Below are 57,400 nucleotides of genomic sequence, written 5' to 3' on the forward strand. Positions count from 1 at the left end.
GCACAGCACCAGCGACTGCGTGACAAACTGGCTGACATCAATGCGATGCAGCACGCCAAGACCGAATGCAGCGGTTTTGCCGCTGCCGGTTTTCGCCTGCGCGCGGACGTCTTTCCCTTCCAGTATGGCGGGCAGAGAAGCGGCCTGGATTGGGGTCATGGTGTGGTAGCCGAGCTCGTTCAGATTGTCGATCTGGCTGGCTGGCAGGGATGTCAGGGTTGAAAAAGCAGTCACAAATTACTCTCTGATAAAACCGGCGGGCGGAATGGCGCTGAGTGTAGCAGAAACCACGGTTTCCCGTTACTGCCGGGCAATTAACGGGAACACCGGCCTGGCCCAATGCCAGCCGGTGAGAAAGGGTTAAAGATTGGTTACGTCGATAAACAGGGATTTATCGATATTGGTGGAAGAGACGGTGGCTTCCGTAAAGGCGTACTCTTCCCGCTCACCTTCTCTTTCCAGCGGCAGGTTAACGAAATCGAACAGGTTGCGGTCCGCAAGCTGGCTGGGGCTGACGTTCTGAATCGATTTAAATACGCTCTCCACGCGGCCCGGCTCTTTTTTATCCCATTCGCTCAGCATCGCTTTGATCGCCTGGCGCTGCAGGTTCTCCTGGGAACCGCAAAGATTGCAGGGAATAATAGGGAACGCTTTATGTTCCGCATAGGCGATCAGGTCTTTTTCGCGACAGTAGGCCAGCGGGCGTATCACCACATTGCGGCCATCATCAGAGCGCAGTTTCGGCGGCATCGCTTTCATGCGCGCACCGTGGAAAATGTTCAGAAACAGCGTTTCCACGATATCGTCAAGATGATGGCCCAGCGCAATTTTGGTGGCGCCAATACGTTCAGCAAAGGAGTAGAGCGTACCACGGCGCAGCCTTGAACAGAGGCCGCAGGTGGTTTTCCCCTCAGGGATCTTCTCTTTCACCACTGAATAGGTGTCTTTATCCACGATGTAGTAAGGAATATTCAGACTTTCAAAATAGTCAGGAAGAATGTGCTCAGGGAAGCCCGGCTGCTTCTGATCCAGGTTTACGGCCACCACGTCGAAATGGATCGGCGCAACCTTCTTGAGATTCAGCAGAATATCGAGCATGGCGAAGGAGTCTTTGCCGCCGCTCATGCAGGCCATCACCACATCATTCTCTTCGATCATGTTGTAGTCGATGATGGCGTTGCCTACATTTCTCCGCAGACGTTTCTGCAGTTTATTGTATTCAAGGGATTCTTTTCTTGTATCTGTCTGATTCATAGCTACTTCTCGTGCCGCCAGGGGATGTGGATAGCGGGTGAAATCCTGTAATGCCGGGGAGTATACGGGTTTTTACGGCAGGTTGAAATATTCGGCGCTGGCGGGCAGCCTGTCGGAAGTAAGGTAATGCTGACGGTGTTGCGATATGAAAAGGGGACAATTCCCCTTTTCTGCCGGTTATGGCATTTACAGCACGATGAAATAACGACTACATATGAGGCGGCGGGTCGAGAATCGGATCCGGATCGCCGGGCGGCGGATCGGGCATCGGCTGCGGCGTCGGCATCGGGTCTGGAATGGGAAGCGGATCGGTGGGGATTGGGTCAGAGGCCCGCGTGATATCCATGATATTGGCAGTTAACATCTTTTCCTCCTCAGATAAAGCATGAACTTAAAGCATAGGCACCCGATCCATTGATGGCAAATGGGCAAAAAAAAGCCGGGAAAACCCGGCTGTTACGAATCAAATGTGCTATGCAGTAATTCAAAAAAAGGAAGTAAGACAATGTGGAGCGCAACGCCCATCGCTTGACGTTGCATTCACCTGCGGGAAAGAGTTTCCCGCATTATGGTGCTGAAAATATTGATTTTGGTCAGTTTCTGGAAGGGTTTTTCAATATTTCTTGCTTTGTTCACAACCATTTACGTCGTCTTAACCACCATGCAACACCCAGCACCAGTGCCACCAGCAGGAAGCAGAAAGTGCCAAAGCCATAGTGCCAGTTTCCGCCGGGGATGCCGCCCAGGTTCACGCCGAACAACCCGGTTAAAAATGTGGTGGGCAGAAAAACCATCGCCAGAAGCGACATGGTGTAAGTCCGGCGGTTCATCGCCTCGGCCATTACCGTGCTGATTTCATCAGCCAGCACTGCGGTTCTCGCCACGCTGGAATCCAGATCATCAAGCCCCCTGCCCAACCGGTCTGCCACCTCCTGCATGCGGCGACGATCGTCATCGCTCATCCATGGCAGCCGTTCGCTGGCTATCCTTGAAAACACATCTCGCTGAGGCGCCATGTAACGACGCATGATAATGAGCTGTTTACGGATCAGCGCGAGTTCGCCGCGAGGCGGCACCTGCTGATCCACTACGGCGTCTTCCAGATCGATAATTTTGTCGTGCAGCTCTTCAATAAATTCACTGGTATGGTCGTTGAGAGCGTCACAGACCTCTACCAGCCAGCTGCCGCCGTTAACTGGCCCGTTACCGTTTTGCAGGTCCGTCAGCACTTCATCAATTGCGAACACTTTACGCTGGCGCGTCGAGACAATCAGTTTGTCGTTAATGAATACCCGGATCACCACCAGCTGATCGGGGCGCGACTCGCTGTTGAGATTCACGCTACGCAGCGTAATCATGGTGCCATCGCCCAGGCGGCTGACGCGGGGACGCATGCTGTCGCCGCCCAGCGCATCGCGCACTGAATCGGGTATCAGCGGCGTGCTGGTGAGCCAGTCTGCACTTTCACGATGGGTGTAGTTAAGATGCAGCCAGCAGGGCCGATCGCAATTAATGACATCTTTGTCATCAATAGGGATTAAGCCACCCTTTCCATCCAGCTGGCAGGAGATAATGGCGTCTGAAATGTGTAAAGCTTTACCTGCAATAACGTCCACACCTGCTCCGCAATTAGCATAATCAATGTGATACAGTCTAGCCTGCTGCGGGTCTGATGCAAAATCAGGATGTTGAGGGTTCGGGATTAAATGCTCTCAATGTGTAACCGAACAGCGTTATACCCGGCGGCCGAAACTTCTTTTCTCGCCTCCGGAGTGAATGTCGGGCGATCGTAATCGTGGCCGCCCCGCTCTACGTCCTTTACCTGCGGCACCTGTTGCTGCTCTGCATAAGTCGGGTACATTTGCTCTGCTTCAAAGTCTTGAGCTGCTCTGCACAAGCCCGGTACATTTGCTCTGCTTCAAAGTCTTGAGCTGCTCTGCACAAGCCCGGTACATTTGCTCTGCTTCAAAGCCTTTAGCTGCTCTGCACAAGCCCGGTACATTTGCTCTGCTTAAGCGCTTTTAGCTGGCTCATCCGCTTATCCGCATGCTTCTGCGCAAGTCCCTTCGCCACACCGTTACCAATGCCAAAATCACCGATAACGCCTAAAACGGTCAGGCCATCAAACTCGCCGGTTTTATCAATTTGCGCCTGCACCCGATTCTGATCGGCGATTTCCGTTTCCACGGCGGAACAGTCCAGCGTGGAAGCCTGGACCTGACTGACGGCAGGAGAAGCAGGATACTGTTTTAACGCGCAGCCGGAGAGCAGCAGCGTAGTGGCAATCAGGCAAACGAGCTTCAGCATAGGGCACCTGTTCTGAAATAAGGACTATTAACAAAACCATTATCGGCGAAAAATAACGAATCGATGCGGCAAGCACTCAGGCACTTTGCTGGCTTATTGTTCAATTACCCGCCGGTAGAAGTGACCGGCAGCGTGATATCGCACTCAGGATTGGATCATGAAGTGATCGGCTACGTAATGCCGCACTCAGGATCGGATGATGAAAAGACCGGCCAGGTGATGCCGCAATCAGGATCGCATGATGAAGCGGCTGGCAGCGAGATGCAGTACTCAGGATCACAGGATGAAACCTGCCGGTTGATCCCCGGCAGGTCTGGTGAGGAGCAGGTTTAAGCATGGCTCTTACACTGTTGCTGAAAGCAGTAGAACCTTAGTGCTTGAGGATATAAAGCGTGCGGCTGTAGGCCACATCTTCAGCATTGGTTATCGGATAACCTTTTACCCACGGCTTGATCAGACGGCCATTGGTGTACTGATAGATCGGCGCAATCGGTACCTTTGCCGCAATGATCTGCTCAGCACGGTTGTAATCTTCATTACGCGCTTCAGCATTCGTTTCCCGGCTCGCTTTCTCCAAAATCGCATCATATTCCGCGCTTTTGAATCTGGCGATGTTACCGCTGTGGGTGGAGGTAAGCAGGCTCAGGAAGGTTGAAGGCTCGTTATAGTCCCCTACCCAGGAAGCGCGGATCACGTCGAAATTGCCGCTGTTGCGGCTGTCGATATAGGTTTTCCACTCCTGATTTTGCAGCTTAACGGTCACGCCCAGGTTCTTTTTCCACATCGAGGCGACTGCGATGGCAATCTTCTGGTTATTCTCAGAGCTGTTATAGAGCAGCGTTAAATTGAGCGGATGCGTCGGGCCGTAACCTGCCGCAGCCAGCAATCCTTTGGCCTGGAGATCAAGTTCCTCCTGTGAGTGCTGCTGCAGGAAGCCAGGCTTAGGCGTAAAGCCTGCGGTCACGTCTGCCGTGAAGTGCCAGGCGGGCTTTTCGCCGGTGCCCAGAACTTTCTCAGCGATAATTTTGCGGTCAATGCTCCAGGAGAGCGCCTGACGAACCCGCACGTCAGCCGTGGGGCCTTTGGTGGTGTTGAAAGCGTAATAATAGGTGCCCAGCTGATCGGGTGTGTAGACCTGACCGGGCAGATCTTTTTTCAGCATGCTGTACATGTTTTTCGGGAAGGATTCAGTGATATCGATATCATTGGCGCGATAGCGTTTAGTGGCGCTCGACTCTTCGTTGATCGGCATAAAGGTCACTTTAGTCAGCACGCTGTGGGCATTATCCCAGTAGTTTTCGTTGCGCACTAACACCAGTTTCTCATTCACCACACGCTCCTGAAGCTTGTAGGCGCCGTTGCCGACCAGGTTGCCCGGCTGCGTCCACTCCTTACCTGACGCCTCAAGCACTTTTTCCGGCACCGGATAAAGGCTGAAATTGGCGGTAAGGCTGACAAACCAGGGAACCGGCTTATCCAGCGTCACCTTCAGCCGGTGGTCATCCAGCGCCGTCACGCCAAGCCGATCGGGCTTCATCTCCCCTTTGGTAATCGCGCCTGCGTTCTGAATTCCCGCCAGCTCGGCGAACCAGGCAAAAGTCGACCCCACGGCTGGGTCTGTTAACCGGCGCCAGCTGTAAACGAAATCGTTCGCCGTAACGGGCTGACCATTCGACCACTTCGCCTCTTTGCGCAGCGTGAATATCCAGGTTTTATTGTCGGTAGTCTGCCACTGCGTGGCCACGCCGGGAATAATATTGCCTTTGGCATCCTGACTGGTCAGCCCTTCGAACAGATCGCGGATCACCTGTATTTCAGGCAATCCCACCGCTTTGGCGGGATCAAGCGAGGCTGGCTCATCCTTTATATGACGGACAATTTCCTGTTTTTCCGCCAGCTCCGTTCCGGGAGGAACCACCGCAGCAGAGAGAGAAGCGGTGACGGCCAGCGCCAGTAAACCCAGCGTAAAACGGTATTTGTTCATCAGGAGACCTCAGCAGCGTGACGAAAAACGGAGCAATATTCGGCACTTTAACGCAAAGAGTTGATAAATAAATAGCATTTTTCGCCCAGCCTGCCATAACGTGACGCAGGCACAGCTTTTGTTCATGCCGCTTTTACGCTAGCTTTAGGAAAACCCTTCAGGAGTGAACGAGCATGTCACCAATCCATCCGCGCCCCCTACGCGGCAAACTTGATGCAGTAAGCAAAGTCTACGGCACCTCGGTGTTGGGCGCACCGCTGTTATGGTTTCCCGCTCCTGCTGCGGATGAGGAGAGTGGCTTGATCCTGGCGGGTACACACGGTGACGAGACGGCGGCGGTGGTCACCCTTTCCTGCGCCATGCGCACGCTGCTGGAATCGCATCGTCGTCGTCATGTGGTGCTGGCTGTGAACCCGGACGGTTGCCAGCTGGGTCTGCGGGCTAATGCCCGTGGCGTGGATTTGAACCGCAACTTTCCTTCGGCTAACTGGCAGCCCGGTGAAACGGTCTACCGCTGGAACAGCGTGGCAGAGGAGCGGGATGTCCGCCTTTCCACCGGCGAAAAGTCCTGTTCAGAGCCGGAAACTCAGGCGCTCTGTTCGCTGATCCACACGCTGAAGCCTGGCTGGATTGTGACCTTCCACGAGCCGCTGGCTTGTATTGAAGATCCGCAAACCACGCCGCTGGGGCACTGGCTGGCGAAGAAAATGGATCTGCCGCTGGTGACCTCTGTGGGTTATGCCACCCCCGGCTCGTTTGGCAGCTGGTGTGCAGACCTGGCTGTTCCGGTGATCACCGCAGAGCTGCCGCCCATCTCCGCTGACGAGGCAACGGAGAAGTACCTCGGCGCGATGGTGGATCTACTGAACTGGCAGCCCTGAAAAGGTTATTTTCCCACAGCTGAACGGCAGCGCCGGGTCCGCATCCACCGCCAGCCAGGTTGGCCCGTCGAGATCGATAAAGCGGGCTGAATGCACTAACGGTAGCGCGGCCGCTATCGCTCTTGAGGTACAGAGCATGCAGCCGAGCATGACCTCAAATCCCGCTGCCCGGGCGGCCTGCGCCAGCGCCAGCGCTTCGGTCAGCCCGCCGGTTTTATCCAGCTTAATATTCACCATCTCATAGCGGCCTTTCAGCGCTGGCAGGCTCTCGCGCGTGTGGCAACTTTCATCTGCACAGATAGGCAGAGGATGAATGAAATTCGCCAGCATCGCGTCATCGCCTGCGGGCAGAGGCTGCTCCAGCATCGCCACTCCGAGGTCAGCCAGCAGCTGGCAGCGCGCAGCCAGCCCTTCGCCATGCCAGGACTCGTTGGCATCTACGATAAGCGTCGCGTCCGGTACCGCCGTTCTCACTGCCACCAGCCTTTCGGTGATCAGGGTGTTATCGAGTTTGATCTTGAGTAACCTGGCGCCATTTTCCCACAGCGCCAGCGCTGAGCTGGCCATCATTTCCGGCGTATCAATACTCACCGTCTGCGCCATCTCAATAGCTGCGGGTTGGCTGGTGGTGGTCAGATGCCACAGATCCGTTGCCTGCTTTCTGCTCTGCAGATCCCAGAGAGCGGAATCGATGGCATTTCGGGCCGCGCCGGCCGGAAGCGCCTGTTGCAGCTGCTCACGGGTCATCCCCTCTTCAAGCGGAGTAAACAGCGTGGCGATTTGTGCCAGCACCGAAGCTTCCGTTTCACCATAACGTGGATAGGGCGTACATTCCCCCACGCCACGAATGCCCTCCTCTTCCAGCTCAACCACGACCACACCTGCCTCCTTTCTTATGCCGCGGGCAATAGCAAAAGGGGTGTGCAGCGGCCAGGCTTCGGGATAAACCTTTACAGCTCTCATCAACAAATCCTTAGTAGCGAAAAGAAAGAAAAGCACACCCACAACATAGACTTGAGAAGCGGGTTTTGGCAATGCGCAGCGCTTTATGGAGGTTTTACTGTCTGTGTCTGCCAGCATGACATACACTCAATGCAGTGTTTACTGCGCTTATAAGGAAAACCTATGTCTCAGACAGTGAATTTTCAGGGCAACCCCGTTGCCGTTGCCGGTCAGCTTCCTGCACCAGGCGAGGCCGCTAAGCCTTTTACACTGGTCGCCAAAGATCTTTCAGAGGTGTCGCTTACTAACTATGCCGGTAAGCGTAAAGTGTTGAACATTTTTCCCAGCATTGACACCGGCGTTTGCGCCGCTTCCGTGCGCAAATTCAACCAGCTCGCCGGCGAAATGAACAATGCCGTGGTGCTCTGCATCTCCTCAGATTTGCCTTTTGCCCAGTCCCGCTTTTGTGGTTCAGACGGACTGAGCAACGTGGTCACGCTCTCCACGCTGCGCGGTAGCGATTTCAAGCAGGATTACGGCGTGGCGATTGCGGATGGCCCGTTAAAAGGGCTGGCAGCACGCGCGGTTGTGGTGCTGGATGAGAAAGATAACGTTCTTTACAGCCAGCTTGTGCCGGAGATCACCACCGAGCCTGATTATGAGGCGGCGCTGGCTGCCTTAAAATAGCCGCGTAAAGGGCGCTTTCGCCCTGAATAACTCTTTAGCAAGGGCGGAACCGGGTTCCGCCCTTTTCTATTTTGCTTCGTCGTCCGCTCTCTTCTGGCTCAGACCATATTCACGCAGCTTATTGGCGATGGCAGTGTGGGAGACGCCAAGACGTTTCGCCAGTTTGCGCGTGCTGGGATAGGAGAGATAAAGGCGGCTGAGAATCGATCGTTCAAACCGGCTGGTGATCTCATCCAGCGAACCTTCCATCACCTCCTCGCCCAGCGGTATATCCAGCGCAAACTCCGGCAGCGTAATGTCCTGAGGGCGCAGCTCATTCCCCTCCAGCTGCGTCAGCGCCCGGTAGAGCGTATTTTTCAGCTGACGGACATTGCCCGGCCAGGTATAGCGGCTCAGGAAGGCATTCAGCTGCGGAGAGAGCTTCGGCCGCACCAGCCCCTGCTCATCGGCAAAGCGCGCCACAAACATGTCGGTCAGCGGTAAAATATCCTGTGGCCGATCGCGAAGCGGCGGCAGATTCAGCGTCAGTACGTTCAGACGGTAAAACAGATCTTCACGGAACTCCCCCCGCTGAACCATTTCGGTAAGGTTTTTCTGCGTGGCGCAGATCACCCGTACATCCACATGCACCTCATGCTCCTCCCCAACCCGGCGGAAGGTGCCGTCGTTCAGGAAGCGCAGCAGCTTGGTTTGCATCCGTGGCGTCATCTCACCAATCTCATCCAGCAGCACGGATCCGCCGCTGGCCTGCTCGAAGAACCCTTTTTTGCCTTCCAGCGCGTTCGGATAGGCGCCCGCCGCATGACCAAACAGCTCGCTCTCCGCCACATCATCAGGCAGCGAGGCGCAGTTAAGGGCCAGGAACGGCTTTTTACCGCGCGCGCTGCGGAGATGGCAGGCCCGGGCCAGCATATCTTTGCCCGTGCCGGTATCGCCGACTATCAGCAGCGGCGCATCAAGCATCGCCAGCTTACGCGCCTGCTCCACTACCTGACGCATCTTCGGGTTCACCGCCACAATGTGCTGGAAATCGCTGTCATCGTTAACGGCCAGGTTTTGCAGCTGTTGCCCCATTCTGGCGGTAGATTTCAGCATCACCACTGCGCCAACGGGATTTTGCGCCTGCTCCTGCTCACCTGCCGCATAGATCGGGGTAATTTCCATTAAGAAGTCACGCCCCTGGATCACCACATGGTGAGCCTGAGCTTCAATACGCTCGCTCTCCAGCCAGCGCTGGAAATTAAAACCGCTGATTAATGTCCCCGCGCCGAAGCTGCGCATCTTCTCTTCATTCAGCGAGAAGAGAAGCTGAGCCGCGGGATTCGCCAGCTCCACTTTGCCTTTCATATCAATTGAGAAAACGGGTTCCGGTAACGCTACCAGCAAGGCGCTCAGCGCGCGGTGCTCGCGTTCCGAAGGAAGAAAGGCCACGGTTCTGACATCCGTTACGCTGGGAATACGGCGGATTTCCGCCATCAGCTGGCTGAACTGGTCAAATTCGACCGGGCTGAAGTTCAGGTAGATGCGCCCGATAGGGGCGATTTCAATTCCGCGCAGATCGATGCTGCGTTCAACCAGTAAATCGAGCAGTTCGCGGGTAAGACCAAGTCGGTCCTGGCAAAAAACTTCCAGACGCATAGCGGGGCAACCTTCCTTCATTTCGGGCGTGAAGTGATAATACGCTATCGCCGTGAGCGCCAGAAGTGCTCTGGAAGGAAAAGTTGACAGGAAGCGTGCTGATTGCGCACCAACCCGGCAATCCCGCAGGTCGGCGCGTAAATTTCCAGCTATTTATCCGCAGGCACCGCGCCTTTCTGCAGCGTTTCTTTAAGCTTCAAGATCAAATCGCGGCGGAAATCGCCCAGCCGCGGCTTGTCCCCTTCAATCCACGGCAAGGGACGACACAATTCCATGGTCTTGATCCCCAGACGAGCGGTGAGCAGTCCTGCTCCAATACCCTGTGCGGCACGGGCAGAGAAGCGCGCGGCGAGATCCTGGGACATCCAGTCCATGCCCACTTCCCGCACCAGCTCACTGGCCCCGGCGAAAGCGATGTTTAACATCACCAGCCGGAAAAGACGAATACGGCTGAAGTAACCTAACTCAATGCCGTAGATCGCCGCTATACGATTTATCAGCCGCAGGTTGCGCCAGGCTATAAAAGCCATATCCACCAGCGCCAGCGGGCTTACCGCAACCATCAGGGTCGATTCTGCCGCGCTGCGACCAATCTCACGCCGAGCCTGACGGTCCAGCACGGGTTGCACCAGCTGAGCATAAAGTCCGACAATTTCACGGTCATTATGGGTTTCATGCAGCGAAGCCTGCCAGCGTTGCAGCGCCGGATGACCCGGCTCAAGCCCCGCCTGCTTCGCCAGTTTTTCGCAGAACTCGCGTCCTCTGCCCATCCCGTGACTCTGCAGCAGCTCGCGTGCGACGTCCCGCTCTTCAGCACGCTCACGCAGCCGGTAGAGCCTGCGCCATTCGGCAATCAGCGAGCCCGCCCCGGCGACGACGATCAGGCCACCAGCCACGCAGCCGCCCATCGCTATCCAGTCCTGCTGGATCCAGGCGGTATGCGCCCACTGGACGCCCTGCGCCACCACGCTGATGCCCATCACGGCGAGGCCCAGCTTAACCATTTTGCGCCAGAGGCTGCGTTTCGGCCTTAGCGCTGCCTCAACGACGCGCTCACCCTCGCCCTCCTCCTCCGGTTGCAGCTCCGGCGCCTCTGGCACAAAAACGGCGCTCTGCTGTTCAAAAGCCTGCGCGGCTTTCAGAACCGGAATGTTTTCCGCCTCCAGCGGTCTGGCGAAGTCGATTCTTGGTTTGATGGGGGTAGTCATCGCAGTTTATCTCCCAGTAAAAACTCCAGCGCCGCGTCAAGGCGAATATGCGGCAGCGGACGGTCAACATCCAGATCCTGCGGCCGGAACTGCTCAAAGTGGAACCCCTGCTGCTGCCAGAATGCGCTGCCGGGCAGACGAGGCGGCACTTCGCCAGGATAGACGGTGAGCGGCTGATTATCCGCAAGGCGATGGCCCCGCAGAGCCGGGATCTTCTCTCCCTGATGATCCACCAGCCCGCTTTGCGTCGCCTGCACCGAGGCCAGCCCCAGGCAATCCATGGTAATGCCTTCAAAGGCTGCATTTTGCCACGCATCCTGCACCAGCTGCTGCAACAGCGAAACCAGATTGGCGTGCTGATCCGCTGTAACGTGGTCCGACTTGGTGGCGGCAAACAGCAGCTTATCGATCACGGGCGAAAACAGTCGGCGGAACAGCGTGCGCTGCCCGTAGGAGAAACTCTGCATCAGCTGCGTCAGCGCCAGGCGCATATCGTTGAAGGCCTGTGGGCCACTGTTCAGCGGCTGCAGGCAGTCCACCAGCACAATCTGGCGGTCAAAACGCAGGAAATAATTTTTGTAGAACCCCTTCACCACGTGCTGACAGTAGTAGTTGAACCTTGCCCGCAGCATGCCGATATTGCTGTTGGCATCCGCCTGGGCCAGGCGGCTTTCACTGCCTTCCGCAATCTGTGGCCAGGGGAAAAACTGCAGCGCCGGGGCGCCTGCCATATCGCCAGGCAGTACAAACCGCCCCGGCTGAATAAAGTGCAGGCCTTCCTGCTTACATTTTTGCAGATAGTCGGTCCAGGCGGCGGCGATCTCGCCCAGGCGATTTTCATCTGCCGGGGCCAGCGGATCGAGCCCTTCGCAGAGCTTTCGCCAGCGTTCAGACCAGGTCGCGCGGTCGCCCTGCAGCAGGCCCGTCATCTGTCGCGACCAGCCCAGATAGTCCTGAGCCAGCATGGGTAAATCGAGCAGCCATTCGCCAGGATAGTCGACGATCTCCAGATAGAGCGTGGAGGTCTCTTTAAAATGGCGGAGCAGCGATTCGCGGGGGCGGTAGCGCAGCGCCAGACGCATCTCGCTGACGCCGCGGGTTGGCGTCGGCCAGTCGGGCGGCGAGCCATAGAGCTGAGAGAGCCCTTCATCATAGGTGAAGCGCTGAATGCCCATATCCCGCTGCGGCACGCGCTTGACGCCCAGCAGGCGTTCTTCGCGAACCGCAGAGAACATCGGCAGCCGGGCACCGGAATTGACGTGAAGGAGTTGATTCACCAGGGAGGTAATAAAAGCGGTTTTTCCGCTGCGGCTGAGGCCAGTGACAGCAAGGCGAAGATGGCGGTCCGCGCCCCGATTCACCAGCGACAGCAATTCATTATGAAGTCGTTTCATGGGGTGTCGGCACCTTTTATTATTCTGTTTACTGCAGTTAACAAGAGGGCAAGTGTAGCAAATTAGAGCAAAAATAAGTTGTTAAGGTTTATTCCAACGCGCGGTCATACCGCGAAGCGCACGGCGTAAGAGCGGCTCCAGCGCCCAGGCAAGAAACAGTTTCAGTGGACGATGCGCAACCGATTTAACCGCCCAGCCCGCCACGCCGCCGGGGCCATAGGTCATGGCACCGATCAGGACAAATTTTCCCGCCTTCTTCAGCGTCGGCACGGCGTTACGTTTTATTGCACTCTGCCAGTGAGGCATAAGGGTGACTCCTGAAGTCGATGAGCGGCCCGCCTGCGAGCCTGCTCAGAGAAATTACAGCTGACGGAAACGGCTGCGAACGCTGAACGTTTCCGAGGTAACGTACCGCTCCATGTTGCGCAGGCTGGTTTCGCCACCGTTCAACTCACGGCTTAGCTTATCCAGCAGTTCATGGGCCGTTGGCGGCCTTTCACCGTTGTTCTGCAAATTATCGGGCATTTCATCCAGCACGAAGGCCAGCCCGAAATAGGCAATCAGCGTGAACATAAACAGACCAAAGAACATCGACAACACCACGATGACCCTGACCAGGCGTACCGGTATATCGAGATAATCCGCGATACCGGCACAAACGCCCTTCACTTTTCCACGCGCCGGGATGCGGTAAAGTTTTTTGCCTTTAATGGTCACTCCGCTCATGGCTGCCTCCAGTTCGGGTGCTCAGCATCCAGGATCTCTTCCAGAGCCTGAATGCGTTCACGCATCCGCCTGGCGTCCTGGGTCAGCTGCTGCAGGCGTTGCAGTTCACTTTGCGACAGTTCAGCGCCGCCGTTCTGACGGTTACTGTAATGAAGCCATAACCAGATCGGCGCCACAAACAGCACGAAGATGGTCAGGGGTATGGCCAGAAATAACGCGCTCATTCATTCTCCTTGAAATAGCTGGCTGGGTGGTTGAACAGGCATCCCGCAGGATGCCGGACGCAGGCATTACTCGCTGCGGTTCATTTTGGCTTTTAACGCTGCCAGCTGCTCACCGATTTCATCATCAGCCTGCAGGTCAGCAAATTCCTGATCCAGCGTTTTCTTTTTACCAAAGCTCTGGCTCTCAGCTTCCGCTTCCATATGGTCGATACGGCGTTCAAACGACTCGAAACGAGCCATCGCTTCATCAATTTTGCCGCTGTCGAGCTGGCGACGGACATCGCGTGAAGAAGAGGCAGCCTGATGACGTAAGGTCAGCGCCTGCTGGCGGGCACGGGTTTCGCTGAGTTTTTTCTCTAACTCACCAATTTCGCCCTTCATCCGCGTCAGCGTCTCTTCAACCTGCTCCACTTCCCTTTTCAGTGAAGCGATCAAATCGGTCAGTTTCTGTTTTTCAATCAGCGCAGCACGCGCCAGATCGTCTTTCTCTTTGCGCAGCGCCAGTTCCGCTTTTTCCTGCCACTCTGCCTGTTGAATTTCAGCCTGGTCGATACGGCGCACCAGCTGTTTCTTTTCAGCCAGCGCGCGGGCGGAGGTAGAGCGAACTTCCACCAGCGTGTCTTCCATCTCCTGGATCATCAGACGCACCAGCTTCTGTGGATCTTCTGCTTTCTCCAGCAGCGAATTGATGTTGGCGTTTACGATGTCGGCAAAGCGAGAAAAGATACCCATAATCAATGTCCTCTGACGTTATTAAAATGCGCGCAACAGTTGCGGCTACGGTAAAGACTGTTCAAAACGCGTGCCAACTTTTATCTTGCTGATTTTACTGAATTCCTTTTATTTACAGCAACAGGATAATTGGCTAAGGTGGCGTAATTAACTAACATCTGGTGAATTTCATGAGTGAAAATAACGATACGCTGCTCGGTGAGTCGAATAATTTTCTGGAAGTTCTGGAACAGGTCTCCCGGCTGGCGTCGCTGAACAAGCCGGTGTTGGTCACTGGCGAACGCGGCACAGGTAAAGAGCTGATCGCCAGCCGCCTGCACTATCTTTCCGATCGCTGGCAGGGTCCGTTTATTTCGCTGAACTGCGCGGCGCTGAATGAAAATCTGCTCGATTCAGAGCTGTTTGGCCATGAGGCGGGCGCTTTTACCGGCGCGCAGAAGCGCCATCTGGGCAGGTTTGAACGGGCAGATGGCGGCACGCTATTCCTTGATGAACTGGCCACCGCCCCGATGCTGGTGCAGGAAAAGCTCCTGCGGGTTATTGAGTATGGCCACCTGGAGCGCGTGGGCGGCAGCCAGCCGCTTCAGGTCAGCGTGCGGCTGGTTTGCGCCACTAATGACGATTTGCCTCTGCTGGCGCAGCAGGGGAAATTCCGCGCCGATCTGCTAGACCGCCTGGCTTTTGACGTTGTTCAGCTGCCGCCTCTGCGCGAACGCCGGAGCGATATCCTGGTGATGGCAGAGCATTTCGCTATCCAGATGTGCCGCGAGCTGGGACTGCAACTCTTCGCTGGTTTTTCAGCACAGGCAAAGCAGGTGCTGCTTGACTACCACTGGCCTGGCAACGTCCGTGAACTCAAAAACGTGGTGGAACGCTCCGTTTATCGTCACACCGAAAGCGAGCAGGAGCTGGACAGCATTATCATCAACCCTTTCCAGCGCCAGCAGCCTGTTGCTGAGAGTGACAGCCTGCAGAGATCTTCCCTGCCCACGCTGCCGCTGGATCTACGCCGCTGGCAGAATGAACAGGAAAAAGCACTGCTGGAGAAAAGTCTCGCCCAGGCGAGGTTTAATCAACGCCGTGCCGCAGAATTACTGGGAGTCACTTACCACCAGCTGCGTGCGATGCTGAAAAAGCATGGTGTGGCCGGCGATAGTTAAAACAGGCAAAAAAAAGCCCGCTCGAGGCGGGCTAAAAAAATACTGGAAGCAATGTGAGCAATGTCGTGCTCTTCTCCGGTAGAGCCACCGTTGAAGCGCAGGGGAATAATAATCATTCTCAGCGGCAGCTGTAAAGTGGTTTGTTGAGAATTTTTCTCATTACCATAACAACGCTGGGCCTATTCGGCGCAGCTCTGCGGTGACTTAAGGATCGGCGGTGCCGCTTTTCGCATGAAAAAAGCGCACTTAACCCGGCAAATTTTGGGCCGGACTCCAGAGTGCGGTACACTCTCACTATTGCCTGATATTCAGATGACTTATGCGCACACTATTCTCCTCGCTTTTACTGGGCGTCAGCCTGTTCAGCGCCTCAGCCTGGTCCGCCACGCCCGGCGATATTCGCCAGAGCGGCTTCGTCTATTGCGTTAACGGCGCGATTGCCACCTTTAATCCGCAGATGGCGAGCGGTGGGCTGGTGGTCGATACCCTGGCGGCCCAGCTATACGACCGCCTGCTGGATGTGGATCCCTATACCTACCGGCTGATCCCTGAGCTGGCTGAAAGCTGGGAAGTGCTGGATAACGGCGCGACCTACCGGTTCCATCTCCGGCATAATGTGCATTTCCAGAAGACGGCGTGGTTTTCCCCTACCCGCCCGCTGAATGCCGATGATGTGGTCTTCAGCTTTCAGCGGATTTTTGATCGCCAGTCAGCCTGGCATAATGTCAACGGCGGCAGCTATCCCTACTTCGACAGCCTGCAATTTCCTGATGCTGTCCAGAGCGTGAAGAAGCTGGACAAAGACACGGTCGAGATCCGGCTGCATAACCCGGACGCCTCCTTTCTCTGGCACATTGCCACCCATTACGCGCCGGTTCTTTCGGCTGAATATGCCGGTTTGCTGACCAAAACGGATCGTCAGGAGCAGATGGATCGCCAGCCTGTGGGCACCGGCCCGTTTATGCTGAGCGACTACCGGACCGGGCAATATATCCGCCTGGCGCGCAACCCCGATTACTGGAAAGGGCTGCCGCGAATGCCGCAGGTAGTGATCGATATGGGTGCGGGCGGCACGGGACGGCTCTCAAAACTGCTGACAGGGGAATGCGACGTGCTGGCCTATCCGGCCGCCAGCCAGATTTCGATTTTGCGGGATGACCCGCGTCTGCGTCTGACGCTGCGTCCCGGAATGAATATCGCCTACCTGGCCTTCAACACCCGCAAAGCCCCGCTGGATCGGGTTGAAGTGCGTCAGGCGCTGGCGCTGGCTATTAATAACGAACGCCTGATGGAGTCGATCTATTACGGTACGGCGGAGACGGCGGCCTCCATCCTTCCCCGCGCCTCCTGGGCTTATAATAATGATGCCCGGGTGACAGAATATAATCCGAAAAAATCGCGCGAGGAGCTGAAAGCGCTGGGCGTGGAGGATCTGAATCTCACGCTCTGGGTTCCCTCCGCGTCACAATCCTGGAACCCCAGCCCGCTGAAGACGGCGGAGCTGATCCAGGCTGACCTGGCCCAGGTGGGCGTCACGGTAAGCATTGTTTCCGTAGAGGGGCGTTTCCAGGAAGCGCGGCTGATGGAGATGAATCACGATATGACACTGACCGGCTGGGCCACCGACAGCAACGATCCGGACAGTTTTTTCCGTCCACTGTTGAGCTGCGCCGCGATTGGTTCACAGACCAACTATGCTCACTGGTGCGACGCCAGATTTGATGAGGTGCTGCACAAGGCGCTGCTCTCTCAACAGCTTGCCTCGCGGGTTGATTACTACGCTCAGGCGCAAAAGATGCTGGCAGAGTCGTTGCCGGTGCTGCCGCTGGCCTACTCGCTCCGTTTGCAGGCGTACCGCCACGATATCCAGGGGCTGGTACTCAGCCCGTTTGGTAATGCGTCATTTGCCGGTGTGCACCGCGAAAAAGGTGAGGTTAAGTAGTCATGGTGATTTATACGCTGCGCCGTCTGGTGCTGTGGCTGGTGACGCTCTTTATGCTGACGCTGGTTGGCTTCAGCCTGAGTTATTTCACCCCGCACGCGCCCCTGCAGGGGGCGTCGCTGACCGATGCTTTTCTCTTCTGGTATCAGGGCGTATTTCAACTGGACTTTGGCGTCTCCAGTATTAACGGTGAGCCTATTCTGGGGCAAATTCGTGAAGTGTTTCCCGCCACGCTTGAGCTGTGCATCATGGCGTTTGTGCTGGCGATGGCGACAGGCATTCCGCTGGGCATAGCGGCTGGCGTAATGCGCAACAAATGGCAGGACAAAGCGATCAGCGCCCTCGCCCTTCTGGGCTTCTCCATGCCGGTCTTCTGGCTGGCGCTGCTGCTCACGCTCTTCTTTTCGCTGAACCTGGGGTGGCTGCCCGTTTCCGGTCGCTTCGATCTGCTCTATCCGGTCAAAAACATCACCGGTTTTGCCCTGATCGATGCGTGGCTGAGCCACTCCCCCTGGCGTCATGAGATGATGATAAGCGCCCTGATGCACCTGGTCTTACCGGTGACGGCGCTCGCCGTGGCGCCCACCACCGAAGTGGTCCGCCTGCTGCGCATCAGTACCCGCGAGGTAATGGAGCAAAACTATATCAAAGCTGCCGCCACTCGAGGCCTGTCGCGCTTTACGGTTATTCGCAGACACGTGCTGCACAATGCCCTGCCTCCGGTTATTCCGCGTCTGGGGTTACAGTTTTCCACCATGTTGACGCTGGCGATGATCACGGAAGTGGTTTTCAGCTGGCCAGGCCTGGGGCGCTGGCTGGTGGATGCCATCCGCCAGCAGGATTACGCGGCCATTTCAGCGGGCGTGATGGTAGTGGGTAGCCTGGTGATCACCGTTAATGTTCTCGCCGATATCCTGGGCGCCATGATGACGCCGCTGAAACATAAGGAGTGGTATGCCCGTCGATAATATCTATGCCGAGAAGCGGCTGCCCAGCACGTTACGCAATGCCTGGCGGCTGTTTTATCGCGACACGTCAGCGATGGTGGGCTTCTATGCCTTTATTGCCCTGCTGCTGGTCTGCATCTTTGGCCGGTTACTGGCGCCCTACGGGCTGGATCAGCAGTTTCTTGGCTATCAACTGCTGCCGCCTTCCTGGTCACGCTATGGCGATGTTTCTTTCTTCCTGGGCACTGACGACCTGGGACGGGATATTCTCAGCCGGTTAGTGAGCGGAGCCCTGCCAACCGTGGGTTCAGCGATCCTGATCACATTTTTTGCCGCTCTCTGTGCCATGATTTTAGGTGTCTTTGCCGGACTGACGCGGGGGCTGCGCTCCGCGCTTCTTAATCACGTGCTGGATACGATACTCTCGATCCCTTCGCTGCTGCTGGCGATCATTGTGGTGGCGTTTCTGGGGCCGCGGCTGGAGCATGCCCTGCTCGCCGTCTGGCTGGCGATTATTCCGCGCCTGGTGCGCGCTATCTATACGGCAGTGCATGATGAGCTGGAGAAAGATTATGTGATCGCTGCCCGGCTGGATGGGGCCAGCAGCCTGAATATTCTCTGGTATGCGGTGCTGCCGAACATTCTTGCTCTGCTGGTTTCAGAGTTCACCCGGGCGCTGTCGATGGCCATTCTCGATATCGCGGCGCTGGGCTTTCTTGATCTGGGTGCCCAGCTTCCTTCTCCGGAGTGGGGAGCCATGCTGGGGGATGCGCTGGAACTGATTTATGTGGCGCCCTGGACAGTTATGCTGCCCGGCGCGGCTATCATGCTTAGCGTGCTGATTGTTAATCTGTTAGGTGACGGCATACGCCGGGCCATTGTTGCGGGAGTGGAATAGATGCCGCTGCTTGATATACGTAATCTGACCATAGAATTCATGACCGCAGACGGTCCGGTTAAGGCTGTGGATCGCGTCAATATCACGCTGGCGGACGGTGAAATCCGCGGTCTGGTTGGCGAATCAGGCTCAGGAAAGAGCCTGATTGCCAAAGCCATTTGCGGCGTCACCAAAGATAACTGGCGCGTCACCGCTGACCGCATGCGCTTTAATGATATCGACCTGCTTCATCTTACGCCGCGCGAACGACGTAAAATTATTGGCCACAATGTGTCGATGATTTTTCAGGAGCCGCAATCCTGCCTGGATCCTTCAGAAAATATTGGTAAGCAGCTGGTGCAGGCTATTCCCGGCTGGACCTACAAAGGCCGCTGGTATCAGCGGTTCCGCTGGCGTTACCGCCGCGCCATTGAGCTGCTGCACCGCGTCGGGATCAAAGATCATAAAGATATTATGGGCAGCTATCCCTACGAGCTGACCGATGGTGAATGCCAGAAAGTGATGATCGCCATTGCGCTGGCAAATCAGCCGCGCCTGTTGATTGCTGATGAACCGACCAATGCAATGGAACCCACCACTCAGGCGCAGATATTCCGCCTGCTGGCGCGTCTGAATCAGAACAATAACACCACCATCCTGCTGATCAGCCACGATTTGCAGATGCTCAGCCACTGGGCCGACCGCATCAACGTTATGTATTGCGGACAGACGGTGGAAACGGCGCGCAGTGAAGATCTGATTGTGGCTCCGCATCACCCTTATACACAGGCGTTGATCCGTGCGATGCCTGATTTTGGCCGCTCTATGCCGCATAAAAGCCGCCTGAACACGCTGCCGGGCGCGATTCCGTCACTGGAACATTTGCCCATCGGCTGTCGCCTGGGGCCTCGCTGCCCTTATGCTCAGAAAAAGTGTACCGAAACGCCCCGCCTGGCCGGACCGAAAACGCACCTGTTTGCCTGCCACTTCCCGCTTAACATGGAGAGTTCGTAATGATTGAAACGCTGCTGGAAGTGCGCAACCTCAGTAAGACGTTTCGCTACCGCACCGGCCTGTTTCGTCGCCAGCATGTTGAGGCGGTAAAAGAAGTGAGCTTTATGCTGCGGGAAAAGCAAACGCTGGCGATTATTGGTGAGAACGGCTCCGGCAAATCCACGCTGGCAAAAATGCTGAGCGGCATGATTGAACCCAGCGCTGGCGGTATTCTGATCGACGATCATCCTCTGCAGTATGGCGATTATGGCTACCGCAGCCAGCGGATCAGGATGATTTTTCAGGATCCCTCCACCTCGCTTAACCCTCGCCAGCGCATCAGTCAGATACTCGATTTTCCGCTGCGGCTGAACACCGACCTGACAGCAGAGGAGCGGGAAAAACGGATTATCGCCACGCTGCGCCAGGTGGGGCTGCTGCGCGATCACGCCGCCTATTATCCGCATATGCTCGCCCCCGGCCAGAAACAGCGCGTTGGCCTGGCCCGCGCCCTGATACTGCAGCCAAAAGTGATCATTGCCGATGAGGCGATGGCCTCGCTGGATATGTCGATGCGTTCTCAGTTAATCAATCTGATGCTGGAGTTGCAGGAGAAGCACGGCATTGCCTACATCTATGTTACCCAGCATCTGGGCATGATGAAGCACATCAGCGATCAGGTCATTGTGATGCACCAGGGCGAAGTGGTGGAGCGCGGCAGTACGGCCGATGTGCTGGCCAGCCCGCTGCATGAGCTTACCAAAAGGTTGATCAACAGCCACTTCGGCGAGGCGTTAACGGCTGACGCGTGGCGTAAGGATGGCTGAACTTCCGCTAAGCTTTGCCAGAACCGTACAAAAGTGGCTCTTTTGCCTGGGGTTTCAGCAAATCATGGCGTAAAGAGTGTCGTTAGACCATTCCGCTATGTGTTAGCACCGATCATTCTTTCATTCACTTCTTACCATGGGCGAGGATAGGGAAAATCTTAAGGCCCGCTAATCCGCCGATTTTCTCTTTTTCGCTCGGCTGGCCGGTAAACTTGAAAAGGAACGATCATGGAACAGCGCCGTTTTCCCGGCAACAGCCACTGGTATCATGAAACGCAATCGACCCTGACGCCGCATGCCGCTCCGCTGTTTCCTGAAGCGGCAGAGATTGAAGACCGCTTTCTGCTGGGACTTGCGCAGCAGTACCAGAGTGAGCTGCGACAGACCCTGCTGCAAACCCAGCCAGCCATGCTGGCATCGCGTGATTTGTATCAGCTATTATTACCCCAGCAGCTCACCACCAGCAAAACCCATACCCTGACTCTTTACGATCGCCTGAGTACCGCCTTAACCGTAGCGCAGGTAACGGGCATTCAGCGGCTGTGCAATCATTATGCTGCCCGCCTGAATCCGTTACCGGGGCCGGACTCCACCCGCGAGAGTAATCGTCGTCTGACCCAAATCACTGAATATGCCCGCCAGCTTGCGAGCCAACCCACGCTGATTGACGAAGCCGCCCTGTCGCGTCTTGATGATGTGGGGTTAACGCCCCCGGATATCATTACCTTCCATCAGCTCATTGGTTTTGTCAGCTACCAGGCGCGCACAGTCGCCGGGATGAATGCGTTGCTGGCGCTGCCGGTGCGCTGGATCCCGGGCGTGACCTTGCCGGAGGATGCCCACCAGGCCTGTTTCGGGTCAGCCTCGCCCTGGCGTCCATTGCTGCCACCGGTAGAGTTACGCTACGCCTCCGAAAACCAGATCGAAGCGCTGGCCTGGTGTCAGCCTCTGCCACTGCCCGACCACTGCGCCTGGCTACTGGCGCATGATGGCCAGACCCTGTATGGCTGGGCCAGCCTGCTCAATGCCCTGAAAGAGAGCACTGACTCTGCTGAAGCACGCCTTGCCGCGGCTGTGGCAGCAAGGATCAATGGCAGCCCGGTCTGTTTTGCCGCCTCTGCTGAGGGTGAGATGGGGGAAGCGCTGCTGGCAGGTGTTGATGAAGCGTTGTCACTGGCTACGGCCAGACAAAAGGCGATTATTCACTGTGCCGCCCAGCTCACTCGCTCCCCTGAACGGTTCAGCGCAGCGCATCTTCAGCCGTTAAAAGAGGCGGGCTTCAGCGATAAAATGGTGTTTACGCTGCTGCAAAGTACCGCCCTTGCGAGCTGGAGCAATCGGCTGATGCATGCGCTGGGATCAACTCAGCCACAAGAGAGCGCCTGAGCGCTCATCACTTAACGGCCTGCCCTTCGCTAAGCCAGCGGCGAACCTCGTCAAAGAAGTGTTGTGACAGGGGCGTCGCCCTGCCGGGTTCCGCGATCACCAGCGCAGCCTGACGCGACATCGGCTCGATGGAAAGCGTCCGGCTCTGCAGCTCGGGCGCCATTCCCGGCAGCAGATGCCCGGTTGGCGAAATCAGACAGCCCAGCCCGACCTGCGTTGCCTGAACTAACTGGAACACCGAAGTGGTTTCCAGGATCACCCGCAGCCTGACCTCGGCCTCTCGAAAATGCGTATCGAGATAACGCCGGAAATAGCGGGTCTGTTCCGCAAGGCAGAGTGGGATCTCCTGCAAACTTTCCAGCGCCAGCGCCCCTTCTCCCACGAGCTGCGGAAAATGGTGCGGATGAAACATCACTTCAACACCATGATCCTGCAGCGGTTCAGCCTGAAAATGGAGTTCGCGCAGCGTAGCCAGTTCAAAAAAGCCGATGCCGACATCGACGGTATGGCTGTTCAGAGCTTCCAGCAGCTGATCGGCGCTGAGCACGGCAACCCGGTAATCAAGCTGGGGATAGCGGTCGCTGATCGCTTTTAACATCAGCGGCAGTGAGATGCTGCACTGCGGCACCACGCCAATGCGCAGCGTGCCGTTGACGCCATGCTTGAGCGACTCCACTTCCAGCTTCAGCCCCTGATAAACAGAGACAATCTCTCTGGCCCATGAGAGAACACGTTCCCCTTCCGCCGTGAAGCCGTCAAAGTTGTTGCTGCGGTTGATCAGCGACAGCCCCAGTTCACGCTCGAGGTTTTTCAGCCGCATCGACAGCGTAGGCTGACTGACGAAACTCGCCTCCGCGGCGCGGCCGAAATGGCGTTCGCGCTCAAGGTTGCACAGGTAAATAAGCTGTTTTATATCCATAATTCTATTACGTTAACCCGCTTTGCCACAGGGTTGGTGACCCGCTGCAGACTACAGACAATTCTGTATCCTGTCATGGTGTCTTCCTGCGCTCTTCACACCATGAGCTTTGCAATGCCGCTTAGTCACTGTTATCGGCAGAGATCAGGCTACGCCCAGTGCCATTTTCACGTCGTTAGCGATTTTCTCGACCTGCGGGCCATAAATTACCTGCACATCGTGGTCGCTGACGCGGTTTACACCGTTGGCACCGGTGGTCATCAGGGTCTGGTCCACGACCTCTTTCATCTCCTTCACCCTGACCCGCAGGCGGGTAAAGCAGCAATCGACGTCCTCTATATTGGCCTCGCCCCCAAGCCCGCTGATAATGACCTGCGTACGATCGTCGGCGGAAACCGTTTTTTGCTGGCTTTCCACCTCTTCACTCTCCCTGCCTGGCGTTTCAACGCGCATCCGGGTAATCACAAATTTAAAGCCGTAGTAGTAAACGGGGAGATAGATCAGCCCTAGCACCAGGCTCCACCACCACTGCGTTTTACTGCCGCCTAAAATGCCGAACACCACCAGATCAATTGCGCCGCCCTGCACGTTACCAATCATCAGATGCAGCATGGACATCAGCATAAATGAGAGGCCGCTGAGCACGGCATGCATCAGATAGAGAACGGGCGAGACAAAGATAAAGCAGAATTCCAGCGGCTCGGTAATACCGGTGGTAAATGAGGTTAATGCTCCCGCAAGCACCAATGCTTTCACCCGCTGCTTATGTTCCGGTCTGGCCGTGTGATAGATAGCCAGTGCGGCGGCAGGAAGGCCAAACATCATTACCGGGATTTTGCCCTGGGCCAGAAACTGCGTGGCGTTTCTGACCGTTTCGTCCGGAATAGAGCCGGGATGCGTTAACGCACTGTTGAAGATGTTCAGCGCGCCCACAATGGTCTGGTTATCTACCGTAGCAATACCGCCAATGGGGGTGAACCGTACCGTTTCGTTCAGAATATGATGCAACCCGGTCGGGATCAGCAGGCGTTCGCTGGTACCGTAAAGAAACGCGCCATATTGCCCACTTTTGCCGATCAGTTCGCCCACCCAGGCGATGCCGGCGCCGATAGCGGGCCAGATCATAGCCAGCAGCACCCCCACCAGCGGCAGAACCAGAACCGTGACAATCGGCACAAAGCGGCGGCCGCCAAAGAAGCTGATCGCCGTGGGCAACTGCGTAGTATAAAAGCGGTTATGGATAACTACCGTCAGCAGCCCCGCTATCACCCCGCCCAGCACGCTCATGTTGTAGGTGAAGATCCCCAGCATCTCGATATATTCGGCAGAGGTCATCATCGCCGCCGTCTGCGCCATTCCTTTCGCCTGTAGCGCTTCCGGGGTGGTTGTTGCGGCGGTCAGTCCCTGCGCGGCCAGCGTGGCGCTGACGCCCACGTGCATGGCGATAAACCCTATCACCGCAGCAAAGGCGGCCGTCGGCTTCTCCGCTTTCGCCAGCCCGATAGCGCTGGCCACGGCAAAGAACAGCGGAAGATTGGCAAAAAGCGCCCCGGCGACTTTACGAATAAAGCCAATAATCAGCTGCGGCGTCTGCAGACTGGCAAAGGCTTCTCCGGTGATGGCCGGGTTTTGCATGGCAGCGGCCACGCCCAGGAAGATACCGGCGGCGGCGATAACTGAAATCGGCATCATCAGCGCCTTACCAAAAGCATGAATTTTGCTGGCGAATTCTTTCACGGGCACCTCGGGCTGGGATAAGAAAGCCTAATTATTAGCCAGCTCTGCCTGCGCGGCCTGGTAATTACAGATCGTCATGAGCAATTCTTTGAGCAACCTCACGCTTTTGCGATAAACAGCGCTTATCGCACCATTAAACCAATCAATTAGACAATTTTTTTACCAGGTTGCAGACTAATCCTACAAAAGAAGTCATAACTTCTTAACATATCAAAAACAATTACATTACCTGCGAAGCAATATGAAATTTAAAACTGCAATTAAGCCATACCAGGCAGCCGCCGGCGGCTGGGGTTCTCTTGAAGCGACTACCCGTTTCGTCTTCGACAGCAAACAAGTTCTGAAAAATATGCGCAACCTGATGCGCATGAATAAAGCTAAAGGTTTTGACTGCCCGGGCTGTGCCTGGGGCGATGATAATAAAAGTACCTTCAGCTTCTGTGAAAACGGCGCCAAAGCGGTGACCTGGGAAGCAACGCGTCGCTTTGTCGATGCGAGCTTCTTTGCGAAATACAGCGTCTCTGCGCTTTATCAGCAAAGCGATTACTTCCTGGAATATCAGGGACGCCTCACCGAACCGCTGCGCTATAACCGTGAAACCGATCATTACGAACCCATCAGCTGGGATGAAGCTTTCGGGCTGATTGCTAAGCACATCAAGGCGATGGACAATCCCGATCAGATGGAGCTTTATACCTCCGGTCGCGCCAGTAATGAAGCTTCCTGGCTCTATCAGCTTTTTGGCCGCATGAACGGCAGCAACAACTTCCCTGACTGCTCAAATATGTGTCATGAAGCGAGCGGTGCCGGCCTCAAGCGCAGCATTGGCGTGGGCAAAGGCACCATCCGTCTGGATGACTTCGACCATGCGGATGCCATTTTCGTCTTTGGTCAGAACCCCGGCACTAACCACCCACGCATGCTGCACAGCCTGCGTCACGCGGCCGATCACGGTGCGAAAATTGTTACCTTCAACACCCTTCGCGAACGTGGCCTGGAGCGTTTTGCCGATCCGCAAAAGCCGCTTGAAGTCGTTACCAGTAAAGCAGGCACCATCAGCTCAACCTACTACCAGCCAAATCTCGGTGGAGATATGGCCGCCGTGCGAGGCATGGTGAAAGCCCTGAACCAGTCGCACAAAGAGCTGGTTGCTGCGGGTCAGAAAGGCCTGTTTGACGAAGTGTTTATCAATGCGAAAACCGAGGGGATGGAAGCCTATCTCGCTGCCGTTGAGGCAACGGAATGGTCGCAGATTGAGCAGCAGTCTGGCCTCTCCGAGGAGCAACTGCGTGAAGCAGCCGCCATTTACCAGAGCGCTGAGCGTGTGATTTGTACCTGGGCAATGGGCATTACTCAGCATAAACACTCTGTTGATACCGTGCGTGAGATCGTTAACCTTCAGCTGCTGTTTGGTCAGTTAGGCAAGAAAGGCGCAGGCCTCTGCCCTGTTCGCGGCCACAGTAACGTGCAGGGCAACCGCACGATGGGTATTGATGAGAAGCCTACTCAGGCCTTCCTGGATAACCTGGCTAACCATTTCGGCTTTGAACCACCTCGCGCCGTTGGTCACAATACGGTTGAAGCGCTGGAAGCGATGCTGCGTGACGAAATCAAAGTGCTGATTGCGCTCGGCGGAAACCTGGCTGCAGCAGCACCAGACAGCCCTCGTACCGAAGAAGCGCTGCGCCGCTGTGGCCTGACCGTGCAGATCAGTACCAAACTCAACCGCAGCCATCTCTGCCCGGGTGCCGTTGATGCGCTGATCCTGCCGACCCTGGGCCGTACCGAACAGGATATTCAGGCCAGCGGTCCACAGTTCATCACCGTTGAAGACTCCTTCAGCATGGTTCACGCTTCTGAAGGCGTGGGCAAACCTATTGCAGATACGCAGCGCTCTGAAACCGCTATTGTGGCCGGTATTGCCAATGCGGTGTTGGGCAACGAGAAGCTGGACTGGCTGGCGCTGGCTGCGGATTACAATAAAATCCGTGACCATATTGCCGCAACCATTCCTGGCTTCAGTGATTTCAACGCAAAATGCGATATCAAAGGTGGTTTCTACCTGGGTAACGCGGCGGCTGAGTTCCGTTTCAATACCCTGAACAACAAGGCGCAGTTCAGCAGCGCCCGCCTGCCGGACTCTCTGTTCCCGCAGCTTGGCGATGTGGAAGTGCCTTTCACGCTGCAAACGCTGCGTTCTCACGACCAGTACAACACCACCATTTACGGCCTTGATGACCGTTATCGTGGCGTGTATGGCCAGCGTGAAGTGCTGTTTATTCACCCGGAAGATATGGAGAAGCTGGGCTTTGCCGCCGGGGATGATGTGGATATTGAAACGCTATGGAATGACGGCATCACCCGTAAAGTCTTCGGCTTCAAGCTGGTGCCTTACAACATTCCCAAGGGCAACCTTGCCGCATACTATCCCGAAACCAACCCGCTGGTTCCTCTCTCCAGCTTCGGTGACGGCAGCGGAACGCCAACCTCTAAATCAGTGCCGGTAAAGGTCACCCTTTCGGAAGTAAAACCAGGCCTGCGGATCGCCTGATCTTAAGCGTTAACTGTTGTAAACAAAGCCGGGTTTCCCGGCTTTTTACTTGCCGCGAGGCGGTTAATCGCGTAAAACTGTCTGCCGCTCTTAGGCCACGAAAACTGTTGAGATTATGTTCCAGGATAACCCGCTGCTCGCGCAGCTCAAAGAGAAACTCCACTCCCAGACGCCGCGTGTTGAAGGGGTAGTGAAAGGCACCGAGAAAGGCTTTGGCTTCCTGGAAGTCGATGCACAAAAAAGTTACTTCATTCCACCGCCATTCATGAAAAAAGTGATGCATGGCGATCGCGTGGTTGCGGTGCTGCAAACCGATAAAGATCGTGAAGTTGCCGATCCGGAAAAGCTGATTGAACCTTTTCTGACGCGTTTTGTTGGCCGCGTGCAACGCAAAGATGACCGCCTCTCTATCGTTCCCGATCATCCGCTGTTGAAAGATGCTATCCAGTGTCGTGCTGACCGCAACGTCACGCATGATTTTCAGGCTGGCGACTGGGCCGTGGCCGAGATGCGTCGTCATCCGCTCAAGGGTGACCGCACCTTTTACGCTGAACTCACCGCCTTTATTACCACTGCCGACGATCACCTTGCGCCGTGGTGGGTTACGCTTTCCCGTCACAATCTGGAGCGTGAAGCGCCAGAAGCGGCGACCGGTGAAATGCTGGACGAGCAGTTAGAGCGTGAAGATCTTACGGCTCTGGAGTTTGTCACCATCGACAGCGCCAGTACCGAAGATATGGACGATGCGCTCTATGTGGAAGAGACCGCAGAGGGTGAACTCCGCCTGACCATTGCTATCGCCGATCCCACAGCTTATGTGGCAGCGGGAAGCGCACTGGACGCTATCGCAGCAGAGCGCTCATTCACCAACTACCTGCCCGGCTTTAATATCCCGATGCTGCCTCGTCAGCTGTCGGACGATATCTGTTCGCTGCGCCCGAACGAGCGTCGCCCCGTACTGGCCTGCCGCGTCAACGTAGCCGCCGACGGCACGCTGAGCAAAGAGATCCACTTCTTTGCCGCATGGATTGAGTCGAAAGCGAAGCTGGCCTACGACAACGTTTCCGACTGGCTGGAAACCGACGGCAAAAGTGACTGGCAGCCGGAAAATGAGGCTATTGCCAGCCAAATCCGTCTGCTGCACCGCCTCTGTCTGGCGCGCAGCGAGTGGCGTCAGAGCCATGCGCTGGTCTTCAAAGACCGCCCTGATTTCCGCTTCCTGCTGGGAGAAAAAGGTGAAGTGCTGGATATCATTGCTGAGCACCGCCGCATTGCTAACCGCATTGTGGAAGAAGCGATGATTACCGCCAACATCTGTGCCGCCACCGTGCTGCGGGAGAAGCTGGGCTTCGGTGTCTATAACATCCATCTGGGCTTTGATGCCGAGAAAGCTGAACTGGCTGCCGCCATGCTGGCAAATCACGGCCTGAAGGTGGATCCGCTGGCTATCGCTACGCTGGCTGGTTTCCGCGAGCTGCGCCGCGAGCTGGATGCCCAGCCGACGCAGTTCCTGGACAGCCGCATTCGCCGTTTCCAGTCGTTCGCTGAAATCAGCATCGAGCCAGGCCCGCACTTTGGCCTGGGTCTGGAAGCCTATGCCACCTGGACCTCGCCGATCCGTAAGTATGGCGATATGATCAACCATCGCCTGCTGAAATCGATGATCAAAGGTGAAGCAGCCGCCCGTCCGCAGGATGAGATCACGGTGAAAATGGGCGAACGTCGCCGTCTGAACCGTATGGCCGAGCGTGACGTGGGCGACTGGCTCTACTCACGTTTCCTGCAGAGTTCTGCCGGTACCGATCGCCGCTTTAATGCCGAAGTCATTGATGTCTCCCGCGGCGGTATGCGCGTCCGTCTGACGGACAACGGTGCGGTAGCCTTTATCCCTGCTCCCTTCATTCATGCCGTACGTGATGAACTGGTTTGCAGCCAGGAGAACGGCACCGTGCAGATCAAGGGCGAGGTGGTTTACCGTGTCACTGACCTGATTGAAGTCACTATTGCGGAAGTCCGTATGGAAACCCGCAGCGTCGTGGCTCGTCCGGTAGCATAACGTTTTATCAGGCGGGATAACTCTGCTTATCCCGCCTTCTCTCTTCTCAGCGAAAAAACGCTTCTTGCCTCACACTTCTCTCTGTCTTCGCTTTCATTAACAAATAATTACATTACTTTAAACTTGTTGTTCAGTTCCCCTTATCGAACATGCAAGGAGTCTGTGATGAAAAACGTCAAAACCGGCGTAACCTGGTCTGCGGTGGCGTTAGTGGGTGCCGGGGCGTTTGCCATGCTGGCGCTCAGCCGGGGCGAGCATGTTAATGCCCTGTGGCTGGTGGTGGCTTCGGTCGCCTGTTACAGCATCGCTTATCGTTTCTACAGCCTGTTTATCGCCAAAAATATTTTCGAGCTGGACGATCGTCGGCGTACACCGGCCGAGCGAAACAATGATGGTCTGGACTATGTTCCCACCAATAAGTGGGTGCTGTTTGGACACCACTTTGCCGCCATTGCCGGTGCCGGGCCGCTGGTCGGCCCGATTCTGGCGGCGCAGATGGGCTTTTTGCCCGGCACGATCTGGATCCTGGTGGGCGTGATGATGGCCGGCGCCGTGCAGGATTTTCTGATCCTCTTTATCTCCACCCGGCGCGATGGGCGATCGCTGGGGGAGATGGCGAAACAGGAGCTGGGTGCTTTTGCCGGTGTGGTTACCATGCTGGGCGCACTGGGCGTGATGATCATTATCCTCTCCGCGCTGGCTCTGGTGGTGGTGAAAGCATTGGCAAACAGCCCATGGGGCCTGTTTACCATCGCGGCGACTATCCCTATTGCGCTGCTGATGGGCATCTATATGCGCTTTATCCGGCCCGGCAAAATTGCTGAGGTGTCGCTAATAGGTTTTGTGCTGATGATGGCCGCCATTATCTATGGCGGCGATATTGCGCAGCATCCCTACTGGGGTCCCTTCTTTACCCTGAAAGGCACTACCCTGACCTGGGTGCTGGTCGTTTATGGCTTTATCGCCTCGGTGCTGCCGGTCTGGCTGCTGCTGGCGCCACGTGATTACCTCTCCACCTTCCTGAAAATTGGCGTTATTTTAGGTCTGGCGGTGGGTATTCTGTTTGCCATGCCGGAGATGAAAATGCCCGCCGTCACGCGCTTTATTGACGGCACCGGTCCGGTCTTCTCAGGCGCGCTGTTCCCCTTCTTGTTTATCACCATTGCCTGTGGCGCCATTTCCGGCTTCCATGCGCTGGTCTCCAGCGGCACCACGCCCAAGCTTATCGAACGTGAAAGCCATATTCGCTTCATCGGTTATGGCGCGATGCTGATGGAATCCTTTGTGGCCATCATGGCGCTGATCTGCGCATCGGTTATCGAACCTGGCGTCTATTTCGCCATGAATTCGCCAGCCGCACTGATTGGCACCACGGTGGAATCGGCCTCGCAGGCGATTAACGGCTGGGGTTTTGTGGTGACGCCTGAAATGCTGACGGGAATAGCGCGCGACGTGGGCGAAACCTCGATTCTTTCACGGGCAGGCGGCGCACCGACGTTTGCTGTAGGGATGGCGCATATTATTACTGAGGTGTTTAACAGTCGGGTGATGATGGCCTTCTGGTACCATTTCGCTATTTTGTTTGAAGCGCTGTTTATTCTGACCGCTGTTGATGCCGGTACGCGGGCCTGTCGTTTTATGGTGCAGGATCTGGTCGGTACCGTGGTGCCGTCGCTGGCGAATAATCGCTCCTGGGCGGGCAATATGGCAGGTACAACCGTTGCCGTGGCGGGCTGGGGCTTCTTCGTCTATCAGGGCGTGGTAGATCCGCTGGGCGGTATCAATACGCTCTGGCCGCTGTTCGGTATCGGTAACCAGATGCTGGCCTCAATGGCGCTGATCCTCGGCACCGTGGTGTTATTCAAAATGAAAAAGCAGCGCTATGCCTGGGTGACCATCCTGCCAACTGCCTGGCTGTTTATCACCTCGATGACCGCTGGCTGGCAGAAGATTTTCCACGAGAAGCCAGCGATTGGTTTCCTGGCACAGGCGAAGAAATTCTCTACCGGTATTGAGAATGGCGTGGTGATTGCACCAGCCAAAACGGTGGCTGATATGCAGACCATCGTCTTCAGCAATCAGATCAATGCCGCCCTGTGCGCCTTCTTTATGCTGGTCGCGGTAACGATGCTGATCGCCGCCTTCTTTGTTATCCGCCGTGCGCTTAAAAGTGAGAAACCGACCGTTCACGAAACCAGCGTTTCTTTGAGAAATGAGGCTCACCATGTCTGATGCCATTTCCTGTCCGCGCCAGATAAGTTTTACCGTTATCCGGCGTGTGGTGCCTCTCCCTGGCAAAACGCCAGAAAAATTAACGTTACGTTTACTAATGTCACGTCTGGCGCAGAGTTTCCGCCTGATGGTAGGGGTTCAGGATTACCCAACCTACCTGCGGCATATGAATCGGCAGCACCCTGCCACTAAGCCTATGACAGAGAAAGAGTTTCATCGCTATTGCCTGGAAGCGCGCTTTCCCGGAAAAGGCGGGAAATTAGGTAAATGCCCCTGCTAACCCTCCTCCCCGGTCTCCTGACCGGGGTATTTTCTCGCCTCCGGGAAACGCAAACGAAAAATATATTCCAATACATCTTGAGATTCTGCTGGTTGCCGAATACTGTTGCTAAAATAAGAAGATACAGCCTGAATTGCGTCCCTTAAGGAGACACCAGATGACCGATGAACAAGGGCAATCGTTACTCTATACCTATTTTGGTACTACCAGCCCTCATTGGCGTTTAAAGGCCGACAGCGATGCCCTTCTTTTTGCTGAAGATGAACTGGCAAGTACACACATAGCCGTTCCGCTTACCGGGCCTCAGGCAAACCTGATCCGCAGCATGACCGTGATCACTTCCAGCGCAAACCTGACCCTGTCGTTATATGGCGAACCGCTCTCTATGCACCTTGTTGGCCGAAGGGTCAACCAGACCTCCTGGGCGGGCAGCGCTTCTGCCTGGGGAGATACCTCCGCCGTGGCCCGGGATTTAGTATTGGGTCTCTCTTTTGCTGAACAGGTGGTTTCCGAAGCAAATTCCGTCATTGTTATCGTCGATCAGCGCGGTAACATTCAGCGTTTTAACCGCCTGAGTGAAGAATACACCGGTCTTAAAGAGCAGGAAGTCATTGGGCGAAATGTCTTCCAGCTGTTTATGACCAAGCAGGAAGCCTCCGCTTCCCGGCGCAACATCAGCGGATTTTTCCGGGACGGTAGCTCTTACGAAGTTGAGCGCTGGATCAAAACCAAAAAAGGGCAGCGGCTCTTCCTGTTCCGCAATAAATTCGTTCACAGCGGCAGCGGTAAAAACGAAATCTATCTGATCTGTTCGGGTACAGATATTACCGAAGAGCGCCGTGCCCAGGAGCGGCTGCGCGTCCTGGCAAATACGGATACCATCACCGGCCTGCCAAACCGTAACGCAATTAATTACGCTATTGCCGAAGCGCTGGAAAACCGTGTCGGGCAGCAGGTCGGCATTGTCTACCTCGATCTGGACAACTTTAAGAAGGTTAACGACGCCTACGGCCATATGTTTGGCGATCAGCTGTTACAGGCCGTCTCGCTGGCGATTTTGAGCTGCCTGGATAAAGATCAGACCCTTGCCAGGCTGGGGGGCGATGAATTTATTGTGCTGGCTACGGATGCCAGTCAGGCCTCACTGGAGGCGATGGCTTCACGTATTCTGGATCGGCTTAAACAGCCCTTCCGCATTGGTTTGATTGAGGTCTATTCCGGCTGTTCAATCGGTATCGCCGTCAGTCCACAGCATGGTGAAGATCGTGAAAGTTTGATCCGTAATGCAGATACCGCAATGTACACCGCTAAAGAGAGCGGTCGTGGCAAATTTTGCATCTTCAGCGCCGAAATGAATCAGCGGGTATTTGAATATCTCTGGCTGGATACCAACCTGCGCAAAGCGCTGGATCAAAATCAGCTGATTATTCACTATCAGCCCAAGATCGATGTGGATGGTGAAGTAAGAAGCGTGGAGGCGCTGGTTCGCTGGCTCTCGCCGGAGCGTGGGCTGGTGCCGCCAGGCAGCTTTATCTCTTATGCTGAAGAGTCGGGGCTGATCGTGCCGCTGGGGCGCTGGGTAATGTTAACCGCCTTAGAACAGGTTGTTCGCTGGCGTGAACGGGGCATTAACTTACGGGTTGCGGTGAACGTTTCTCCCCGTCAGCTTATAGACCAGAGTATCTATTCCGATCTGAAGCTGGCGCTGGAGCAGGCCAATCTCGATCACTGCCCGATTGATATTGAGCTTACGGAAAGCTGCCTGATTGAAAACGAAGAGAAAGCACTGGCGCTGATGGGCCAGTTCCAGCAGCTGGGGGCGGAAGTTCACCTTGACGATTTTGGTACCGGCTACTCTTCCCTTTCACAGCTGGCGCGCGTTCCGATTAATGCCATTAAACTGGATCAGAGTTTTGTGCGCGGGGTAAATGAACAGCCTGTGTCTCAGTCGCTGGTTCGCGCCATCGTCGCGGTTGCCAGGGCGCTGGAGCTGGAGGTGATTGCCGAAGGCATTGAAACCAAAGAAGAGGAGAAATTTGTCCTGGCGAGTGGTGTTGGCACCCGCCAGGGATTTTACTATGCAAGACCAATGCCCGCGGAAGATATCGAGCGCTGGCTTGCTGACAGAATGGAAAAAATTAACGCTTAGCCAACTTTACGCAGGACCTGGGCGCTGTGGCGGTTTTGTAGCTGAACAAGACGTTCCATATAGGCGATATCTTTCGGCTCAATAGTGAAAGCGAAATCGACCCAATCTTCCGTGATATCCATTAACTCCGCGCGCGTCAGCTGCAGGACACGCTGACGCGCTTTGAGCATGGCTTTAACCCCGTTCAGTTTTGGCTTGAGGGTATCGATAAAGGTACGTGTCGCCTGATACCCTTCCCCTGGCTGAAACACTTTATCGACCAGCCCACGCTGTTCAAACCACTCGGCACTATGTGACTCCCCTTCGCAGATTAACTCCTCTGCCAGCTTCATACCGGAACGGCGGGCGACCAGTGAGTAGCCCCCCATGCCCGGGAAAAGGTTAAAAGCAATTTCAGGGAAGCCCATTCGGGCACTGTTTTGCGCCAGAATGAAATGGTGGGCCAGCGCAGCCTCAAAACCTCCTCCTAATGCACTGCCTTCCACCATTGCTATGCTGACGGCGCCGGTATCAAACCCCCTTGCCGCTGCATGAATACAGTCCACGCATGCCCGCGCATAGGCTCTCAGAGCTTCGCGCCGTCCATTTTTTATCGATTCAACAAAGAAACGCAGATCGCCACCGGCATTAAACATGGTCGGCACCAAAGAGCCAGTTACCCAAAAATCGATGGGTAAACCAGAACGCTGTGCGGCATAGCTGAGATTCATAATCTCTTCGATAAGCTCGTGGTTAAAGCTCGGACGGGGTTGCGCGCGAAGCAGCATCCACATGGTACGACGGCCCTCTTCATAGTAGGCAGAAAGCTGTGTGGTATGGCCAACTTCGCTAAACAACCGGCATGTAGTCTGATTAATTACTGTCATTTTATGATCCTCTGGTTATGGGAGCGCTCAAGCGCGTTTCCAGCGTAATCCAGAGCGAGAGATCACAAAATCTGCTTTTGATTTTTAAGATAAAACAGGGTGAAGCAGGCGGGAATTTAGCCTGGTGATACGGCTAAACCCTTTGCCCGCGCAACAGTCGAACCTTTTGCCACTGTTATGTAACCCTACCTGATAAATTTATTTTTTCTGACCATACCAGGCATTACTGCCGTGCTTACGCAAATAGTGGTTATCCAGTAAAGCGGAGTGAATGGCCGGCAGCCCCGGTGAAAGCTGTAAACTGAAGATGCCCATATAGGCCACCTCTTCCAGCACTACTGCAGTATGCACCGCCTCTGCTGCTGTTTTTCCCCAGCAAAAGGGGCCATGTGAGTTGACCAGCACGGCTGGAATGGTTTCGGGGTCGAGTTCGCGTTGACGGAATGTCTCGATGATCACGTTGCCCGTTTCCCATTCGTAGCGCGTCTGGATCTCTTCGGGCGTCATCTGCCGCGTGCAGGGAATGGCCCCGAAGAAGTCGTCGGCATGCGTTGTGCCCCATGCAGGAAGATCTTTTCCTGCCTGCGCCCAGATGGTGGCATGTCTGGAATGGGTATGGACGATACTGCCTGCACCAGGCCAGGCCTGATAGAGCGCGCGATGAGTATCCGTATCAGATGAGGGGCGTTTTTCGCCCTCTACCACTTCACCGGTCTCAACATTCACCACCACCATATCGTCACGCTGCATGGCCTCATAGCTGACCCCGGAAGGTTTAATCACCATCAGACCGCTGTCACGATCGATAGCGCTGACGTTGCCCCAGGTAAAAACTACCAGCCCGTGTCCAGGTAAGGCCAGATTCGCTTCCAGCACCTGTTGTTTTAACGCTTCTAACATTTTTTCTCTCCAGCCGTTTTTCTCCATTCTCCCCGCAGCACCGAAATCTGGGTATGGAGATATTGGCTGGATGCGGGGATGAATTCAGCTGACGGATCGGAAATGCGGCATGAAATCGGATAATTTACCTGTTGCGACCGTTGCCAGACGCTACAATAAAGCCTGGCATCAAAACCGCAGGTGATAGTTAGCTCTCTATCTTTCCCCGGCGGCCAGCCGCCCGATGACTGGCTGCCCTTTCGGGCAGGTGACAACATTAACCAGCGGCTTATGTTGAATGTGAGATAAACCCCTCATAAATATGTCAGGGCTGGGCCTGAAATGCAGAGCTGTCGCTATACTGATTAGAGACCTCTGCTGTAGAAATCAAGGAGAAGTGATGATGACATTGACTGCAAAACGTATTTCCGCAGGCCTGCTGGCCGCGACGTTAGTTCTTTCCCTGAGCGCTTGCTCTAACTGGTCTAAGCGCGACCGTAACACGGCTATCGGAGCTGGCGCGGGAGCGATTGGCGGCTCAATCCTCTCCAATGGTAGCGGACTGGGAACCGTAGGCGGTGCCGCCGTTGGCGGTATCATCGGCCACCAGATTAGCCGTTAATAAAAAAGCCTTCACACAGCATAACAACAGTAAAAGGCCGCGTTAACGCGGCCTTTTTTTCGTTAACCTCCGGCCAGTTTCACCTTCAGGCCTTTAGCCTCAAGCAGCGTCTTTAGCAGGTCCCGCTTGTCACCCTGAATTTCGATAACGCCCTCTTTTACTGCCCCGCCGCAACCGCATTTTTTCTTTAATTCTGCCGCAAGCTTTTCAAGCTCTGCATCGGGCATATCCAGCCCCGTTATCAGGCAGACGCCCTTCCCCTTCCTGCCGCTGGTCTGGCGCTGAAGACGCACAATGCCATCGCCTTTGGGGCGCTCGGTTTGCGGTTTGGGTTGCTCAATCCGTCCCGATTCAGTTGAGTAAACCAGGCGACTGTTATTCTCTGCCATTATGCCTCCCGTAATGATGCCAGAATGGTTTTTAAGGTGGCTTCAGGATCTGAAGAGTGGGTAATCGGACGCCCAATGACCATATAGTCTACGCCAGCCTGCAGAGCCTGCTGCGGCGTCATGATGCGGCGCTGATCGCCAGCTTCGCTCCCCGCAGGCCGGATACCAGGCGTCACCAGATTAAAGTCTGCCCCAAGAGCCTGTTTAAAGCGTACCGCTTCCTGCGCCGAGCAGACCACGCCATCAAGGCCACACTGCTGGGTGAGTCGGGCCAGCCGTTCAGCGTGGTCGGCTGGAGAAGCATCAATTCCGATATCCCGCAGATCGGCTGCTTCCATACTGGTCAGTACGGTTACCGCTATCAGCAGGGGTGCCTCTTTACCAAAAGGTAGTAAGGCTTCACGGGCTGCCGTCATCATCCGGGCTCCTCCGCTGGCGTGTACGTTCACCATCCAGACGCCAAGATCGGCAGCGGCGGCGACAGCATGCGCCGTAGTGTTAGGAATATCGTGAAACTTCAGATCCAGAAAGACCTGGAATCCGCGCTGATGCAACTCTCTGACCAGATCGGGGCCGAACAGCGTGTACATCTCCTTGCCAACTTTCAGCCGACAGCTCTGCGGGTCAATCCGGTCGACAAACGCCATAGCCGCTGCGCGATCGTGATAATCCAACGCGACCAGAATGGGAGAACCGGTTACCTGAGGTGATTGCATGGAAAAGCCCTCTGAAAGTGATGCGCCTGTAGCACAAGAGATAAACGGCAAGCATTCTACCTGTGCCACCAGCAAATGCACAGTTTGCCGCTTCAGATTTTGCAGTTTCCCCTGCCAGACTGAGGTTATCACTGTGGTTTCTGTAACCGTATCCGTTTAAATGCCATTAGCATGTTGTAACTAAAGTATGCTGCAATAAAAGGCCAGTCCCCTTTGCAGGGTTACTGGCCGTCCAGACCCCGGATAGGTTTTACGGAGGACCAGGCACGACAGGAAGGACAGTGCCAGTAGAGTGCATGGGCGGTAAAACCGCACTTGTGACAGCGGTAACGAGGTTTGGTGCGGATTTGCTCGCCCACCATATCGCGCAGGACCATCAGGCTCTCTTTCGCCCTGCCATCTTCCGCTTCATGCAGGTGATAATCCATCAACCGGTGGAACACCCGCATGGTCGGGTGACGCTGGAGCTGGCGATTAATATAGAGCTGTGCCACTTCCCCGCCCTCATCACGCTCAATCACGTCAGAGAGATAGAGCTCGGCAGCGGCACCGGTGTTCTCCTCCACGCAGCGCTGAAGGTACTCTGCCCAGGCCTGCGGCTGATTAAGCTGCTGATAACAGGTTTCCAGCATAGCCAGCGTCTCGCTGACCAGTTCTTTATCCTGCTCGATCACGCGCTGCAGGTGCCCCATCGCTTTAGCATAGTCACCTTTCGCCATGTGAATACGCCCCATCATGATCGAGACGCGTGCGCTCTGCCGGTCTGCCGACTCACCTTTTTTCAACAGGCTCATCGCCCGGTCAAGGTCATCACTGCCCATCGCCTGCAGAGCCAGCTCACAGTAAAAATGGGCGATCTCCATGCGCTGCTTATCTTTACCCAGTTTAACCAGCCGCTCGGCCACTTCGATCGCTTTTGGCCAGTCGCTGGTTGCCTGATGGATGATTAACAGCTGCTGTAACGCGCCGACGCGGAAATCCGTTTCATCCACCAGCTGGCTGAACATCTCTTCTGCCCGATCGTAAAAGCCGGCAGCCATATAATCCCGGCCCAGCTGCTGCACCGCTAAAAGCCGCTGATCGTAGGTCAGGGAGGCGCTTTCCATTAAAGACTGATGAATGCGGATAGCGCGGTCTACCTCCCCCCGTGAGCGGAAAAGGTTGCCCAGCGTGAGGTGAGCTTCTACCGTGCCGCTGTCCTCTTTGAGCATATCGAGGAAAAGATCGACCGCTTTATCCTGCTGGTTGGAAAGCAGAAAGTTTACTCCTGCCACATAGTCCCGCGACAGGCGGCTTGCTTCCTGTTGCTTGTCCTGTTGCGCGCTGCGGCGCCCCATGTACCAGCCGTAAGCGGCGGCAACAGGCAGTAACAGAAACAGCAATTCCAACATAAGAGATTATTCCTTAATGGCAGGAACTTGTGACGCTGTCACAGCTTCTTCTGCCTGCCCCAGCTGCTGCTGCAGGCGTTTTAATTTACGTTGAGAGTGGGCAAGCGACACGCGCACGCGCAGCCAGAACAGGCCACAAATGGCCCAGCCAAGCAGAAATCCGGCGGCGAACAGAATAGCTAACAACGTTGAAACACGATATTCGCCCTGCGCCAGCAGGTAGTTAAAGGTAACCACCTGATCGTTATGCGCCCCAAGCGTAATCGAGATGATGAAAATCACTAATACCAGTAAAAAAATCAGCAAATATTTCACAGTCCGTCCCATAGTCTGGTGTTAACCAGATGAATTATGCCAAAAAAAATGCTCTGTTGCTTGTCCGTTGCACCCAGAGAAGCCGTGACCGTGAAAAAACAGTGTCGTGACTGATAATATTGGGGCAAACAGCAGAAAGACAATCACTCCTCATCGCGTTGCCTGATTTCACGCTCTTCCCGCGGCGGAACGGTAAGCGGACCGCAATAACGCTGTACCAGCCAGGTAGCCAGGCTTACCAGTACCCAACTGATCAGGGTAGAGGTGATAAGATCCTGCGGCCAGTGCATCCCCAGCACTAACCGGCTGCCCATTACCCCGATCGCCCAGCACAGCAGCAGAGCCACCGTCACGATACGTCGGCGTGGCCACAGCAACCCTATTCCCAGCAACGCCCAGCTGGCGGCAAACATAGTATGGCCTGAAGGGAAAGCGTAACCCGTTTCAAACTCCCAGTGCTGCTTCAGCCAGTCAGGCAATTGCGTGTTATCAATAAGCGCATTACGCACCAGCGCGCTACGTTCTGGCCGCTTCTGCTGGTAAAAAGTTTGCTCATTGAGGCTCTGATTCTGCTCAAGCCACAGTACGTATGGCCGCGGCTCCTGCACCTGCTCTTTGATAAACGATTTCGTGTATTGCCCCACGAGAATGGCCGAAACCACAATGATCAGCAAAATCAGTGCGGGTTTGAGCCGGAAACGCAGACACCATAAAAACCAGCCGCACAAAAGCGCGCTGGTGAGTGTGCCCCAGGGGCTGGTCACGGTTTCGGTCAGCCAGAACAGCGCTTTCTGTACCCACCCCATCTCCACCGGCTTCCAGTGCCAGCCAGAGAGCAGAACCCCAACGGGCATAATCAGCAGTAACAGCGCACCCAGGGTGGTACGTTTCAAAATATCTCTCATTGTCTTCCTTTACCGCTATGATGCATTTCTCGTTTTCACGCTAAGTTTGTGAGAAAAAATAATAACATACTGTTAATGAAGGTGATAATTGTGCGGTATCACAACAATCGCTCTAAGACGTTAACCGCCTTCGCCCTGATTGTGGCAAAATAAGGAAACTGTGTCAGTTTGCTGACAGCGCGCTACCATGATGATAGCGCAACATTTGAAGTTTCTGGAGAGTCACATGCAGCTTAAACGGGTAGCAGAAGCCAAACTGCCCACGCCATGGGGAGATTTCCTGATGGTTGGTTTTGAAGAACTGGCAACCGGTCACGATCATGTGGCGCTGGTTTATGGCGATATTACTGACAGTGACGCGGTGCTGGCACGCGTTCATTCCGAGTGTCTGACTGGCGATGCGCTGTTCAGTCTGCGTTGCGACTGCGGTTTTCAGCTGGAAGCGGCGCTGAACCATATTGCGGAAGAAGGTCGGGGCGTGCTGCTCTATCATCGTCAGGAAGGCCGTAATATTGGTCTGCTGAACAAGATCCGCGCTTACGCCTTGCAGGATAAGGGTTTTGATACCGTTGAAGCCAATCATCAGCTCGGTTTTGCTGCCGATGAGCGTGATTTCACGCTCTGCGCGGATATGTTTAAGCTGCTGGGCGTGAATGAAGTCCGCCTGCTGACCAATAATCCTCGTAAGGTAGAGATCCTTAGCGAAGCCGGAATCAATATCGTCGAGCGCGTGCCGCTGATTGTGGGGCGTAACCCGGAAAACGCCCACTATCTGGATACCAAGGCGGCGAAAATGGGCCATCTGCTTACCAAGGAGTAATGACCAGCCGTACTCCTAAAAAAAGGGCCAACATATGTTGGCCCTTTTTCTTTCAGTGCGAGCAATTCTGCTGCTGGCTATAGATCATGCCGCAACAGGTTTATCACTCAGCATATTACGGATAACGTAATGCAGTATGCCGTCGTTCTGGTAGTAAGTCAGCTCATTGCCTGTGTCGATGCGGCAGCGTGTTGTCAGCATCTCTTTCCGCCCGTCGCTGAAGGTCAGGGTGACGTTTACCGTGCCCCCCGGTTTCAACTGCGTCAGGTTTTCCACATCAATCTGCTCGTCGCCGGTTAACCCCAGCGTTTTGCGGGTCACCCCTTCCGGAAACTCCAGCGGCAGGATCCCCATACCAATCAGGTTTGAACGGTGGATACGCTCAAAGGATTCGGCAATAACCACCCTGATGCCCAGCAGGCGCGGACCTTTGGCTGCCCAGTCGCGGCTGGAGCCTGAACCATACTCTTTGCCCGCAATCACCGCCAGCGGCGTGCCCTGCTGCTGATATTTCATCGCCGCATCATAAATGGCTAACTGCTCATTACCCGGCACAAAGCGCGTTACGCCCCCTTCCACTCCCGGCACCATCTCGTTGCGGATACGGATATTGGCGAAGGTGCCGCGCATCATCACCTCATGGTTACCGCGACGCGATCCGTAGGAGTTAAAATCACCACGCGCAACACCATGTGACTGCAGGTAACGCCCTGCCGGACTCTCCGCCTTGATGCTGCCTGCAGGAGAGATATGATCCGTAGTGACTGAATCACCCAGCATCGCCAGGATCCGCGCGCCCCGGATATCTTCAACCGGTTTGGGTTCTTGTTCCATATCATCAAAGAAAGGCGAAAGACGAATATAGGTCGATCCTTCGTCCCAGTCATAAGTAGCGGCTTCACTGACTTTGATCTGCTGCCACTCAGGCGTGCCTTCAAACACTTCGGCATACTCTTTATGGAACATATCGGTTGAGACAAGCTGCACGGCTTCAGCGATCTCTTCCGGTGAAGGCCAGATATCTTTGAGATAGACAGGCTTACCGGTGGGATCCTCGCCAAGCGCATCTTCCTGCAGATTGATATTCATATTACCTGCCAGCGCATAGGCCACCACCAGCGGCGGCGAAGCCAGCCAGTTGGTTTTCACATAGGGGTGAATGCGCCCTTCAAAATTACGGTTCCCGGAGAGCACTGCCCCCATGGTGAGATCGCCCTGTTTGATGGCACTTTCAATCTCATCCGGCAGCGGCCCCGAGTTACCGATACAGGTAGTGCAGCCATAGCCGACCAGGTTAAAGCCGAGCTTATCCAGATAGGGGGTCAGGCCGGCAGCGGCAAGGTAGTCCGAAGCCACTTTGGAGCCAGGCGCCAGCGACGCTTTGACCCACGGCTGACGCTTAAGCCCCAGCGTAACCGCTTTTTTCGCCAGTAGTCCGGCCGCCAGCATGATGCTGGCATTCGAGGTATTGGTGCAGGAGGTGATAGCGGAGATAACCACGGCGCCATCCTTCAACGTATGCTGCTGGCCCGTTTTGCTGTCATGATAAGTGACTTCTTTATGCGGCTTGATCGCCTGATTCACTTCCAGCTCGTTGCTTGCCTGAAACGCTTTAGGTACCTCTCCTAAGGAGACGCGATCCTGCGGCCGTTTTGGTCCCGCCACGCTGGCCACTACATCATTCATATCCAGCGCCAGTGAACTGGTAAAGCGTGGCTCATCACCCGGATTTCTCCACAGCCCCTGCGCCTTAGCATAATGCTCTACCAGTGCCACCTGTTCACTGCTGCGGCCGGTCAGCTTCATATAGCCGGTAGTGACTTCATCCAGCGGGAAGAAGCCGCAGGTTGCGCCATATTCCGGTGCCATATTGGCAAGCGTGCCGCGATCGGCCAGCGGCAGATCGTCCAGACCATCACCATAGAATTCGACAAACTTACCGACAACGCCATGCTTTCGCAGCATCTGAGTAACAGTGAGCACCAGATCCGTTGCGGTGATGCCAGGTTTTAATTTCCCGGTCAGCTTAAAACCTACCACGTCAGGTATCAGCATCGATACGGGCTGCCCCAGCATGGCAGCTTCTGCCTCGATGCCGCCCACGCCCCAGCCTAACACGCCCAGCGCGTTGATCATGGTGGTGTGCGAGTCGGTGCCTACCAGGGTATCGGGATAGGCGATCTCTTCGCCATCTTTGGTTTCATGCCAGACCGCTTTGCCGAGGTACTCAAGGTTGACCTGATGACAGATACCCGTACCTGGCGGCACCACGCTGAACTGATTGAACGCTTTCTGCCCCCAGCGCAGAAAAACATAGCGCTCGTGGTTGCGCTCCATTTCAAGGCGCACGTTCTCTTCGAAAGCATCATCATCGCCAAAATGGTCGACGGTGACCGAATGATCAATAACCAAGTCTACCGGCGACAACGGATTCACTTTGGCAACGTCCCCGCCGAGCCGGTTTACCGCTTCCCTCATGGCGGCCAGATCGACCACTGCGGGAACGCCGGTAAAGTCCTGCATTAATACACGTGCCGGACGATAGGCAATTTCCCGGTCGGCATGCGCATGGGTGAGCCATCCCGCCAGGGCAGTAATATCCTCAGCGGTAACAGAATCTTCATCCTGCCAGCGCAGCAGATTTTCCATCAGCACTTTCAGCGATTTGGGCAGGCGGGAGAGATCTCCCAGCTCTTCAGCGGCCTGGGGCAGGCTGTAATAGGTATAGCGTTGGCCTTTGACATCCAGTGTAGCCCTGGCTTTATTATGTAGGGTAGACGACATCGCTCCTCCTTCATTGATCTTTGAACATAACCTGAGTCTTTACAGGGTCTGATTTAAAGATAGTACAAACGAGAAGTAACGTTTTGATAACAACACGAAACGACAATAAGGATGCATGCGGTAGACGTAAAAACGCCCCGCGGGATATTCCAGCGAGGCGTTTTTATATAAATGCGAATTGTTTAACTATGCACTATTAATGCATCATCAAACCGACCCAGACGGCGCTTGTCCAGAATAAGGCTGAGAAAGTCCAGGTGCTAAACCAAGTCATTTGAGTTAAATTCATTTTTACGCTCTCTCAGGCCGCCAGGACCAAAAACGTTCTTTATTCAAAACCTTTAGCAGATAAAGGTTTAACCGTTTGTTGATGGGATCCCCATCGTTCAGGCATAAAGGTGCCTGGCCATAAAGTTGGCAATTAAAGTAAAATTTCTGTTTATATAAAAGTTCAACCAACCGGCTGAAAAAGAGTGCTGTTACTTCGCTTTTTTATCGATCATGGAATCAATAAAGTTACGCTGTAATTCATTCAGGCCCCATGCATCTGGAATAGTAACTTCATCCGCATTTTTGCCTTTGCAATAACGTTCTTTCATCTTGCTGGTTTGTTGCGTTTTCTGATTCAGAGTTTGTAAGTACATAGTTAACCCCATACACGCCAGATCATGAATGCAACAACAATCCAAAACAGCGCTGAACCGGCGAATACCGCTAACCAGGCCCTGCGTTTAAGATTGCTGGTACGCTGAACCTTGATGGTTTTGTGCCCGAAGTCGGGTTGTACAGATAATCTGGTAGCCATAGTTTTTGATAATCACTCTCATTGAAAACGATTGTTTGAACCAATCAGAAATTAGGATGAATCCTAAACATTATTTTGGGCGAAATCCAGTAATTTTTATTGAACTAAACGATTAAAAGGATTAATCAAACAAGAAAAACTATATCCTTTGTGATTAATCAAACTTAAGTCAATTAATTACGTCCTAACCCAAATAACCCCTCTGAAACCACTTTTCAGATCCAATCATTTCTGTAGAAAACTTTACCTGGCCTTAAGAACCGCCCCTCTCCGCTCTTCTATAACCAGAGTATGAGAATCATCCTAACCATACGCAAAGGGCGTCGTTGAAAAGTGTGTACCATTTCTCATTTAATGAATAACAATGAAAAAACATGTGATACATGTTTCATTTACGTAAAAAGAATAAAAAGCTTTTATCGATGAGAGCAACAGAAAGTACCAATCAAATAATAAAGGCCACAAAAGTGGCCTTGACTTCACGATAACAATCACGGGGGGAATTATCGGGCGGGCAATTTGATATCTTTGAACATCGCTTCGATATCTTCGTTGGAACGCAAACTTACAGCAGTATCAACCACATCGCGCGTCAGATGAGGGGCAAAACGCTGAATGAAGTCATACATGTAACTCCTCAGGAAGGTGCTGCGACGAAAGCCGATTTTGGTCGTACTGAAGCTAAATACATCTGTTGCCTCAATGCGAACCAGATCGGGATCGGAGACTGGGTCTACCGCCATGCTGGCGATCACTCCAACACCCAGGCCCAGCCGAACATAGGTTTTAATCACATCGGCATCGGTAGCGGTAAAGACAATGCGTGGGGTCAGCCCGGCCCGGTTAAAAGCGGTGTCCAGTTCAGACCGGCCCGTAAAACCGAACGTATAGGTCACTAATGGATATTCTGCAAGTTCTTCAATAGAGACTTTGGCTTTACCCGCTAAAGGATGATCGGGGGTAACCACAATCGCCCGGTTCCAGTGATAGCACGGCAACATGATCAAATCGTCGTAGAGATGCAACGCTTCCGTAGCAATGGCAAAGTCAGCATTACCCTTAGAAACGGCCTCTGCAATCTGCGTGGGCGATCCCTGATGCATATGCAGCGAGACGCGCGGGTAACGCTCTATAAAGCCTTTAATCACGTTAGGTAAGGCGTAGCGAGCCTGAGTATGGGTGGTGGCAACAAAGAGCGAGCCTTTATCGGGCCAGGTATGCTCGCCCGCCACAGATTTAATTGCATCAACTTTAGAGAGCACTTCACGGGCAATACGAATAATTTCCTGCCCTGCCGGCGTAACCTGAGTCAGATGCTTACCGCTGCGGGCAAAAATCTGAATGCCCAGTTCATCCTCCAGCATACGCACCTGCTTGCTGATACCGGGTTGCGAAGTATAAAGCCCTTCTGCGGTGGAGGAGACGTTAAGATTGTGATTCACCACTTCTACGATATAACGCAGCTGCTGCAATTTCATTTTTCATTCCATCTGAGGTTTGACGCCACGCACTGAACGCCTGGCCGTGCAAAGCCGTGAAAACACCGCCGCAGCACTGATGAACCCGGTCTAATGCGATTTGATAATAAAGAAAGGAATTTCTATAACCACTATACCAAATATGAAAAGGATGTATAGCGAGGAGAGAGGTGGAAGGGCCAGCGAACGCTGGCCCAACAGCTTACTTTTTCGAGGTTTTGGTGGCGACTTCCCATTTGCCGTCAACGTAAAACGCCGACCAGCCCGTTGCCTTCCCTTCTTTCTCGGTACTGACATACTGCTGTTTGGTTTTACGGCTGAAGCGGACTACCGATTTATTACCCTCTTCGTCACTGACTGGCGCATCGGCCAGATAACGCAGCTTCTCAGGCAGACGATCGCGGAAGCGTTGCAGCTCTTCCACCAGCGGCGCACGCGTTTCCCTGGATTTAGGGAAGGTGTTGGCCGCAAGGAAGACGCCAGCTGCGCCATCACGCAGGACAAAATAAGCATCCGATTTTTCGCAAGCCAGCTCTGGCAGCGGAACCGGATCTTCTTTCGGCGGCGCGACATCACCATTACGCAGGATCTTACGAGTGTTTTTACACTCGTCGTTGGTGCAGGCCATGTACTTACCGAAACGCCCCATTTTCAGGTGCATTTCTGAACCACACTTCTCACACTCCACCACCGGGCCATCATAGCCCTTGATGCGGAATTCGCCCTGCTCGATTTCATAACCATCGCAGCCCGGATTATTACCGCAGACATGCAGCTTGCGCTGGTTGTCGATCAGGTAGCTGTCCATGGCGGTGCCACATTTCTGGCAGCGGCGACGGGCGCGCAGCGCGTTGGTCTCCGCATCATCACCCTCAAGAATGTTCAGCACTTCATTCTCAGGGATCAGATTGATGGTCTGCTTGCAACGCTCTTTTGGCGGCAATGCATAGCCTGAACAGCCAAGGAAGACGCCGGTGCTGGCGGTACGGATCCCCATTTTACGGCCACACGTCGGGCAGTCGATGGAGGTCAGGATCATCTGATTAGGCTGCATGCCGCCCTCTTCCGGATCCTTATCCGCCTGCTCCAGCTGCTGGCTGAAATCAGCAAAGAACTTGTCCAGCACCCCTTTCCACTGCGCTTCGTTGTTCGCTACCTGATCCAGGCTGTCTTCCATATGCGCGGTGAAGTCATAATTCATCAGCTCACGGAAGTTAGACTCCAGACGGTCGGTCACGATTTCGCCCATCTTTTCCGCGTAAAAACGACGGCTTTCCACGCGGACATAGCCACGATCCTGGATGGTTGAAATAATCGATGCGTAGGTTGAAGGACGGCCGATCCCGCGTTTTTCCAGCTCACGCACCAGCGAAGCTTCGCTGAAGCGGGCCGGTGGTTTGGTAAAGTGCTGGCTTGGCTTGAGCTGCTGCAGCTTAAGCTCTTCCCCAATTTCAATCGGGGGCAAGGTGCGATCTTCATCGCCTTTACGCAGCGCAGGCATCACTTTCGTCCAGCCATCAAAACGCAGCGTGCGTCCTTTCGCCTTCAGTTTGAAATCACCGGCAGTCACGGTCAGCGTGGTGGAGTCATATTGCGCTGGCATCATCTGACAGGCGACAAACTGACGCCAGATCAGCTGATAGAGCTTCTGCGCATCGGCTTCCATATCCTTTAACTGCTCCGCCTGAATAGCGACGTCAGACGGACGGATCGCTTCGTGCGCTTCCTGAGAGTTATCTTTGCTGGTATAGACGTTAGCGGCTTTTGGCAGATATTTGCCACCAAACTCGCTTTCGATATAGCCACGCACCATGCTCACCGCATCCTGACTCAGGTTGGTGGAGTCAGTACGCATATAAGTGATGTGTCCAGCCTCATAGAGACGCTGCGCCATCATCATGGTTTTCTTCACGCCGTAGCCCAGACGCGTACTCGCCGCCTGCTGCAACGTGGAGGTAATAAAGGGTGCGCCCGGCTTGCTGCTGGTTGGCTTATCTTCGCGATCGGCCACCACATAGCGGGCTTTTTCCAGCAGGCTGACGGCTGCATGTGTCTGGTCGCCATTAACCGGACGGAACGGTTTGTCATGCTGATGCGTGACTTCCATTGGCAGGCCGATGCCTTTTGGCGTGTTCAGATCGGCATGCAGTTCCCAGTACTCTTCAGGCACAAAGGCTTTGATTTCGCGCTCACGCTCTACCACCAGCCGTACCGCTACGGACTGGACACGGCCAGCGGAGAGGCCGCGGGCGATCTTTTTCCACAGCAGTGGCGAGACCATATAGCCCACCACGCGGTCCATGAAACGGCGTGCCTGCTGCGCGTTGACGCGACTGATATTGAGTTCGCCCGGCTTTTCAAAAGCCTGACGAATAGCATTCTTGGTGATTTCGTTAAAGACCACGCGGCTGAAGCGTGAATCATCGCCACCGATCACTTCCCGCAGGTGCCAGGCAATGGCTTCCCCTTCGCGGTCAAGGTCCGTTGCGAGATAGATATGATCAGCGTTCTGGGCCAGAGACTTCAGCTCTGCAACCACTTTCTCTTTGCCTGGCAGAATCTGGTAGTCCGCTTCCCAACCGTGATAAGGATCGACGCCCATGCGGCTGACCAGCGCCGCCTTTTCATCTTTCTTCACTTTTTTGGCTGGTTTACTGGTTGTAGAGTCAGCGCTCTTTTTAACTGTTGATCCACTGGTCGGCAAATCCCGGATATGCCCTACGCTGGACTTCACCACGTAGTCGTTACCGAGATATTTATTGATTGTTTTGGCTTTTGCCGGGGACTCAACTATTACGAGAGCTTTACCCATAATTACCTTTACCTGATTAAAACATCCGAGAGTAAATTGTGCCGTTTGCCAGGGCAAGCGAGACGCGTTAACGATATGGCCACGGGGTGACTGCTTTTCAACCCGCTATTTTACTGCCCTGTTGATGCCCCCAGCTCAGGGAGCCAACTTGCTGATTAACGACACCTTTTACAACCTGTTCAGTGCATTTCAAACATTGCGTAATGCCACTTTTACGCCCGGAACCCGAAACGCCCACACTGTACCTGATAAAATCTGATACGCAACTTAATTAGCATCTGCCCGCCGTTTACGCCAGAAAGTGGGTTAAAAAGAGTTACCTGGAGCATGCCCGCATTAAGATTGTGGCTTTGTCGGTCCTGGAGGTAATATACTCATTTCCGCGCGTCTACTATAAAGGAGAGAAAAGATGAATCAGACCCAGATGATAGATCGGGATAATTTACTGGCGCTGGCCAACGAAATGATCGCCGACCATAAAGATTATTTTAGCGGATTAGCCGCAACGGAGGTGGAGCAAAAAGGAGAGCTGCTTATTTTCCGCGGGGACTATTTTTTGGATGAACAGGGCTTGCCGGGGGAAAAGAGTACGGTGGTGTTTAACGTGTTTAAATACTTAACGGTTCAGCTGTCGCCCAGTTACACACTGAAGAAGTAGCAGCGCCCGCAGAACGGGCGCTGAATGAACTACAGCAGTGGTTTTTCACCCCGCTGCCAGAGGCGGAGCAGAAGACGTTCAGCACTGGCCGCCGCGCTTTGCGTGAAGCGGTCCATCATTTTTTTACGGCGGGTATAGCGTACGGAAATCACTTCGTGGTTGGCCATCTGGTCGATGATCAGATCGTCGCTGGTGCCGATAGCATCAATCAGTCCTTTCTCCAGCGCCTGCGTGCCAAACCAGTGCTCACCCGTCGCCACGCTGTCTATATCCAGCGCAGGACGCATCTGGTGAACAAACTGCTTGAACAGCAGATGGGTTTCGTTCAGATCTTCACGAAACTTCTCGCGTCCCTGCTCGGTGTTTTCACCAAAGAGCGTCAGCGTACGTTTGTATTCGCCAGCGGTATGCAGTTCCACATCCACATTGTTACGCTTCAGCAGACGGTTAAAGTTTGGGATCTGGGCGACAACGCCAATAGATCCGATAATGGAAAACGGCGCCGCGACGATACGATCTGCCACACAGGCCATCATGTAGCCTCCGCTGGCAGCAACCTTATCCACCGCCACGGTCAGACGAATGCCCTTTTCGCGCAGACGCTGTAACTGTGAAGAGGCCAAACCGTAACCGTGAACCACGCCGCCCGGACTTTCCAGACGTAACAGCACCTCATCTTCCGCTTTTGCCACCGCCATCACCGCAGAGATCTCCTCACGCAGGGAGCTGACTTCATGGGCATCCATGCTGCCCTTAAAGTCCAGCACAAACAGTGAAGGCTTGCCGCTCTCGGGTTTAAGCCCCTGCTTAGCGCGCTGTTTTGTGGCTTTTGCTTCCAGCTTATTTTTCTTCTTTTGCTCTTTGTGCCACAATTTTTGATCCTGATGCTTCATTTTTGCGAGCATCATGTCATCTTTCATCTCCTGGTAGCGCTCCCCCAGGTTGGTCAGTTTGAGCTGGCCGGACTGCATGCGCTTACGCATCGCCAGATTGGTGATCAGCACCGCAACGGCTGCAATGGCTACCACCACGGTGATCGTTTTGGCCAGAAAAAGCCCATAATAAGAGAGTAATTCCACTCATTCCGCCTTTATTTACATCGTATTAGAACAGGCTGCTATTGTAGCCGAGTCGCTGGAGAACGTCGCCCGATTCCCGGCATTAGCGCACGCTTTTACCTTTGCTGAACATTGAACTGCTTTGCAAATTAGGGCATAAAGCACATTATCGATTGCGGGCAAGGGCTTAGCAGCAGGTTCGCCGCAGAAACCCAGGCCCCGCCAGAGGAGTTCATTGTGCACTATCAACCTAAAGACAACTTACTTACTGACCGTATCATTCTGGTTACCGGCGCAAGCGACGGCATTGGCCGTGAGGCCGCCCTGACCTACGCCCGCTATGGCGCCCAGGTTTTGTTGCTGGGCCGTAATGCGCAAAAATTAGAGCGGGTAGCCAGTGAGATCGCCGCAACCGGCAAAGAGAGTCCCCACTATTTTCTGCTGGATTTAGAGCAGGCGACGCCAGAGCGCTGCCAACTGCTTGCTGAAGAGGTGGCTGCGCATGTCCCTCGCCTCGATGGCGTCCTGCACAATGCAGGATTGCTGGGTGAGATTGTTAGCATGGAGAAGCAGGATCCCGCCGTCTGGCAGCAGGTGATGCGGGTCAATATTGATGCCACCTTCTTTCTGACTCAGGCGCTGCTGCCGCTGCTGCTGAAATCCACTTCCGCGTCGCTGGTCTTTACCACTTCCAGCGTGGGGCGTCAGGGCCGCTCAGGCTGGGGCGCCTACTCTGTGTCTAAATTTGCCACTGAAGGGATGATGCAGGTGCTGGCAGATGAATATGACAGCAAGCATCTGCGGGTAAACTGCATCAATCCCGGCGGGACGCGCACAAAAATGCGTGCCAGCGCGTTTCCGCAAGAAGATGCGAACAAGCTGAAAACACCGGCGGATATTATGCCGCTCTACCTTTATCTGATGGGTGACGACAGCAAACGGAAAACGGGTATCAGTTACGATGCCCAGCCCGGCCGTAAACCGGGAGCGGCAGAATAATGGCTGACGAGCGACACCAGCAGCGCCAGCAGAAGCTGAAAGAGAAAGTTGATGCGCGCATCGCTGCAGCTACGGAAATTCGCGGTATTTTGATGGTGTTCACCGGCAACGGCAAAGGGAAAACCACCGCCGCTTTTGGCACCGCGACACGTGCCGTGGGCCACCAGAAGCGCGTTGGGGTCATTCAATTCATAAAGGGAGAATGGCTTAACGGTGAACGTAATTTACTGGAGCCGCAGGGCGTGGAGTTTCAGGTTATGGCGACCGGGTTTACCTGGGATACGCAAAACCGTGAAACGGATACGCAAGCCTGCCTGCAGGTCTGGCAGCACGGCTTGCGGATGTTGCAGGATGAGAGCCTGGATCTGGTGGTGCTGGATGAGCTGACATATATGGTCAGCTTTGACTACCTGCCTCTTGCCGAGGTGATTGCCGCGCTGAAGGGGCGCCCTGCTCATCAAAGCGTGATTATTACCGGCCGGGGCTGTCATCGCGAAATAGTGGAACTGGCGGATACCGTTACCGAAATGCGTCCGGTGAAACATGCTTTTGATGCGGGAATTCAGGCTCAGCAAGGTATTGACTGGTAATTTCCCGCACGCTTATCCCCGCGGATAAATTGCCTGCTCTCTTGCAGCTGGCTCAGGTTCACCAGGCAGCCCGCCCAAAAGATAAAAAAAGCCCCTGAGGCATCGCATCAGGGGCTTTTTTACTGCTGCAGAAACGCTACTCAGCCACGTTTGCTGGATGGACGGCGAGTGCCGCTGACCTGCGAATGGCGTTTGACCGCGCGACGGATCTGATTCGCTTTGGTGCGACGGCGATCTTTCTCTACCGCCACTTTACTGGTGGTTTCTGCCGGCAGCCCAACCAGCTCACGTAAATAGTTAGTCGGGGCCAGTTCAAGCTCCGTCCAGCCACCGCGTGGCAGCCCTTTCGGCAGCGTGATATCGCCGTAGCGGGTACGGATCAGACGGCTGACCTGCACGCCGACCGATTCCCACAGACGGCGAACTTCACGGTTACGCCCTTCTGTCAGCGTCACGTTATACCACTGGTTGATCCCTTCGCCGCCGGTGAATTTCAGCGTTTTAAAAGAAGCAGGACCATCTTCCAGCTGCACGCCACGGCTCAGCTGTTTGATCTTGTCATCATCAATAGCGCCGAATACGCGAACCGCATATTCCCTTTCAACTTCCCGGCTCGGGTGCATCAGTCGGTTTGCCAGTTCGCCATCGGTGGTAAACAGCAGCAGGCCGCAGGTATTCACGTCCAGACGGCCTACGGCAATCCAGCGGGCGCCGCGCAGTTTAGGCAGACGGTCAAAGACGGTCGGGCGACCTTCAGGATCGTTACGCGTACAGAGCTCGCCTTCAGGCTTATAGTAAGCCAGAACGCGGCAGACTTCAGTGGTGGATTCCGCCACGGAGACCAGGTGGCCATCTACGCGGATTTTAATGGATGCGCTGGATTCGACGCGGTCGCCCAACGTAGCCAGCTTGCCGTCCACGCTGACGCGTCCGGCGGAGATCATGGTTTCAATTTCGCGGCGGGAACCGTGCCCGGCGCGTGCTAAGACTTTCTGTAATTTTTCGCTCATGGCGCTACCTCTGTGTCGCCTTCCCAGGCGTCATGCTATTCAAGTGGCCCGTGTCCGGCAGCAGAGTCTGCTGTGCCGCGCTCTGCGCGATGCACCTAAACCTCTGCCCTTTTCAGGGGAAGCGCATTCTACACTATGTTCTCTCTTATTGATAACGCTATACGCACCCACAGGCCTGCGCAGGGGCTATTGCCTTTTCGACATGCTTTCAGGGTCTGCGAACCTTTTAACCGTGCAATAAGCCACGAAAATTTTGCAAAAGCAGTTGTGATACTTAACAAACAATTAGCGTGGATGGTGCAGCACACTAATCATTTCCCCGAAAAAAATCACTGATGTTACTAATCTGTTAATTAATTAATCCCTGGTTTGAGGATGATTATTGATACTTATATTCCGCATAATTGCCCGCCCGCCCTGCATTTCAACTTAAAATAAAGTCAAACGGCCCTTCGGGCAGCCCGGCATGCCATCTTTAAAAGTATCGATAGTTGTTAACACCTACTTTTTACTCTCCAACAGAATTTAATTCTGTGTTAATCAAAACAGACCTCTGTATTAACGAACTCAACAACAAATAAACAGGCGTTTTAAATAGCAGGTTGACTTAATTCTGGATCATCACTTTTTTTAACGCTGAACAACGTTTATTAATTTGCGCCATTAATAAGTTTGTGTAGAATTCACTCAGGCAATTCAGTGCACCATAAAAAAATGAATTGTTAAAAAATATTATAATTTAGTTTAAGTAAATAAATATAAAAGCAGTAACATTAAGTTTTATTAATTAATAAGAGGGGCATGACTCCTCAAAAATACGCTGATCCCGTATCAGCATCGGCCTTACACGTCGTCTCTCCTCACCAGGGATTTGCTGACGTATCCGACAAAGCGTGACGAAAATGAAAAAAATAGCGATCTTACCAGCATTAGCGGCGCTAATGCTGTCCGGCTGCTCTGTGGGCAAATATGAGTACAGCAGTGAAGCCATGAAGCGGGTGGATATGAATTTCACCGGCATTCCTACCATTCTGGGCGTCGGTGCGCTGGGTACCAGCATTCCTATCACCCCGGAATACAGCCTGACGGCGGCCCATGTGGCTAAGCTTTCCATGCAGCGCGTGAAGGCTTATCACCCCTATTGCGACCTCGCAATTATCTACCACAAGAACGATATTAAAACCCTGCCGAAATTCCGTAATGGTGATATAGGTGAACCGGTTAAAATGTACGGCTACAGTTTTATCACTGCCATGCCGGTTGAGTCCTCTGGCGTTAATCTGGCTCTTACCGGTATTCGTAACGAGTGGAATAAACGGCCCTGCGTGGCCATGGTCTCTAATGCGGGCGTAGTTAAAGGGATGTCGGGCGGCGCAGTTTATAACAAGGATGACACTATCGGTGGCGTGATTGTGGGCTTCACGAATGAAATTAAACGCCATAAAAACACAGCAGTTCCGCTTAAGGATGTCTCACTTTATCTTCCCTATAATGACTTTAAAGAGTGGCTGAGCAAAACTACGACTTAATGCAAATTATGTTTGAAGGGAAAGCAGAAGGCGGGAATTATGCCTCTTTTAATTTTCACAGTCGTGGCAAAAATTATTTTGCCACGACTGTGAAATATTTATAAGAACGGCTGAACGTCGCCAACGCCTTCACGCACCACTTCCGGGCTGTTTTCGGTTAAATCAATAACCGTAGTAGGATGCTGTCCCAGGTAGCCGCCATGAATAATCAAATCGACCTGTTTACCAATGCTCTCCTGAATCGCTTCGGGATCGGACTCGGTAAAATCATTGCCCGGCAGCATCAGCGAGGTGGACATCATCGGTTCATTCAGCTGCTCCAGCAGCGCCAGCGCAATCGGGTTGGAAGGAACACGTAAGCCGATAGTTTTACGCTTGTCGTTCATTAAACGACGCGGCACCTCTTTGGTGGCTTTCAGAATAAAGGTGTAACTGCCTGGCGTGTTGTTCTTGATCAGCCGGAACGCCGTATTATCCACATGGGCGTAGGTAGAGAGCTCCGAGAGGTCTCGGCATACCAGGGTAAAGTTGTGGTTCCCATCCAGCTTTCTGATCCTGCAGATGCGCTCCATCGCATTTTTATCTTCCAGCCTGCACCCCAGCGCGTACCCTGAATCGGTCGGGTAGACAATCACGCTGCCTTTATTCAGCAGTTCAACGGCCTGTTTAATCAGCCTTGGCTGGGGGTTTTCCGGGTGAATATAGAAAAATTGACTCATAACTAACCTCTTATCTGCCGCACCCGCCAGCGATCATGCGGGTGCAATTTCCGGGAAGCGTAGCCACACGGCCTCAACGCCGCCAGGAAGCCATAATTTTTTTCCCAGCTCGATCCAGGGACAAGGCTGATGGAAATCAGAGCCTTGTGATGCGGCGAGCTGATAATCCTGGGCATAACGCGCCAGCTGAGTGCGCTCATTAGGCGCCTGCTGGCACTGAGCCACTTCCATCGCATCACCGCCCTCCTCGCTGAAATGGGCAATCAGCCGCTTCAGCCACTTCGCGGAGAGACCGTAGCGACCGGGATGCGCCAGCACCGTACGGCCGCCAGAATGATGAATCGCATCAATAGCTTGTTTAATTGTACACCACTGTGGCGGAGCGTAGCCGGTTTTGCCGCGGGCGAGATAGTTTTTAAACACCTGCGCCATATTGTCCGCTTTCCCCTGAGCTATCAGGAAACGGGCAAAATGCCCCCGGGTAATAGCTCCGCCTTCCGCCAGAGCCAGGGCACCCGCCAACGCGTCCGGGATATGCGCTTTCTCCAGCCGCTCGGCTATCAGCTCTGCACGCGCCAGCCGACGGGCGTTTTGCTTCTGCAGAAATGCGGTCAGCACCGGATGAGTCACATCCACGCCCAACCCGACAATATGAATTTCGTGATTTTCCCACAGCGTGGAGACTTCAACGCCAGCGATAATTTTCAGCGGAAGCTGGTGCTTTGCCACAGCTTCCAGAGCCGGCTGAACCCCTGCAACCGTATCGTGGTCGGTTATTGCCAGCACGCCAACCCGATGTTCTACCGCACGCAGGACCAGCTCTTCCGGCGTGAGTAAGCCATCGGAAGCGCGGGTATGGCTGTGTAAATCATGGATGGGAAATGGATTAAGCGGGGTTGGCTCTGTCAAAACGGCTCCGTCATTGGGCAATGAATGTCGCAGCATGATAACCAGGTTTACTTTACCCGGGGAAAAAGAGTGTTGACTTTTTTGCCGCGAACCAGTTAACTAGTACGCAAGTTCACACGCAGGGGTATCGAAATCATGATGATGACGCAGACGGTAATGAGTGGTTGGTGGCGCACTTCACCCTGAATGGGCGAAGGAGTCTTGCACGCAACCAGACGTTGTGCAGATACCCAGGCCCGCCGAAAGCGGGCTTTTTTTTTAGCAAAATTCAGAGAAGTGACCTCATGCAAAATGCCAAACCTACAGTGAAGTTGATTACCGGCAACGTACCCTACCGCGAGGATCCGGCCGCCGTTTTCCATCAGCTGTGCGGTGCCCGTCCGGCGACGCTGCTGCTGGAGTCCGCCGATATCGACAGCAAACGTAATCTGAAAAGCCTGCTGATTGTGGACAGTGCGCTGCGCATCAAGGCGCTGGGTAATACCGTCAGCGTCCAGGCGCTCTCTGAGAATGGGCGAGCTATTTTGCCGCTGCTCGACGCGGCCCTTCCTGCCACCGTGCAGAGTACCGTTCGCCCCGACGGCCGCGAGCTGACCTTCCCGGCTAATACCGAAGTGCAGGATGAAGATTCCCGCCTGAAAGCGACCTCGGTTTTTGACGCTTTGCGCCTTATCCCGCATCTGGTGAACAGCCCGGAAGAGGAGCGTGAAGCGATGCTGCTCGGTGGCCTGTTTGCCTATGACCTGGTGGCCAGCTTTGAAGATCTGCCGCCGCTGGAGAATCAGCAACGCTGCCCGGACTACTGTTTCTACCTGGCCGAGACGCTGCTGGTGATTGACCACCAGAGCCAGACCTCGCGCCTGCAGGCCTCGCTGTTTACGCCCGCGCCATCTGAATTCCTGCGCCTGCAGAGCCGCATCGAGCAGCTGCATGCGCAGATGTTACAGCCAGCGCCTTCCCTGCCGGTGCAGAAAGTCGGGACGATGGCGCTGAGTGAAAGCCAGAGCGATGAAGAGTACTGCAGCGTGGTTCGCCAGATGCAGGAAGCGATCCGCATCGGTGAGATTTTTCAGGTTGTGCCCTCCCGTCGTTTTTCGCTGCCTTGCCCCTCGC

At 54.6% G+C, this 57,400-nt stretch carries 54 protein-coding genes and 1 other annotated feature (2 of these 55 cut by a window edge); of the genes, 22 read left to right on the plus strand and 32 right to left on the minus strand.

The genetic code is table 11. From position 1 onward, the window contains the following. From dbpA to Q3V30_RS10845, 5 genes are all read right to left on the minus strand, one after another. Positions 1-234, minus strand: partial view of an ATP-dependent RNA helicase DbpA gene (dbpA, locus tag Q3V30_RS10825; RefSeq protein ID WP_306205498.1) — the 5' end (the start) only. The gene continues 1,146 nt to the left of window position 1, outside the view; 234 of the gene's 1,380 nt are visible here — the first part of the coding sequence; it begins with the start codon at positions 232-234; its stop codon lies off the left edge, out of view. Positions 235-360: 126 nt separating this feature from the next. Further along, entirely contained in the window at positions 361-1,254 is an 894-nt protein-coding gene (gene ttcA, locus Q3V30_RS10830) for a tRNA 2-thiocytidine(32) synthetase TtcA (RefSeq protein WP_306205500.1), read from the minus strand. 208 nt (positions 1,255-1,462) lie between these two features. Continuing rightward, positions 1,463-1,618 (minus strand): proline-rich small protein YnaL, encoded by a 156-nt coding sequence (gene ynaL, locus Q3V30_RS10835; RefSeq protein ID WP_306205502.1) that lies wholly within the window; start codon positions 1,616-1,618, stop codon positions 1,463-1,465. Between the two features lie 268 nt (positions 1,619-1,886). Further along, a complete protein-coding gene (gene zntB / locus Q3V30_RS10840) occupies positions 1,887-2,870 on the minus strand; it encodes a zinc transporter ZntB (protein WP_306205504.1) in 984 nt (327 codons plus the stop codon). Positions 2,871-3,228: 358 nt separating this feature from the next. Further along, a complete protein-coding gene (locus tag Q3V30_RS10845; protein ID WP_306205506.1) occupies positions 3,229-3,561 on the minus strand; it encodes a hypothetical protein in 333 nt (110 codons plus the stop codon). 63 nt (positions 3,562-3,624) lie between these two features. Here Q3V30_RS10845 and Q3V30_RS10850 point away from each other — a divergent pair, with 63 nt between their 5' ends. Continuing rightward, positions 3,625-3,894, plus strand: a complete 270-nt coding sequence (locus Q3V30_RS10850; RefSeq protein ID WP_306205508.1) for a hypothetical protein — start codon at positions 3,625-3,627, stop codon at positions 3,892-3,894. A 37-nt stretch (positions 3,895-3,931) separates the two neighbouring features. On the opposite strand, the gene Q3V30_RS10855 is transcribed toward Q3V30_RS10850, so the two are convergent. Further along, positions 3,932-5,545, minus strand: a complete 1,614-nt coding sequence (locus Q3V30_RS10855; RefSeq protein WP_306205510.1) for a peptide ABC transporter substrate-binding protein — start codon at positions 5,543-5,545, stop codon at positions 3,932-3,934. A gap of 173 nt (positions 5,546-5,718) precedes the next feature. Between Q3V30_RS10855 and mpaA the strand changes: the two genes are divergently transcribed. After that, complete coding sequence (mpaA, locus tag Q3V30_RS10860) at positions 5,719-6,426, plus strand: murein tripeptide amidase MpaA (RefSeq protein ID WP_306205512.1); 708 nt, start codon at positions 5,719-5,721, stop codon at positions 6,424-6,426. Here mpaA and ycjG read toward each other — a convergent pair. Then, positions 6,406-7,389: an L-Ala-D/L-Glu epimerase gene (ycjG, locus tag Q3V30_RS10865; RefSeq protein WP_306205515.1), complete on the minus strand. Its 984-nt coding sequence runs from the start codon at positions 7,387-7,389 to the stop codon at positions 6,406-6,408. The genes mpaA and ycjG overlap by 21 nt on opposite strands. Positions 7,390-7,551: 162 nt before the next feature. Here ycjG and tpx point away from each other — a divergent pair, with 162 nt between their 5' ends. After that, positions 7,552-8,055, plus strand: coding sequence for a thiol peroxidase (tpx, locus tag Q3V30_RS10870; protein ID WP_306205517.1), 504 nt, complete (start codon positions 7,552-7,554; stop codon positions 8,053-8,055). 66 nt (positions 8,056-8,121) lie between these two features. On the opposite strand, the gene tyrR is transcribed toward tpx, so the two are convergent. The 7 genes from tyrR to pspA form a co-directional block, all read right to left on the minus strand. Then, a complete protein-coding gene (gene tyrR, locus Q3V30_RS10875) occupies positions 8,122-9,693 on the minus strand; it encodes a transcriptional regulator TyrR (RefSeq protein WP_306205518.1) in 1,572 nt (523 codons plus the stop codon). A 149-nt stretch (positions 9,694-9,842) separates the two neighbouring features. Then, complete coding sequence (locus Q3V30_RS10880) at positions 9,843-10,901, minus strand: YcjF family protein (protein ID WP_306205519.1); 1,059 nt, start codon at positions 10,899-10,901, stop codon at positions 9,843-9,845. Further along, positions 10,898-12,295 (minus strand): YcjX family GTP-binding protein, encoded by a 1,398-nt coding sequence (locus Q3V30_RS10885; protein WP_306205521.1) that lies wholly within the window; start codon positions 12,293-12,295, stop codon positions 10,898-10,900. Before Q3V30_RS10885 ends, Q3V30_RS10880 begins: the two co-directional genes overlap by 4 nt. Positions 12,296-12,376: 81 nt before the next feature. After that, complete coding sequence (pspD, locus tag Q3V30_RS10890) at positions 12,377-12,601, minus strand: phage shock protein PspD (protein WP_306205523.1); 225 nt, start codon at positions 12,599-12,601, stop codon at positions 12,377-12,379. Positions 12,602-12,655: 54 nt separating this feature from the next. Further along, positions 12,656-13,021: an envelope stress response membrane protein PspC gene (gene pspC / locus Q3V30_RS10895; RefSeq protein WP_306205525.1), complete on the minus strand. Its 366-nt coding sequence runs from the start codon at positions 13,019-13,021 to the stop codon at positions 12,656-12,658. Further along, positions 13,018-13,245 carry an envelope stress response membrane protein PspB gene (gene pspB, locus Q3V30_RS10900; protein ID WP_306205527.1) on the minus strand — a complete coding sequence of 76 codons (228 nt, stop codon included), beginning with the start codon at positions 13,243-13,245 and terminating at the stop codon, positions 13,018-13,020. The genes pspC and pspB overlap by 4 nt, the downstream gene beginning before the upstream one ends. Positions 13,246-13,311: 66 nt before the next feature. Beyond that, the gene (gene pspA / locus Q3V30_RS10905) at positions 13,312-13,977 is read right to left on the minus strand and encodes a phage shock protein PspA (protein ID WP_306205529.1); all 666 of its coding nucleotides are present in this window, start codon (positions 13,975-13,977) and stop codon (positions 13,312-13,314) included. Positions 13,978-14,147: 170 nt separating this feature from the next. Here pspA and pspF point away from each other — a divergent pair, with 170 nt between their 5' ends. From pspF to Q3V30_RS10940, 7 genes are all read left to right on the plus strand, one after another. Continuing rightward, on the plus strand, positions 14,148-15,137 hold the full coding sequence (pspF, locus tag Q3V30_RS10910) for a phage shock protein operon transcriptional activator (RefSeq protein ID WP_306205531.1): 990 nt from the start codon (positions 14,148-14,150) through the stop codon (positions 15,135-15,137). Positions 15,138-15,456: 319 nt separating this feature from the next. Beyond that, entirely contained in the window at positions 15,457-17,079 is a 1,623-nt protein-coding gene (gene sapA, locus Q3V30_RS10915) for an ABC transporter substrate-binding protein SapA (protein ID WP_306205533.1), read from the plus strand. A 2-nt stretch (positions 17,080-17,081) separates the two neighbouring features. Beyond that, a complete protein-coding gene (gene sapB / locus Q3V30_RS10920; RefSeq protein WP_306205535.1) occupies positions 17,082-18,047 on the plus strand; it encodes a putrescine export ABC transporter permease SapB in 966 nt (321 codons plus the stop codon). Continuing rightward, complete coding sequence (gene sapC, locus Q3V30_RS10925; protein ID WP_306205537.1) at positions 18,034-18,924, plus strand: putrescine export ABC transporter permease SapC; 891 nt, start codon at positions 18,034-18,036, stop codon at positions 18,922-18,924. The genes sapB and sapC overlap by 14 nt, the downstream gene beginning before the upstream one ends. Further along, a complete protein-coding gene (gene sapD, locus Q3V30_RS10930; protein WP_306205539.1) occupies positions 18,925-19,917 on the plus strand; it encodes a putrescine export ABC transporter ATP-binding protein SapD in 993 nt (330 codons plus the stop codon). After that, positions 19,917-20,723: a putrescine export ABC transporter ATP-binding protein SapF gene (gene sapF, locus Q3V30_RS10935; protein ID WP_306205541.1), complete on the plus strand. Its 807-nt coding sequence runs from the start codon at positions 19,917-19,919 to the stop codon at positions 20,721-20,723. The genes sapD and sapF overlap by 1 nt, the downstream gene beginning before the upstream one ends. Positions 20,724-20,951: 228 nt before the next feature. Then, entirely contained in the window at positions 20,952-22,109 is a 1,158-nt protein-coding gene (locus tag Q3V30_RS10940; protein ID WP_306205543.1) for a CMD domain-containing protein, read from the plus strand. A 7-nt stretch (positions 22,110-22,116) separates the two neighbouring features. On the opposite strand, the gene Q3V30_RS10945 is transcribed toward Q3V30_RS10940, so the two are convergent. Both Q3V30_RS10945 and Q3V30_RS10950 read right to left on the minus strand, forming a co-directional pair. Further along, positions 22,117-23,028 carry a LysR family transcriptional regulator gene (locus Q3V30_RS10945; protein WP_306205545.1) on the minus strand — a complete coding sequence of 304 codons (912 nt, stop codon included), beginning with the start codon at positions 23,026-23,028 and terminating at the stop codon, positions 22,117-22,119. A 144-nt stretch (positions 23,029-23,172) separates the two neighbouring features. Next, the gene (locus tag Q3V30_RS10950) at positions 23,173-24,720 is read right to left on the minus strand and encodes a PTS transporter subunit EIIC (RefSeq protein WP_428979262.1); all 1,548 of its coding nucleotides are present in this window, start codon (positions 24,718-24,720) and stop codon (positions 23,173-23,175) included. A gap of 286 nt (positions 24,721-25,006) precedes the next feature. Here Q3V30_RS10950 and Q3V30_RS10955 point away from each other — a divergent pair, with 286 nt between their 5' ends. The 5 genes from Q3V30_RS10955 (at position 25,007) to pdeR (ending at position 34,033) form a co-directional block, all read left to right on the plus strand. After that, positions 25,007-27,316 carry an FdhF/YdeP family oxidoreductase gene (locus tag Q3V30_RS10955; RefSeq protein WP_306205549.1) on the plus strand — a complete coding sequence of 770 codons (2,310 nt, stop codon included), beginning with the start codon at positions 25,007-25,009 and terminating at the stop codon, positions 27,314-27,316. A 115-nt stretch (positions 27,317-27,431) separates the two neighbouring features. Beyond that, the gene (locus Q3V30_RS10960) at positions 27,432-29,372 is read left to right on the plus strand and encodes an exoribonuclease II (protein WP_306205552.1); all 1,941 of its coding nucleotides are present in this window, start codon (positions 27,432-27,434) and stop codon (positions 29,370-29,372) included. A 165-nt stretch (positions 29,373-29,537) separates the two neighbouring features. After that, the gene (locus Q3V30_RS10965) at positions 29,538-31,604 is read left to right on the plus strand and encodes a carbon starvation CstA family protein (RefSeq protein WP_306205553.1); all 2,067 of its coding nucleotides are present in this window, start codon (positions 29,538-29,540) and stop codon (positions 31,602-31,604) included. Next, positions 31,597-31,884, plus strand: a complete 288-nt coding sequence (locus Q3V30_RS10970) for a YbdD/YjiX family protein (protein ID WP_306205555.1) — start codon at positions 31,597-31,599, stop codon at positions 31,882-31,884. The genes Q3V30_RS10965 and Q3V30_RS10970 overlap by 8 nt, the downstream gene beginning before the upstream one ends. Before the next feature lie 157 nt (positions 31,885-32,041). Further along, positions 32,042-34,033 carry a cyclic di-GMP phosphodiesterase gene (gene pdeR, locus Q3V30_RS10975; protein ID WP_306205557.1) on the plus strand — a complete coding sequence of 664 codons (1,992 nt, stop codon included), beginning with the start codon at positions 32,042-32,044 and terminating at the stop codon, positions 34,031-34,033. Here the strand turns inward: pdeR and Q3V30_RS10980 are convergent. Then, a complete protein-coding gene (locus tag Q3V30_RS10980; protein ID WP_306205559.1) occupies positions 34,030-34,899 on the minus strand; it encodes a crotonase/enoyl-CoA hydratase family protein in 870 nt (289 codons plus the stop codon). The two genes, pdeR and Q3V30_RS10980, sit on opposite strands and share 4 nt — an antisense overlap. 198 nt (positions 34,900-35,097) lie before the next feature. Next, positions 35,098-35,799, minus strand: a complete 702-nt coding sequence (araD, locus tag Q3V30_RS10985) for an L-ribulose-5-phosphate 4-epimerase (RefSeq protein WP_306205561.1) — start codon at positions 35,797-35,799, stop codon at positions 35,098-35,100. A gap of 382 nt (positions 35,800-36,181) precedes the next feature. On the opposite strand from araD, the gene osmB reads away from it, so the two are divergent. Beyond that, a complete protein-coding gene (osmB, locus tag Q3V30_RS10990) occupies positions 36,182-36,400 on the plus strand; it encodes an osmotically-inducible lipoprotein OsmB (RefSeq protein WP_306213192.1) in 219 nt (72 codons plus the stop codon). 62 nt (positions 36,401-36,462) lie between these two features. On the opposite strand, the gene yciH is transcribed toward osmB, so the two are convergent. The 5 genes from yciH to pgpB all read right to left on the minus strand — a co-directional run bounded on the left by yciH (position 36,463) and on the right by pgpB (position 40,116). Beyond that, positions 36,463-36,789, minus strand: coding sequence for a stress response translation initiation inhibitor YciH (yciH, locus tag Q3V30_RS10995; RefSeq protein WP_306205563.1), 327 nt, complete (start codon positions 36,787-36,789; stop codon positions 36,463-36,465). Then, the gene (gene pyrF / locus Q3V30_RS11000) at positions 36,789-37,505 is read right to left on the minus strand and encodes an orotidine-5'-phosphate decarboxylase (protein ID WP_306205565.1); all 717 of its coding nucleotides are present in this window, start codon (positions 37,503-37,505) and stop codon (positions 36,789-36,791) included. The genes yciH and pyrF overlap by 1 nt, the downstream gene beginning before the upstream one ends. A 221-nt stretch (positions 37,506-37,726) precedes the next feature. After that, complete coding sequence (lapB, locus tag Q3V30_RS11005; protein ID WP_306205568.1) at positions 37,727-38,896, minus strand: lipopolysaccharide assembly protein LapB; 1,170 nt, start codon at positions 38,894-38,896, stop codon at positions 37,727-37,729. Positions 38,897-38,902: 6 nt separating this feature from the next. Beyond that, positions 38,903-39,211, minus strand: coding sequence for a LapA family protein (locus Q3V30_RS11010; RefSeq protein WP_306205569.1), 309 nt, complete (start codon positions 39,209-39,211; stop codon positions 38,903-38,905). Positions 39,212-39,354: 143 nt separating this feature from the next. Next, entirely contained in the window at positions 39,355-40,116 is a 762-nt protein-coding gene (gene pgpB, locus Q3V30_RS11015) for a phosphatidylglycerophosphatase B (RefSeq protein WP_306205571.1), read from the minus strand. A 226-nt stretch (positions 40,117-40,342) separates the two neighbouring features. Here pgpB and ribA point away from each other — a divergent pair, with 226 nt between their 5' ends. Next, positions 40,343-40,936 carry a GTP cyclohydrolase II gene (ribA, locus tag Q3V30_RS11020; protein ID WP_306205573.1) on the plus strand — a complete coding sequence of 198 codons (594 nt, stop codon included), beginning with the start codon at positions 40,343-40,345 and terminating at the stop codon, positions 40,934-40,936. A gap of 84 nt (positions 40,937-41,020) precedes the next feature. Here ribA and acnA read toward each other — a convergent pair whose 3' ends face one another. The 5 genes from acnA to topA form a co-directional block, all read right to left on the minus strand. Then, complete coding sequence (gene acnA / locus Q3V30_RS11025; protein ID WP_306205575.1) at positions 41,021-43,720, minus strand: aconitate hydratase AcnA; 2,700 nt, start codon at positions 43,718-43,720, stop codon at positions 41,021-41,023. 479 nt (positions 43,721-44,199) lie between these two features. Continuing rightward, positions 44,200-44,364, minus strand: coding sequence for a hypothetical protein (locus Q3V30_RS11030; protein WP_306205578.1), 165 nt, complete (start codon positions 44,362-44,364; stop codon positions 44,200-44,202). Positions 44,365-44,366: 2 nt separating this feature from the next. Next, positions 44,367-44,525: a YmiA family putative membrane protein gene (locus tag Q3V30_RS11035; RefSeq protein ID WP_306205580.1), complete on the minus strand. Its 159-nt coding sequence runs from the start codon at positions 44,523-44,525 to the stop codon at positions 44,367-44,369. Between the two features lie 503 nt (positions 44,526-45,028). Continuing rightward, positions 45,029-46,003, minus strand: a complete 975-nt coding sequence (gene cysB, locus Q3V30_RS11040) for an HTH-type transcriptional regulator CysB (RefSeq protein WP_306205582.1) — start codon at positions 46,001-46,003, stop codon at positions 45,029-45,031. A gap of 202 nt (positions 46,004-46,205) precedes the next feature. Continuing rightward, positions 46,206-48,815: a type I DNA topoisomerase gene (gene topA / locus Q3V30_RS11045; RefSeq protein WP_306205584.1), complete on the minus strand. Its 2,610-nt coding sequence runs from the start codon at positions 48,813-48,815 to the stop codon at positions 46,206-46,208. A 409-nt stretch (positions 48,816-49,224) separates the two neighbouring features. On the opposite strand from topA, the gene Q3V30_RS11050 reads away from it, so the two are divergent. Continuing rightward, the gene (locus tag Q3V30_RS11050) at positions 49,225-49,473 is read left to right on the plus strand and encodes a DUF2498 family protein (RefSeq protein ID WP_306205585.1); all 249 of its coding nucleotides are present in this window, start codon (positions 49,225-49,227) and stop codon (positions 49,471-49,473) included. Between the two features lie 29 nt (positions 49,474-49,502). On the opposite strand, the gene sohB is transcribed toward Q3V30_RS11050, so the two are convergent. Continuing rightward, positions 49,503-50,552 carry a protease SohB gene (sohB, locus tag Q3V30_RS11055; RefSeq protein WP_306205586.1) on the minus strand — a complete coding sequence of 350 codons (1,050 nt, stop codon included), beginning with the start codon at positions 50,550-50,552 and terminating at the stop codon, positions 49,503-49,505. A gap of 216 nt (positions 50,553-50,768) precedes the next feature. On the opposite strand from sohB, the gene Q3V30_RS11060 reads away from it, so the two are divergent. Then, the gene (locus Q3V30_RS11060; protein ID WP_306205588.1) at positions 50,769-51,530 is read left to right on the plus strand and encodes a YciK family oxidoreductase; all 762 of its coding nucleotides are present in this window, start codon (positions 50,769-50,771) and stop codon (positions 51,528-51,530) included. Then, entirely contained in the window at positions 51,530-52,120 is a 591-nt protein-coding gene (gene cobO, locus Q3V30_RS11065; protein ID WP_306205591.1) for a cob(I)yrinic acid a,c-diamide adenosyltransferase, read from the plus strand. The genes Q3V30_RS11060 and cobO overlap by 1 nt, the downstream gene beginning before the upstream one ends. 140 nt (positions 52,121-52,260) lie before the next feature. Here cobO and rluB read toward each other — a convergent pair whose 3' ends face one another. Beyond that, complete coding sequence (rluB, locus tag Q3V30_RS11070) at positions 52,261-53,130, minus strand: 23S rRNA pseudouridine(2605) synthase RluB (RefSeq protein ID WP_306205593.1); 870 nt, start codon at positions 53,128-53,130, stop codon at positions 52,261-52,263. A 902-nt stretch (positions 53,131-54,032) separates the two neighbouring features. Between rluB and Q3V30_RS11075 the strand changes: the two genes are divergently transcribed. After that, positions 54,033-54,659 carry a lipoprotein gene (locus Q3V30_RS11075; protein ID WP_306205596.1) on the plus strand — a complete coding sequence of 209 codons (627 nt, stop codon included), beginning with the start codon at positions 54,033-54,035 and terminating at the stop codon, positions 54,657-54,659. 98 nt (positions 54,660-54,757) lie between these two features. Here the strand turns inward: Q3V30_RS11075 and Q3V30_RS11080 are convergent, their stop codons facing one another. Both Q3V30_RS11080 and rnm read right to left on the minus strand, forming a co-directional pair. Further along, positions 54,758-55,378 (minus strand): L-threonylcarbamoyladenylate synthase, encoded by a 621-nt coding sequence (locus Q3V30_RS11080; protein WP_306205598.1) that lies wholly within the window; start codon positions 55,376-55,378, stop codon positions 54,758-54,760. 33 nt (positions 55,379-55,411) lie between these two features. Further along, positions 55,412-56,323 (minus strand): RNase RNM, encoded by a 912-nt coding sequence (gene rnm, locus Q3V30_RS11085; protein ID WP_306205600.1) that lies wholly within the window; start codon positions 56,321-56,323, stop codon positions 55,412-55,414. 123 nt (positions 56,324-56,446) lie between these two features. Then, positions 56,447-56,546 (plus strand) — a sequence feature (Trp leader region). A gap of 25 nt (positions 56,547-56,571) precedes the next feature. Here rnm and Q3V30_RS11090 point away from each other — a divergent pair. Beyond that, positions 56,572-57,400, plus strand: the 5' portion of a protein-coding gene (locus tag Q3V30_RS11090) for an anthranilate synthase component 1 (RefSeq protein WP_306205602.1). Its footprint extends 734 nt past the window's final position; the window shows 829 of its 1,563 coding nt (coding positions 1-829); its start codon is at positions 56,572-56,574; its stop codon lies off the right edge, out of view.

Origin of the sequence: Erwinia pyri (genome assembly GCF_030758455.1) — a bacterium.
GTDB classification, from domain to species: domain Bacteria; phylum Pseudomonadota; class Gammaproteobacteria; order Enterobacterales; family Enterobacteriaceae; genus Erwinia; species Erwinia pyri.

Bases quoted from the DNA above. Each gene is read 5' to 3' on its own strand.
- yciH (WP_306205563.1), bottom strand. From the start codon at position 36,789: ATGGCAGAGAATAACAGTCGCCTGGTTTACTCAACTGAATCGGGACGG.
- pspF (WP_306205531.1), top strand. From the start codon at position 14,148: ATGAGTGAAAATAACGATACGCTGCTCGGTGAGTCGAATAATTTTCTG.
- pdeR (WP_306205557.1), top strand. From the start codon at position 32,042: ATGACCGATGAACAAGGGCAATCGTTACTCTATACCTATTTTGGTACT.
- sapC (WP_306205537.1), top strand. From the start codon at position 18,034: ATGCCCGTCGATAATATCTATGCCGAGAAGCGGCTGCCCAGCACGTTA.
- Q3V30_RS10970 (WP_306205555.1), top strand. From the start codon at position 31,597: ATGTCTGATGCCATTTCCTGTCCGCGCCAGATAAGTTTTACCGTTATC.
- lapB (WP_306205568.1), bottom strand. From the start codon at position 38,896: ATGTTGGAATTGCTGTTTCTGTTACTGCCTGTTGCCGCCGCTTACGGC.
- topA (WP_306205584.1), bottom strand. From the start codon at position 48,815: ATGGGTAAAGCTCTCGTAATAGTTGAGTCCCCGGCAAAAGCCAAAACA.
- Q3V30_RS10960 (WP_306205552.1), top strand. From the start codon at position 27,432: ATGTTCCAGGATAACCCGCTGCTCGCGCAGCTCAAAGAGAAACTCCAC.
- Q3V30_RS10885 (WP_306205521.1), bottom strand. From the start codon at position 12,295: ATGAAACGACTTCATAATGAATTGCTGTCGCTGGTGAATCGGGGCGCG.
- pspA (WP_306205529.1), bottom strand. From the start codon at position 13,977: ATGGGTATCTTTTCTCGCTTTGCCGACATCGTAAACGCCAACATCAAT.
- araD (WP_306205561.1), bottom strand. From the start codon at position 35,799: ATGTTAGAAGCGTTAAAACAACAGGTGCTGGAAGCGAATCTGGCCTTA.
- ycjG (WP_306205515.1), bottom strand. From the start codon at position 7,389: ATGAGAGCTGTAAAGGTTTATCCCGAAGCCTGGCCGCTGCACACCCCT.
- Q3V30_RS11030 (WP_306205578.1), bottom strand. From the start codon at position 44,364: ATGTACTTACAAACTCTGAATCAGAAAACGCAACAAACCAGCAAGATG.
- cysB (WP_306205582.1), bottom strand. From the start codon at position 46,003: ATGAAATTGCAGCAGCTGCGTTATATCGTAGAAGTGGTGAATCACAAT.
- Q3V30_RS10955 (WP_306205549.1), top strand. From the start codon at position 25,007: ATGAAATTTAAAACTGCAATTAAGCCATACCAGGCAGCCGCCGGCGGC.
- pyrF (WP_306205565.1), bottom strand. From the start codon at position 37,505: ATGCAATCACCTCAGGTAACCGGTTCTCCCATTCTGGTCGCGTTGGAT.
- osmB (WP_306213192.1), top strand. From the start codon at position 36,182: ATGACATTGACTGCAAAACGTATTTCCGCAGGCCTGCTGGCCGCGACG.
- pspD (WP_306205523.1), bottom strand. From the start codon at position 12,601: ATGCCTCACTGGCAGAGTGCAATAAAACGTAACGCCGTGCCGACGCTG.
- ynaL (WP_306205502.1), bottom strand. From the start codon at position 1,618: ATGTTAACTGCCAATATCATGGATATCACGCGGGCCTCTGACCCAATC.
- Q3V30_RS10945 (WP_306205545.1), bottom strand. From the start codon at position 23,028: ATGGATATAAAACAGCTTATTTACCTGTGCAACCTTGAGCGCGAACGC.
- Q3V30_RS10880 (WP_306205519.1), bottom strand. From the start codon at position 10,901: ATGACTACCCCCATCAAACCAAGAATCGACTTCGCCAGACCGCTGGAG.
- sapD (WP_306205539.1), top strand. From the start codon at position 18,925: ATGCCGCTGCTTGATATACGTAATCTGACCATAGAATTCATGACCGCA.
- Q3V30_RS10850 (WP_306205508.1), top strand. From the start codon at position 3,625: ATGCGGCAAGCACTCAGGCACTTTGCTGGCTTATTGTTCAATTACCCG.
- sapA (WP_306205533.1), top strand. From the start codon at position 15,457: ATGCGCACACTATTCTCCTCGCTTTTACTGGGCGTCAGCCTGTTCAGC.
- Q3V30_RS10980 (WP_306205559.1), bottom strand. From the start codon at position 34,899: ATGACAGTAATTAATCAGACTACATGCCGGTTGTTTAGCGAAGTTGGC.
- sapF (WP_306205541.1), top strand. From the start codon at position 19,917: ATGATTGAAACGCTGCTGGAAGTGCGCAACCTCAGTAAGACGTTTCGC.
- rnm (WP_306205600.1), bottom strand. From the start codon at position 56,323: ATGCTGCGACATTCATTGCCCAATGACGGAGCCGTTTTGACAGAGCCA.
- Q3V30_RS11035 (WP_306205580.1), bottom strand. From the start codon at position 44,525: ATGGCTACCAGATTATCTGTACAACCCGACTTCGGGCACAAAACCATC.
- pgpB (WP_306205571.1), bottom strand. From the start codon at position 40,116: ATGAGAGATATTTTGAAACGTACCACCCTGGGTGCGCTGTTACTGCTG.
- sapB (WP_306205535.1), top strand. From the start codon at position 17,082: ATGGTGATTTATACGCTGCGCCGTCTGGTGCTGTGGCTGGTGACGCTC.
- Q3V30_RS10965 (WP_306205553.1), top strand. From the start codon at position 29,538: ATGAAAAACGTCAAAACCGGCGTAACCTGGTCTGCGGTGGCGTTAGTG.
- tpx (WP_306205517.1), top strand. From the start codon at position 7,552: ATGTCTCAGACAGTGAATTTTCAGGGCAACCCCGTTGCCGTTGCCGGT.
- cobO (WP_306205591.1), top strand. From the start codon at position 51,530: ATGGCTGACGAGCGACACCAGCAGCGCCAGCAGAAGCTGAAAGAGAAA.
- Q3V30_RS10855 (WP_306205510.1), bottom strand. From the start codon at position 5,545: ATGAACAAATACCGTTTTACGCTGGGTTTACTGGCGCTGGCCGTCACC.
- ttcA (WP_306205500.1), bottom strand. From the start codon at position 1,254: ATGAATCAGACAGATACAAGAAAAGAATCCCTTGAATACAATAAACTG.
- Q3V30_RS10845 (WP_306205506.1), bottom strand. From the start codon at position 3,561: ATGCTGAAGCTCGTTTGCCTGATTGCCACTACGCTGCTGCTCTCCGGC.
- Q3V30_RS11050 (WP_306205585.1), top strand. From the start codon at position 49,225: ATGAATCAGACCCAGATGATAGATCGGGATAATTTACTGGCGCTGGCC.
- pspB (WP_306205527.1), bottom strand. From the start codon at position 13,245: ATGAGCGCGTTATTTCTGGCCATACCCCTGACCATCTTCGTGCTGTTT.
- pspC (WP_306205525.1), bottom strand. From the start codon at position 13,021: ATGAGCGGAGTGACCATTAAAGGCAAAAAACTTTACCGCATCCCGGCG.
- ribA (WP_306205573.1), top strand. From the start codon at position 40,343: ATGCAGCTTAAACGGGTAGCAGAAGCCAAACTGCCCACGCCATGGGGA.
- tyrR (WP_306205518.1), bottom strand. From the start codon at position 9,693: ATGCGTCTGGAAGTTTTTTGCCAGGACCGACTTGGTCTTACCCGCGAA.
- rluB (WP_306205593.1), bottom strand. From the start codon at position 53,130: ATGAGCGAAAAATTACAGAAAGTCTTAGCACGCGCCGGGCACGGTTCC.
- mpaA (WP_306205512.1), top strand. From the start codon at position 5,719: ATGTCACCAATCCATCCGCGCCCCCTACGCGGCAAACTTGATGCAGTA.
- Q3V30_RS10940 (WP_306205543.1), top strand. From the start codon at position 20,952: ATGGAACAGCGCCGTTTTCCCGGCAACAGCCACTGGTATCATGAAACG.
- Q3V30_RS10950 (WP_428979262.1), bottom strand. From the start codon at position 24,720: ATGATGCCGATTTCAGTTATCGCCGCCGCCGGTATCTTCCTGGGCGTG.
- acnA (WP_306205575.1), bottom strand. From the start codon at position 43,720: ATGTCGTCTACCCTACATAATAAAGCCAGGGCTACACTGGATGTCAAA.
- Q3V30_RS11080 (WP_306205598.1), bottom strand. From the start codon at position 55,378: ATGAGTCAATTTTTCTATATTCACCCGGAAAACCCCCAGCCAAGGCTG.
- Q3V30_RS11075 (WP_306205596.1), top strand. From the start codon at position 54,033: ATGAAAAAAATAGCGATCTTACCAGCATTAGCGGCGCTAATGCTGTCC.